Genomic DNA, 41,399 nt, shown 5'->3' with positions numbered 1-41,399 from the left:
CCCGGCCCCCGACACCCGGGTGCGGCTGACGACCGAGGTCGTGCTCGGCGTCGGGCCGCAGCGGGAACGCGCCGCCGCGGAGCTGCGCGAGGCCGCCCTGCTCGGCGCGTTCACCGCACGGGCGACCTCGACCCCCTGGTACGGCGCCGCCCTCACCACGCCGCAGGAGGCGCACGACGCGCTCGTGCGCGTCGAGCGGCTGCGCACGCACACGCTCCCGCAGCTGCGTGCCCAGGTCGAGCAGGTCGCGCAGCGCACCGGGCTCACGCCCGCGACGACGCTGCGCCAGTGGGGCGACCAGCTCACGATGCTCGGGGGGATGCGCGGGACGCTCGACGTGTTCCAGCCGCTCATCTTCGAGCGCACCGCCCAGGACATGGTCGAGGCGACCGCGACCAAGCAGTGGCGGGAGCAGCGCGGCGTCGAGATGGGCTGGTTCGTCCGGCGGCGGCTGCGCCGCCAGGCACGCGACATGGTCCGCCCGGGAGTCCGCGTGCCCGACCTGCACGCCGCGCTCGTCGAGGTGCAGGCGCAGCGCGCGGTCTGGCAGGAGCAGTGCCCGCGCGGCGGCTGGCCCGTGCTGCCCGAGGGGCTGTCCGCGATCGAGGACACGCACGAGGCCGTGCGCATCGACGTGGAGGAGCTCGCGCCCGCGCTCGACGGCACCCCCGGTGGCAACGACCTCCTCGACGCCCCGCTCGACGCGCTCGCGACGCGGCTGGACGCGCTCGCCGAGGACGCCGAGTCGCTCGACTCCCTGCCCGCGCGGACCGCGATCCTGCGCCGGCTCACCGACCTCGGCCTCGGCGAGCTCCTCGCCGACCTCGCGGCGCGCCGCGTCGAGCCCGACTTCGTGGGACCCGAGCTCGAGCTCGCGTGGTGGAGCTCGGTGTTCGAGCAGGTGCTCGCCCAGGACCAGGCGCTGGCCGGGCAGGACGGCGCCGGCCTCGACGCGCTCGCGCGCCGGTTCCGCGACCTCGACCGCACGCACGTCGCGTCCCTCGCGGCACCCGTCCGCGCGGCGGTCCGCGACCACCTGGGGACCGCGATGCGCGAGCACCGCGACGAGGCAGAGGACCTGTTCACCGAGCTCCTCGAGGGTCGGCTCGTGAGCCTGCGGGAGACGGCCGAGAAGCACCCCGCCGTGCTGCGGCGCCTGCGCCCTGTGCTCGTCGCCACGCCGACCCTCGTGCCGCACCTCGTCCCCGCCACGCGCACCGTCGACCTCGTGGTCCTCGACGCGATCGAGCACGCGCCCGTCGAGCTCGTGCTCTCCGCGCTCGCCCGCGGACGGCAGGTCGTCGCGGTGGGCGACCCGCGCGCCGCGTCGACCGACACCGTGCGGGACCTCGCCGAGCTCCTGCCGTCGGTCGAGCTCCTCGCCGACGGCTCGCGGCGTGACCCCTTCGTCACGACCTTCCTCGCCGAGCACGGCTACGACGGCGTCCTGCGCCCCGCGCCTCTGCCGCGCGCCGAGGTCCTCGTCCAGCTCGACGTCGTCGACGGCGCCGGCATGCCCGACCCGACGTCCGGTGCGGTCGAGAGCACCCAGGCCGAGGTCGACCGGGTCGTCGAGGTCGCGATCGAGCACGCGCTCACGCGACCCGACGAGTCCCTCGCGATCGTCACCGTCACGCCCCTGCACGCCGACCGCATCCGCGACGCCCTCCTCGTCGAGGTGCGACAGAACCCCGCGCTCGCCGGCTTCTTCTCCGGATCCCGGTCCGAGCCCGTCGTCGTCGCCGACGTGTCCGGCGTCGCCGGGCTCGTGCGCGACACCATCGTCCTCTCCGTCGGGTTCGGCCGGACGCCGCACGGCCGCGTGCTGCACCGGTTCGGCGTCCTCAACACGCCCGGGGCCGAGGCGATGCTGCTCGACTCCGTCGGCGCCACCCGCCGCCGCCTCCACGTCGTGTCGTGCTTCACCGCGGGCGACCTCGACCCCGAGCGCCTGCGCGGGGCCGGGGCCAGGCTGCTCGCCGAGGTCCTCGACCTGGCCGAGCAGCGCAGCGGCGCCGCCGACCAGGTGACCCTCGGCAACGGCGTCGACCTCGGCGGCAGCCCCGACCGCCTCGTGCTCGACCTCGCCGAGCGCCTCTGGCGGGCCGGCCTCGTCGTCGAGACCGACTACGGCATCGGCGACGGCGACCGCATCCCGCTCGTCGTCGGCCACCCCGACCTCCCCGGCGAGCTCCTCGTCGCCGTCCTCACCGACGACGCCGCGTACGTCGCCGAGCGCAGCGTGCGCGTCCGGGACCGGCAGGTCGCCGAGCGCCTCGAGCGCATCGGGTGGACCGTCGCGCAGGTGTGGTCCGCCGCCGCGTTCCTCGACCCCGCCAAGGAGGCCGAGCGCATCCGGCGGGTCGTGCAGGCGGTGCGCGACGAGCGGCTCCCGGAGACCGGGGGCGTCGCGCAGACCGGCGGGGGAGACAGGATCGTCGTCGTGCCGGTGATCGACGACGACGAGCAGCACGGCGACGACGAGCTCTGACGGCACCGGCGGCCTGACCGGATCGGCGGCATCTGGTCGCCCTGGGTGCGGGGTCGGAGGAGCGACTGCCCGCGTGGTCGGGCTGGGTGCGGGGTGGGAGGCGGCGCCGGGTCGCTCCTGCGGTGCGACGATGGACGGGTGAGCACCACGTCCGACCCGAGTCCTGACCGCCTGCGCGACGTGCCCGACGGCGCGGGGCGGCGTCGGGGGCCGCGGCGGGCCGTGCGGCGGGGGACGGAGAGCGAGGTCGTGTCCGGGGTGAGCGCCGACGAGCGGTCCGAGGGCTGGGGCGACGAGGCGGCGCCGGGACGTGGGGAGCGCGGCGAGAACGACGACCGGCTGCTCGGGGACGTCCCGCCGCACTACGGGCGGCACTGACCGCGTGACGCTGACGTCGGGGCACCGACGGCACGGACACGGGCAAGTCCCGCGGCCGGTCCGTCGTGGCGGTCGTCGGCGCCACGCTGCTCGCTGACGTGCCGAACCCAGGGTCGTTCCCCATCCACCGCGGTGGGTCGAGGAGCGACCCCGGGTTCGTCCGAGGGGTGCTGCGCCGCGTGACCTCGGGAGGCGGTCGGGCGGCTCGTGCTCAGAGGCCGCGTGGCGGCGTCGGGCCGCCGGGAGCCCCACCCGGGCCGTTGCCCGCCTGGGCGGCGAGGAGGTCGCGGATCTCCTGGAGGACGCGCACGTCTTCCGCCGGCGCCTCGGGCTCGGGCTCGACGTCCTTCTTGCGCATCGACGCGAGGTGGTTCATCGGCAGCACGATGAAGAAGTACAGGGCGACTGCCACGCACAGGAACTTGAAGAGGGCGTCGAGGATGAGGCCCAGGCTGAAGACGGCGTCGTTGATCTCGAACGTCCCCACGCCGGTGAGGTCGGGCTTGCCGAAGATCGCGGCGATCAACGGGTTGATGAGACCGTCCACCACCGCGGTGATGATGGCGGAGAAGGCCGTTCCGATGACGACGCCGACCGCCAGGTCGATCGCGTTGCCTCGGAGCACGAACTCCTTGAATCCTTGGAACACGCCCTTCATGTGCTGCTTCCCTCTCAGGTCGGTGGTCCGCGTGGCGGCGGTGCCACGTCCGGTGCACGCGCGATCCTTCCAACGCGCGTGCCGACGGGCAACGGCCTGGCCCGGCGGGTCGGGCACCGGCGCCGGGTTCGCCCGTCAGAGCGCGCTCCGGTCGCCCGTCAGGGCACGAGGACGGCCGTGACGCCCGCCTGCCCGCTCACGGCGGCGAGCCGGACGGCCTCCTCGGGGCGCACGGCGACGAGCGTCACGACGTCCGCGCTCGACCCGCCCGTCCCGAGCAGCCCACCCCCGCCCTCGGGTTCGGGTGCCGGCACGACGACGGCCGCGCGAGCGAGGTAGGGATCGGCGGCCGTCGGGTCCTGGCCGTCGGTCGGCACGTCCGCGAGCGCCGTCGTGAACACCTGGTCACCCGCGGCGAGGAGGTCGACGCGGTCTCCTGGGCCGAGCAGGGCCGCGACGCCGGGGTCGAGCCGGACGGGCGCGACGACCGTACCCGCGGGAGCCGCGGCGGCGAGCTCGCCGCCGGTGACGAGCGCGTCCTGGAGCAGCGTGCCCGCGGCCAGGGCGACGGTCGCGCGGCGCCCGACGACGTCCTCGGGCCCTGCCGCGGACCCCGCCGGGACGAGCTCCGCGGACACGTGGTCCACGCGGAGGTCCGCCGCCGTCAGCAGGGCGCCGGCCGGCACCTCACGGGTGGTGACGACGGCAGGTGCGGTCGGGGGAGGGGGAGGGCGGAGCGCCCCGACTGTCACGGAGGCGGCGGCGCCGCAGCACAGCGCGGCCACGACGAAGCGGGACCGCCACCAGATCCCGCGCAGCAGCCGCCGCCGCGCGGGGGAGCGGTCGGGTCGCGGGTGGGGATCCGGCAGGCGGGGCGAGCGCAGCATGGGCGCGACCGTAGCCGCGCGCCGGGCGGCGGCAGTCGCGGACCGGTGCGGACCTGTGGACGGGGATGCGGCGTCGGCGCCGGACGTGCCGTCCGGAACGGGGCTGTGGTCGACCGCCGACGGCCGGGCCGCCGCGGACCACGCCCCGGGCGTCAGGTCAGGAGGCGGTCGAGCTTCCCGACGAGGACGAGGTGCTGCTCGAGCCGCCGGACGCGCTGCCGGCGCTGGTCGCCGCGGAGGAGGCGGCCGGTTTCGAGGCGGCGGTCGTCGTCGAGGACTTCCCGCCCGAGCGCGAGTCCGTGCGGTAGAAACCCGAGCCCTTGAACGTCACACCGACCGAGGAGAACACCTTGCGCAGGCGGCCCGAGCACTCGGGGCACACCGTCAGGGCGTCGTCGCTGAACGACTGGTGGATGTCGAAGGCGTGACCGCAGGCGGTGCACGTGTACGCGTAGGTGGGCACGGGTTCTCCTCGTTCACGAGACGGCCGTCGAGCGGCCACCGGCGGGGTCGGGATCGGGTCGGTCTCGGCCGGGTCGTCGGTGTCAACACCGCCTGGCACTCGAAACTTCCGAGTGCCAATCATACGCGGACCGGTGCTCGTCCCGGGCCGGGTAGTCTCGCATCCGTGTCTGTGCACGAACCCGCCGAGGCCCCCGCCGGTGACTCCGTCCCCGGTGCCGACCCCGCGACGCCGGCCGAGGCGCCGGCTCCGCCCCGGCGCCGGCGTTCGGCACGACGGCGCGTCCTGATCGGCGTCGCCGTGCTCCTGGTCCTCGCGATCGTCGCCGGTGCCGCCTTCGTCGTCGTCACCGTGCGCCGGCCGCTGCCACAGACATCCGGCGAGATCGAGCTCCCGGGGCTCGAGGGTCAGGTCACGGTCCTGCGCGACGCCCAGGGCGTGCCGCAGATCTACGCGGACACGCCCGCCGACCTCTTCCGCGCGCAGGGCTACGTCCAGGCGCAGGACCGCTTCTTCGAGATGGACTACCGCCGGCACGTCACCGCGGGCCGGCTCGCCGAGCTCGTGGGCGACAATCCCGACGCGATCGCCGCCGACACTGTGACGCGGACGTTCGGCTGGCGGCAGGTCGCCGAGGAGGAGTGGGACGTCGTCTCGCCCGAGACGAAGTCGTACCTCCAGGCGTACGCCGAGGGCGTCAACGCGTACCTCGAGAACCGCAGCCCGTCCGAGATCGCGATCGAGTACACCGTGCTCGGCCTCCAGGTCGACGTCGCCGAGCCCGAGCCCTGGGACCCCGTCGACTCGCTCGCCTGGCTCAAGGCGATGGCGTGGGACCTCCGCGGCAACTACGACGACGAGCTGGAGCGCGCGCTGTCGTACGGCACCCTCCAGGATGCGGGCCGCGTCGCCGCGCTGTTCCCCGCCTACCCGTCCGACGTCAACGCGCCGATCCTCGACCCCGGCGAGCTCGACAACCCCCAGCAGGTCGCGCTCGAGCTCGGCCCCGAGGCTCGTGCCGCGTACGGCACGGATCATCTCCAGGGCGCGCTCGAGGCCGCCGACCGCGCGCTCGACGCCGTCCCCGTGCTCATCGGGCGCGGCGAGGGCACCGGCTCCAACTCGTGGGTCGTCTCCGGCGACCACACCGCCAGCGGCAAGCCGATCCTCGCCAACGACCCGCACCTGAGCCTCGGCGCCCCCGGGATCTGGGCGCAGGTCGGGCTGCACTGCAACGAGGTCGGGCCGCAGTGCGCGTTCGACGTCGCGGGCTTCTCGTTCGCCGGGTTCCCCGGCGTCATCATCGGCCACAACGCGCAGCTCGCGTGGGGCCTGACGAACATGGGCGCCGACGTCACCGACTTCTTCGTCGAGCGCGTGCGGGACGACACCTACCTGCGCGGCGACGAGTGGGTGCCGCTCGAGACCCGGACCGAGACGCTGAGCGTCGCCGGGGGCGAGGACGTCGAGCTCGAGATCCGCTCGACCGTGCACGGGCCGATCGTCTCCGAGGCGATCCCCGCGACCGAGTCCGCCGTCGACACCCCCGCCCTCGACACGCGCCTGGGCGAGTACGCCGTCTCCCTCCAGTGGACCGCGCTCGAGCCGGGCCGCACCGCCGACGCGGTCTTCGCGTTCAACCTCGCCCAGGACGCCGACGACATGCAGGCCGCCGCGGCGCTCTTCGAGGTGCCCGCCCAGAACATCGTCTTCGCGACGGGGGACGGCCAGATCGGCTACCAGGCGCCGGGCAGGATCCCCGTCCGTCAGGCGGTGCCCGACGCCGAGGTGCCCTCCGACGGCACGTGGCCCCGCGACGGCTCCGACGAGCGCTACGACTGGCAGGGGTACGTCCCGAGCGAGCAGATGCCCCGCGTCGTCGACCCGGCCGAGGGGTTCGTCGTCGCCGCCAACCAGGCGGTCCTGCCTTCCGGCGTCGCGCCGTTCCTCACCACCGACTGGGACTACGGCTACCGCTCGCAGCGCATCCGCCAGCTCCTCGAGGCCGAGATCGCCGCCGGACGACCCGTCGACGTCGACACGATGAACGAGATCCAGACCGACGACCGCAGCCCCTACGCCGAGGTGCTCGTGCCGCTCCTGCTCGACCAGGAGATCGACGACAGCTTCGAGGCCGAGGGCCAGGCGCTCCTCGCGGACTGGGACTACCGGACCGACACCGACTCCGCCGCGGCCGCCTACTTCGCCGCGGTCTGGCGCAACCTGCTCCAGCTCACCTTCTGGGACGACCTGCCCGAGTCGGCGCGGCCGAACGGCGGGAGCCGCTGGCTCGCCGTCGTGCAGAACCTCCTCGAGAACCCGACCGACCCGTTCTGGGACGACCGCCAGACCGTCAGCGTGGTCGAGACGCGCGACGAGGTCCTCACCCAGGCCCTCGTCTCCGCGCGTCTCGACCTGACCGTCGAGCAGAGCAAGCAGCCCTCCGACTGGGCCTGGGGCACGCTGCACGTGCTCGCGCTCGAGCACCCGGTCCTCGGCGGCGAGTCCATCCCCGGTCCCGTCCGCAACTGGGTCAACCCCGACCCCGTCCGCATGCCCGGCGGCTCGTCGATCGTCAACGCGACGGCCTGGGACGCGGCCTCCGGCTCCTTCGACGTGACGGCGGGCCCGTCGATGCGGATGGTCGTCGACCTCGACGACCTCGACGGCTCCACCTGGGTCACCGTCACGGGCACCTCCGGTCACCCGGCGTCCGCGCACTACTCCGACCAGCTCAAGACCTGGGCCCGCGGCGAGACCTACGACTGGCCGTTCTCCACCCAGGCCGTCGCCGAGGCCAGCAAGGACGAGCTCACGCTCGTCCCGTAGCCCCGGCCGGTTCGGCACCACGCGCGGGGAAGATCCGCAGCCGGGGATGCTACGGGAGCCAGCGCCACCCGAGGGGGGTCGCGACGGCGTCGACGGTCTTGTCGTGGGGTTGGACCGGCAGCGGGCGGTCGGACGCGTCGTAGACCTCCTCGGGGAAGACGACGGCGACGACCTTGGTGCCGGGGCGCAGGTGCTCGAGGGCGCGGTCGTACCAGCCGCCGCCCTGGCCGAGCCGGACGCCGTGCGAGTCGACGGCGAGGGCGGGGGCGACGACGACGTCGGCCTGGGCGATGGCCTCGGCGCCCAGCGGTGGGGTGCCGGGTTCGGGCGGTCGGCCGGGGGCGCGGACCTGGAGGTCGGCCGGGCCGTCGTACTCGGCCCAGTCGCGCTGGAGGCCGGCGCCGAGCACGGGGAGCAGGACGCGCACGCCGCGTGCGGCGAGACGTTCGAGCATCTCCGTGGTGCCAGGTTCGGTGGGGCGGGCGGCGTAGGTCGCGACGCACGTGGCGGTAGCGACCTCGGGGATGGTCTCGACGACGTCGGCGATCGCGGCGGCCGCTTCCTTGCGGAGCCGCTCGGACCGCGCCTGGCGGTTGGTGCGGATGGCCTTGCGGAGGATCTCCTTCGCGTCCTCGGCTTCGATGCTTCCGTGCAGGGGGTACGGCTGGACCGGGCCACTCATGTCCCTATTGTCACCCGGCCGGCAGTTCCGTGCGGACGCCGCGCGGGTGACCTTCGGCCCTGGTGGGCCGGATCGGGTTCCTTCGACGGGTATCGGGTGCCTATGATCAGAGGGAGCCAGTAGTTCGGACTCCTGACAAATGGGTCGTGGTCCGACGGAGGTCGACCAGTGAGGACGCCATGACCGCGACGACGCCCGTGAAGCCCAGCGCGACGACCCCGCGACCGCGGGGGAGCGCCCACTCCCGGACCGCGAGGGCCGCCGTCGTTCTGGCGGCGGGGCACGACGCCGCGTCGCGCGAGCTCCTGTCCCGGCCCCTGGGCAGCGCGACCGTCGTCGAGCTCGCCGTGGCGAACGTGCGGCGCGTGGTCGATCCGAGCCGCATCGTCGTCGTGGTGGCGCCGGACGACCCGACGGTGCGCGACCTGCTCGGCGAGGACGTCGTCTACGTGGAGCAGGAGGCGCCGCTCGGCACGGGCGACGCGGTCCTCGCGGCGCGCGGGGCCGTCGCCTCCGTGCTGGGGCTCGGGGTCGAGGAGCCGGTGCTGGTCGCGTACGCGGACACGCCCTTGCTGCGCTCGGAGTCGCTCCTGGGCCTGCTCACGCGCCACACGCTCACGGGTGCGGACCTGTCGCTCCTCTCCGCCGTCGTGGACGACCCGGACGGCTACGGCCGCGTGGTGCGCGCCGAGGGCGAGATCGCGGCGATCCTCGAGTCGTCCGAGGCGGGCGGCGTCGCCGGGCCGCGCACGGAGATCAACGTCGGTGCCTACGTCGCGGCACCGGGCCTGCTGTTCGGCGAGCTCGAGCGCATGGCGTCCGACGGCGAGCACCGCCTCACGGAGCTGGCGCGCCGCGTCATCGGCGCGGGGAAGCGCATCTCGTCGTACCGGATCGTCGACGTCGACGAGGTGCGCGGCATCAACACGCCGGACGAGCTCGCGCAGGCGGCGGACATCGTCCTCAAGCGCCTGTTCGTCCCGACGAAGAACACGGACACCAAGATCGTCTTCGGGACGGGCGGCTGGCGCGCGGTCATCGGCGAGGGGTACACGCTCGCGAACGTGCGCCGGCTGTGCCAGGCGATCGCGAACGAGACGATCCGCCGGGGACTGGACGCGAAGGGCGTCGTGATCGGCGGCGACCGCCGCTTCCTCTCGCGCGAGTCGGCCATCGCGGCCGCCGAGGTGTTCGCGGGCAACAACATCGCGGTCACGCTCCTGCCCGACGACGTCCCGACCCCGCTCGTGACGTTCGCCGCGCCCTACCTCGGCGCGGCGTACGGCGTCATCGTCACGTCGAGCCACAACCCGCCCGAGTGGAACGGCATGAAGGTGTTCCGCCAGGACGGCTCGCTCCCGCTCGACGACGAGACGGACCGCTACCAGGACGAGGCCAACGCCCTGTCGGTCGACGACGTCATCACGCTCGACATCGACGTGGCGCGCCGCGCCGGCGTCGTGGTCGACCGGTCGCTCACCGACCCGTACGTCGACGCGATCGAGAAGATCATCGACGTGGACGCCGTGCGCGGCTCGGACCTCCAGGTGATCGTCGACCCGATGTACGGCACGAGCCAGCTCACGCTCGGCACGATCCTGTCCGACATGCGCGTGCGCTCGGAGTTCATCCACGCGACGCACAACCCTCTGTTCGGCGGGGTCGCGCCCGCGCCGGACCTCCAGCGCCTGAGCACGCTCGTGACGATGATCCAGCAGGGCGGGGGCCGCTACGACCTCGGCATGGCGACCGACGGCGACTCCGACCGCATCGGCATCGTCGACGAGACCGGCGAGTACATCTCGACGAACGACCTGCTCCTCCTCCTGTACTGGTACCTGCACGAGGTCCGCGGCGAGAAGGGCGGCGTGGTGCGCAACCTCGCGACGACGCACCTGCTCGACCGGCTCGCGGCGCACTTCGGCGAGGAGTCCCGCGAGGTCAAGGTCGGGTTCAAGCACGTGACGGCCGGCATGGAGGAGATCGGCGCGGTGCTCGGCGGCGAGTCGTCCGGCGGGCTGACGATCCGCGGCTGGATCCTCGGCAAGGACGGCATCTTCGCGTGCGCCCTGGTGGCCGAGATGCTGGCCCGCACGGGCAAGCGGATCTCCGAGCTGCGCGCGATGATCTACGAGATCACGGGGCGCCTCTACACGCTCGAGGCGGGAGTGCCGGCGACGCCGGAGATGCGCGTCGAGGTGCCGCGGCGCCTCGAGGCGGAGCCGCTCACGCACGTCGGGCCGTACCCGGTCGTCTCGGTCTCCCACCTCGACGGCACCAAGATCCTCCTCGAGAACGACAACTGGGCGCTCCTGCGGTTCTCCGGCACCGAGCCCGTCCTGCGCATGTTCGTCGAGGCGGACTCGCCCGCGAAGGCCGCCGAGCTCCTCGAGTGGCTCCAAGGGTTCGTCACCGCCGGCGTCTGACGGCACCGGACCTTCCCCCGCCCCCCAGCCCCACCCCCACGACAGGAACCAGAGCAACGATGCGCTACGGCCACTTCGACACCGCGCACGACGAGTACGTCGTCGAGCGCCCCGACGTCCCCGTCTCGTGGACGAACTACCTCGGCAGCAAGAACCTGTGCACCGTGCTGTCGCACACCGGCGGGGGGTACTCGTACTACAAGAGCTCGCAGTACGGCCGGATCACGCGCTTCCGGCAGAACGGTGTCCCGGTCGACCGGCCGGGTCACTACGTGTACCTGCGCGACGACGCGGACGGTGACTTCTGGTCGGTGTCCTGGCAGCCGGTCGGCAAGCCGTTCGTCGGCCCCGGCGAGGAGCTCGACCCCGCGGGTGGGGCGGGCCGCTGGACGACCCGGCACGGTCTCGGCTACTCGACGTTCCGTGCCGAGTACAAGGGTGTCGACGCCGAGCAGACGGTCTTCATCCCCGTGGACGACGACGTCGAGGTCTGGGACGTGCGGCTGACGAACACGACGGACGAGGTGCGCGAGCTCACCGTCGGGTCGTACGTGGAGTTCAGCTTCCACACGATCACGATCGACAACCAGAACCTTCAGATGTCGCTCTACGCGTCCGGCTCCTCCTACGAGGACGGCATCATCGAGTACGACTTCTACTACGAGCCGTGGACGTACCACTTCTTCGCGTCGAGCGAGACGCCGTCGTCGTACGACTCGCTGCGCGACAACTTCATCGGCCCGTACCGCTCCGAGGCGAACCCGATCGCGATCGAGCGCGGGCACGGCTCGAACGAGTCCGCGACGACGCAGAACCACTGCGGTGCGCTCCAGCACAAGATCACGCTCGCGCCGGGCGAGACCAGGCGCCTCGTCTACATGCTCGGCTACGGCTCGCGCGACGCGGCCGGTCGCGCGATCCAGGCGAAGTACTCGGACGTCGCGACGGTCGACGCCGAGCGCGCACGGCTCCGCGCGTTCTGGCGCGCCAAGCAGGACAGGCTGCGGATCCGCACGCCCCACGAGGGCATGAACACGATGATCAACGCGTGGACCCTCCTCCAGGCGGAGACGTGCGTGCAGTGGTCGCGCTTCGCGTCGTTCGTCGAGGTGGGCGGCCGCGCGGGCCTCGGGTACCGCGACACCGCGCAGGACGTCATGAGCGTCATCCACTCGAACCCGACGAAGACGCGCCAGCGCATCGTCGAGCTCCTGCGCGCGCAGACGGAGGCCGGGTACGGCCTGCACCTGTTCGACCCCAAGGCGTTCGACCCCGACGCCGAGAAGCTGCCCGACGTCCCGTCGCCGACGATCGTGCCCACGGTCGACCCGAAGGACCTCATCCACGGGCTCGAGGACACGTGCTCGGACGACCACCTGTGGCTCGTGCCGTCGGTCGTCGAGTACGTCAAGGAGACGGGGGACCGCTCGTTCCTCGACCTGGAGATCCCGTTCGCCGAGGGCACGCCCGCCACGGTCTACGACCACCTGGTCAGGGCGCTCGAGTTCTCCGCGGAGCAGGTGGGCCAGAACGGCGTCGCGCTCGGTCTGCGCGCCGACTGGAACGACTGCCTCAACCTCGGCGGTGGCGAGACGTCGCTCGTGACCTTCCTGCACGCGTGGGCGATCGGCGCGTTCCTCGAGATCGCGGAGCCGCTCGCCGCGGCGGGCGACGAGCGGGCCGAGGCGGACGTCGCGCGGTTCACGGCCGAGCGCGAGCGCATCGCGAAGGTCGCGGACGCCCAGCTCTGGGACGGCCGCTGGTGGATCCGCGGCTACACGCGCGACGGCGTGAAGATCGGCTCGGCCGAGAACGAGGAGGGCAAGATCTTCCTCGAGCACCAGGCCTGGCCCGTCATCGCGGGCATCACGAGCCAGGAGCGCGGCGAGGCGTCGATGGACGCGGTGCGCGAGCTGCTCGGCTCCGAGTACGGCAACCACCTCAACTGGCCGGCGTTCACGAAGGTCGACGACACGGTCGGGTTCGTCACGCGCGTGTACCCGGGCATCAAGGAGAACGCCGCGATCTTCTCCCACCCGAACGCGTGGCCGATCATCGCCGAGGCGATGCTGGGCCGCGGCGACGAGGCGGTGCAGTTCTACGACGCGATCCTGCCGTACCACCAGAACGACAACATCGAGGTCCGCGGGGCGGAGCCCTACGCGTACGTCCAGTTCCTCTACGGCCGCGACCACGAGTGGTTCGGCAAGGCGCAGAACCCGTGGCTCACGGGCACGGCCGGCTGGATGTACACCGCCGTGACCAAGTACGTGCTCGGCGTCCGCCTCGCGCTCGACGGCCTGGTCGTCGACCCGTCGATCCCGAAGGACTGGGACGGGTTCGAGGTGCGTCGCGAGTGGCGCGGCGCCGTCTACGACATCGAGGTGCGCAACCCGGACCATGTCTCGAAGGGCGTGCGCTCGGTGACGGTCGACGGCGTCGAGCACGACCCGACGACCCCGATCCCCGCGCTCCCGGAGGGCACCGAGGCGACGGTCGTCGTCACCCTGGGCTGACCCGCCCGGGCCGACGACCGCGGGCCCGGTGCGCCCGGCCGGGCACCGCGCGTCGACCACGGCACGACCCGACGGTCCGTGCGCCACCACAGTGGCGCGCGGGCCGTCGGTGGTGTCACCCTGTGCACCGAGGACCGGGCGCCCGCCCGTGCCCGCCGACAGCTCCCCGAGGACGGTCACCGCCGGATGACGCACAAGATCACGCGCGGCTGGACCGTCACCAAGCCGTGGCCCGTGACCCTGCGGGACGACACGCTGGGCGGGTCGATCGTGCTGCGCCCGCTGCGCCGTCGGGACGCGAACGCGTGGATGCGCCTGCGTGCGCACAACGCGGACTGGCTGGAGCGCTGGGAGGGCACGTCGCCGCGACCGGGCAGCGGGGGAGGTCCGCCGACCTTCGCGGAGTACGTCCGCGTCCTGTCCGCCCAGGCGCGGGCCGGGTCGTCGCTGCCGTTCGCCGTCGAGCTGGACGACGAGCTCGTCGGCCAGCTCACGGTCTCCTCGATCACGTACGGGTCGCTGTGCGGCGCGAGCATCGGCTACTGGGTGAGCGAGCACGTCGCGGGCCGGGGTGTCATCCCGACGTCCGTCGCGATGGCGACGGACTACTGCTTCGCGGTCCTCGGCCTGCACCGGATCGAGATCAACATCCGCCCGGAGAACGGCCCGAGCCTGCGCGTCGTGGAGAAGCTGGGCCTGCGCGACGAGGGCGTGCGCGAGCGGTTCCTGCACATCCAGGGGGCGTGGCGCGACCACCGGACGTTCGCGATCACGAGCGAGGAGGTCCCCGACGGGCTCCTCGCGCGCTGGCAGACGACGCGCCGCGAGACCATCTGAGCCGACCGACACGCCGGAGCGCGTGCGGAGCGTGGCCGCGCGCCTCGCCTACGGTCGTGATGTGGAATCGGCCTCGGGGATCGTCGCGCTCGCGGTGTTCCTGCTGTGGGTCGGGTTCTACGTCCCGCACCGGGTGCGTCACCGGCAGCAGCTGCTGGAGGCGCGCACGGACGACCGCTTCTCCGGCTCCTTGCGCGTCCTGGCCGTCGCCGGCCCGGGTGGCGCAGGGACGGACCGGTGGGACGCGCGGCTCGACGGCGTCACGGCCGTCGCCGCGATCGCCTCCGGCCCCGCCGGCGGCGGTCGCCCCCTGCTCGGGGGAGCGGGTTCGCAGGGCCGGTCCGAGGACCGGACGCACGAGGAGGAGGGAACGCACGCCATGGGGAGCACCGACAGCGCGTCACCCTCGCGCGGCGCACCGCCGCGCCGTCAGCCGGCGTCCGAGCAGTCCCGCCTCGCTCTCCTCGAACGGCGCGCCGCCGCGGCGCGCCGTCGTCTCGCGCTCACGGTCGTGCTGCTGCTCGCGAGCGTCGCGGTGTGGGTCGTCGTCGCGCTCGGGTACCTCCCGTGGTGGGCCGGCGTGGTCCCGACGGCGGTCCTCGGCCTCGTGCTCGTGCTGGGCCGTCGTGCGGTGCTCGCCGCGCAGCGGTCCGACGCCGCGTGGCTGGCCGAGCGGCGTGCCGCCGCCCGCGCCGCGCGCGGGACCGTCCTGGGAGCGCCGCCCGCACCTCGGGGCGCCCGACCGCGCGTCACCGGCCGTGCCGTGCACGGGTCGCAGGTGAGCACGCAGATGATCCCGCGCGTCACGCCCCAGGACCTCGCACGGGCGAACGCCACCGCGGAGGCGCTCTCCGGGGCGTCCGGCGCTCCCGCCTCCTCAGCGCGCGAGCGCACGACCGCGTCGCGGACGACGACGGCCGAGGACCCCGGCTCCGAGGAGCCCGCCTCTGCCCGTGGTGCTGCGGGCGCGACCGCCGTGGTCGTCACGGAGGTGTCGGTCGAGGCGACGGAGGTCGTCGAGGTCGAGGTCGTCGACGAGGAGCACGTGCCCTCGGGGCGCGCCTGGGACCCGGTGCCCGTGCCGCCGCCGACGTACACGATGAAGCCCACGGCCCCGCGCCGCGAGCCCGCCCCGCTCACGGACGACGTCGTCGCGCCCGCCCGGGCGGCCGCCGCGCCCGCTCCGGTCGAGGTCGTCGTGGACGTACCGTCCGGCGCTCCCGAGCCTGCCGCGGGCGACGAGCGCAAGCCGTCGACCGAGACGCTGGGCCTCGATCTCAACGAGATCCTCGCTCGTCGTCGGGCGGCGGGGCAGTAGCCCTGACGGGCCGGAGGACGGGGAGCCGGTTTGCGGGACCCCGCCCCCGGGGTGCTAGTCTGTACCTCGCTCAAGGGGCTATGGCGCAGTTGGTAGCGCGTCTCGTTCGCAATGAGAAGGTCGGGGGTTCGAATCCCCCTAGCTCCACCGGGTGAAGGCCGTTGGTCAGGATGCGAGTCCTGGTCAACGGCCTTCGTCGTTCCCCGAGATCCTCGACCGAGAGGGTCAGGACGACCGTGATCCCACGACGCGGACGGCGGCGCCGCAACCACGCGGTCGTGCGCGAGACACCCGTCTCCGCTGCCGCGACGTGCGCGACCGGGCGACCGCCGGAGTCGCCGACCGGCCTCCACGAGACCCGTCAGCTGCGCAGGCGGAACCCCTGGCCCTCGCAGCGCTCGACCGCGCGAGCGACGACCTCCGCCACCTCGGGGCGAGGCACGGATCGCCAGGGGGATGCGAAGACCAGGCGCACGGTCGCCGACGTCGTCCCGTCGCTCGTCCGGGAGAAGATGTCGACGAGCTCGACACGGGTGACGAGGGGGTCCACCTGCGAGAGCATCGAGGTGAGACGGTGCACGTCTGTTCCTCCGGACAGAACGAAAGTCAGGTCGCGGACGGCGACGGGGAACCGAGGCGTCGAGGGGACCTTGACATGACGACGCGGGAGACCGGCGACGCGACCCAGATCGAGGTCCACGACCGTCACGGCGTGGTCGTCCTTGCCGCTCTCGCTGACCGTGCCCCGGCGGACCCTGCCGCAGTCGACCTCGCCGACGACGATCCGCCACCCGTTCGCGAACCCGCTCGGCGTCCCGGCCTCGGGCGCGAGGACGACGGGGTGGGCGCGCCCGAGGGCGGCGACGACGGACCTGACGAGCTCCGAGGGGTCGAGCCGGCGTGGAGACGTCCCCGGCGTCAGCTCGACCGTGCTCAGGAACCTGCGCTCCTCGACGGCCCCGGGTCCGCCCGTCACGACCGTGCCCACCTCGAAGACACGAACGCCCTGGTCTGCGTGGCCCGCCGCGACGACGCCCAGCGCCACCCGGATCAGCCCCTCGGCGAGCTCCTGGCGCAGCGGTGACGCCGTCCCGTCTGCGATCCGCACGACGTCGTCCTCGTCCGACGCCGGACCGGCGGGACCGCTGGGTCGGAGGAGCGGGGTGACGACCTCACGGAACCCCGAGTCCCGGACGGCGTCGGCGGCCCGGGACTCGCGACGCATCGGTGACGCACCCCCCTCGCGGAACGCAGCCGGGAGCGTCGGCGTGATGGCGCCGAGCCCGGCGAGCCGGACGATCTCCGCGGCGAGCGCGGGCTCGTCGTGAAGATCGGCGCGATCGTCGGGGACCATGACCGCGACCGTCCCGTCGCGGTCGGCGCGGACCTGGGCTCCGATGCGTGCCAGCAGGCCGCGGACGTCGGGCTCGGCGAGGAAGAGCCCTGTGCGGCGGGCCAGGAGCCCGAGGTCGAGGTCGAGGTGCCGCAGGACCCGAGCGGGGCCCGACCCCCTCGACACGCTCACGGGCCTGACGCCGAGAAGCCGCGCGGCCCGGTGGAGCGCGTCGAGACAACGCTCCTCGTCGTGCACCGACGACGCGACGATCAGCACGCCGCTGGCCGTGGCCGGGTCCACCGGGGTCGTGAGACCGTCGAGGACGAGACCGGGGTGGCGCGCTGTACCGTCGCTCTCGCCCGAGCGGGGTTCGGGCACGGCGGGACGCATCGTGAGGTCGGGCACCGTGAGGTCGTGAGGATGTGTCGAGAGGTAGACGCCCTGCTCGAAGGCGACGACCTCGAGGAGGCGTTGCTGGACCGAAGCCCCGCCGAGACCTGCGAGCGCGCGCCATCGCGCGACGTGGTCGTCCATGCCGAGGTTCTCCGGCGGCCGTTCGCAGACCATGGCCACGGCCGCCATCCCGGGCGCCCTCACCCGCAGTCTGCCCGACTCGCCGAGCCGCGCGGCAGGGACGGGCCGGACGACCTCGACGTCGAGCCGCGCAGCGAGCTCGGCCGCGAGCCCCCGGACGCTGTGCATCCCCGGGAGATGCTGGGGTGCCCGGACCGTGAGGACCTCGTCGCCTGCGAGAGGATCGAGCAGAGGTGCGACCTGCTGGCCGGGACGTGCGTGCTCCGGCAGCCGGACGACGTCGTGGCTCGGCAACCCGAGATCGGGCCCGAGGCAGACGCGACCCGTCGGGGTGCCCGGCCCACGACCCTGCGGGACACGCGCCGTCCCTGCTGGACCGTTCGACGTCCGGCTCGACGCGTGCCGAAAGAGCAACGCGCCTGGGAGCGCGACCGCGACCTTGGCCCCGACGACCGGGAGGATACCGAGGTGCGGGTCGAGGCTGACGATCTCTCGCGTGGGGACCAGCACCTCGACGGTGCCTGCGCTGGGGACCCCCGTCACCTCGCCGACCACGACGCGGGGGTGGAGCGCGCCGACGGCGTCGACCGAGGTCACGACGGCACCGGCCTCGCCGAGAAGCTCGTCGACCGTGGCGCGCGAGAGAGGCTCGCGGTGGAGCGCGTTCAGCCAGGACAGGGGTACGCGCACGACGTGCCTAGGCCAGCGCCGCGAGCGCGTGCGGGTCGGGGCTGAGGAAGGGGCGGATGTCGGCGAGACCGTGGCGAATCGCGAGCAGGCGCTCCAGGGACACCGCGACCGACGTGGCGGTCGACCCGTCGGGGACTCCGGCGGCGCGAGCGACCGCTGCGGTGAAGACACCGCCGGACACCAGCTCGACGAAGCCACGCCCACCGCACAGCGTGCACCCGTCGCAGCCCGACGGCGCACACGGCACGTCCACGCAGAACCCGGGGGAGACATAGGGCAGCGCTCGGGAGCGGAGCCGCGCACCGTGGTCGTCGCCCAACATCTCGTCGAGGAGCGCGAGCGACGTGCCGATCGCGTCGGGCAGTCCGACCTCGGGCCCGACCGCTGCGGCCTCCATCTGGTGGAACTGCGTCACGAACCGCGGACCAGGCGTGGTCCGCCGATAGCAGGGCCCTCCGACCAGGATGCGCCGACGTGCCGCACCGGGCTCGCGGCGCAGGACCCGGAGGACCGAGGAGGTCGTGTGGGTCCGCAGCAGCCGACCGTCCGCGGCGTAGTACGTGTGCGCGGGGCTCCGCGTGGGATGGTCGGCGGGAACACCGAGAAGATCGAACGTGTGGAGGGCGTCCTCGATCTCCGGCGTCTGATGTGCACGGAACCCCAGAGTCGTGAAGAACGCGTCGACCTCGTCGGCGGCGACGGTCACCGGGTGTCGAGAGGGGCCGGCGACGATGTCGGCGTCGGGAGCACGGCGCAAGCCGTCTGCGGGCCGGGTTGGCGGGTCGCTCGGCACGCAGGCGACCGTATCATTCGGCCCACGACAACGACGGGACGAACGTGCCGGCGACTCGGACGGAGTGGGACGCGGATGACGGCGGCGAACATCGAGTGGCCCGAGCTCGTCGGCGTGGAGGGGCCCGTGGCCATGGCGCACTCCTTCGACCTCGGTGACGTCGCCGACCTGTGGCCGGGAGAGCTCGACGTCGTGGCGAACGCGGTTCCGGCGCGGCGTGCCGAGTTCGCGGCGGGGCGCGCATGTGCCCGTTCGGCACTGAGGCGGATCGGTGCGGAACCCGTCTCCATCGTCCCCGTCGGCACAGGCCCGTACTGGGCGCGCCGTGCACCGCGCTGGCCGGACGAGGTCGTCGGCAGCCTGACCCACACGACCGGGTACGCCGCGGCCGTCGCCGGACGGAAGCCTGACGTCGTGTCGTTGGGGCTCGACGCGGAGCGCAACGAGCCGCTTCCGGACGGGATCCTCGAGCACGTCTCGCTGTCGGTCGAGCGGACCCGGGTGGCCGGCCTCTCGCCGGGCGCGGGTGTCGCGTGGGACAGGCTCCTCTTCAGCGCCAAGGAGGCGGTCTTCAAGGCATGGTTCTTCGTGGAGCGGAGCTGGCTCGGCTTCGAGGAGTGTCAGATCGACCTTCGGGAGGAGGGAACGTTCAGCGCATGGTTGCCCGAACGGTTCCTGACGACGCCGGCCGGGCGGCTCTCGCACCTTGACGGAAGGTGGTTCCGGGTCGAGCGCGACACGACGGACGTCCTGGTGACGCTCGTGGTCGTGCGTGGTCGAGGAGCGCCGACGCGGGCTCGCCAGGGCTAGGAGCCGGGGTCCGGCGGCCCGGCCCGGAGGTCGTCTGCCGGTCCGGCCGCAGCGTCGGTCATGTCGGCCCCGCCCCCGTGGACGATCCGGAGCGGGCCCTCGTCAGGTGTCGGCGTCTCGAAGCCGTCGATGTACGCGATCGCTCGCTCGCGCGGCACGCTGATGTCGTCCGGGCCGGAGTTCTCGCGCTGGGCCAACCTGCTCAGGAGGGTCGACCGCCGCGTGTCCAGGTAGTAGACGACCGGCACGACGCCGCAGGGAGCGAGGAGCCGTCTGAACTCGTCGCGCGAGGCCCGGGACCAGAACGAGGAGTCGACGACGACGTGCTGTCCCTGCTCCACTCTCGCGACGAGCTTTTCCCGGAGCGCTCGATTGACGGCGGAGCGTGCGTCGTCGTCGATCGGGTGGGTCCGGTGCCCGAGGGCCCATGCCTCGCCGTCGAACGAGAGCACGACGTAGCCCTGGGCCTCGAGACCGCGCGCGTAGGTCGACTTCCCCGATCCGGCCGGACCGCACATGAGGATGACCTGGTCCATGCGCCTACCCTATGCGGCGCTCCGAGCCCGACGACGGAGCGCTCCGGGCGCTGTCGGTGCAGGTGCTCGGATCGGGGGACGACGGGGCTGACCAGCCGATAGGGTCGGCGAGGCTGGTCCGTGCGCAGTCGCAGGGCACAGCGTCTTCAGGCAGGTGGGACCACGAGGGGGCTCGACGTCGATGGACTTTCGCATGTTCGTGGAACCGCAGCAGGGCGCGACGTACCGCGACCAGCTGGAGTGTGCGCGCGCCGCCGACGAGCTGGGGTACGACGGGTTCTTCCGCTCGGACCACTACATGGCGGTGGGCGGTGTCGACGGCCAGCCGGGCCCGACCGACTCGTGGGTCACGCTCGCCGGGCTCGCGGTCGAGACACGCCGCGTGCGGCTGGGGACGCTCGTCTCGGCGGCGACGTTGCGTGCACCCGGCGTGCTCGCGCTCCAGGTCGCGCAGGTCGACGACATGTCCGACGGCCGCGTGGAGCTCGGGCTCGGCGCCGGGTGGTACGCCGAGGAGCACGCGGCCCACGGGATCCCCTTCCCCGGGCGTCGCTTCGACCGCCTGGACGAGCAGCTGCAGATCATCACGGGGATGTGGCGAACACCCGCAGGGCAGACGTTCGACTTCGAGGGCGAGCACTTCACGCTCGCGGGCTGCCCGGCGCTGCCGAAGCCTCGTCAACGGCGCCTGCCGTTGATCGTGGGAGGGCGCGGTCCCGTCCGGACCCCGATGCTGGCAGCGCGCTATGCGGACGAGTTCAACATCGGCTTCGTGCGGCCCGCCGTCGCCGCGGCTCAGTACGAACGCGTACGGCGCGCGTGCGAGGAGATCGGCCGCGACGCGTCGTCGCTGGTGTACTCCGCGGCCCTCGTGGTGTGCTGCGGCGAGTCGGACCGTGAGGTGCTCGCCCGCGCCCGCACCATGGAGCGGGGGATCGCCGAGCTCCGGGCCACCGGGCTCACCGGCTCCCCGGACGAGGTGGTCGAGAGGATCGACGAATACCAGCGTGCGGGCGTGCAGCGGCTCTATCTTCAGTTCCTCGACCTGAAAGACCTCGATCACATGGAGCTGCTCGCGCTACGGGTCATTCCACAGGTCGCCACCGACACCGCCGTCGATGGCGATCGACCTCATTCTCCGCGCGCGTGAGAGTAGGCCATCCAGCCTGAGAGCGCTCGTCGAAGCGCGTGGCGACGGAATGTCGTCGCGGTGCTTCCGCTCCGGGTGAACGTTGCTGTATGTTGCGTGGGCGGCAGGGGGCGCCGAGCCACATGCCTGTGAAATTTCAACCGACGATGGTTGCATGACACATGGAGGCTCTTCATGTCAGGGTGGGATAGTCAGACCTACGGTCGACGCTGGTCAAGCATCTATGACGGGCTTCCGTGGCCCGAGCCGACCGAGACCGTCGACTTTCTCATGGACTGGACGGGGGCGGGGAGGGTTCTCGAGCTCGCGATCGGCACTGGTCGCGTGGCGATCCCGCTGGCTGCGCGGGGTGTCGAGGTCGAAGGACTCGACACCTCCCAGGAGATGATCGACGTCCTGCGGAGCAAGCCAGGTGGCGAGAACCTGACCGTTCACCAGGGGGACATCGGCCGGTTCGCCTTGGACCGCACGTATTCGATGGCCTTTCTGATCCTCAACACGATCTATGCGCTCCAGAGCCAGGAGGAGCAGATCTCGTGCTTTGAGAGCACCGCCGCGGTCGTCGAGCCGGGGGGGCACTTCGTCGTCGAGGCATTCATGCCCGACCCGACGAGATTCCGGCGCAACTCGTGGACCCAGGTGCACGACATCGGCCTCGAGCACGTCGTGATCGAGGCCGACAAGCACGATCCGTCGACGCAGCAGATCCTTGAGCAGCACATCCACATTCGTGACGGAAAGATCGAGCTCTTCCCGGCATTTCTGCGCTATATCTGGCCCTCCGAGATGGACCTCATGGCGCGACTCGCGGGTTTCACGCTCGTCGAGCGGTTCGGGAGCTGGACCAGAGAGAAGTTCTCGGCCCGGTCCGGGCAGTACGTGTCGGTCTATCGTCGTGCCTGACGGTAGCGCCCGTCAGACCTCGATCTCGCTCGGCGCGCGGAGGACCGTCCTGTCCTACGCCCACGAGCGTCCCGTCCACCTCGGGTCGTCGCTCTCGGTGCTGGACATCCTCGACGCGCTGCTCCGGCGCGTCGAGGCGCGCACGGCAGCCGCCGGCGCCCTGCGCAGCCCGGTGGTCCTCAGCAAGGGGCACGCGGTGTGGGCGTTGTACGCGCTCCTGGCCGAGCGCGGCCACGGACGGTACCGCGACCCTGTCGGGCTCCCGGGGCACCCCACCGACGGCTTCCCCGGTGTCGATGTCGCGACGGGTGCGCTCGGACACGGGTTGTCCATCGGGGCGGGCCTCGCGGAGGGGTATCGCCTGGACCGCGTCGAACGCTCGGTCTATGTCGTCCTCGGCGACGGAGAGCTCAACGAGGGCTCGGTGTGGGAAGCCGTGATGTTCGCCGCCCACCGGCATCTCGACCGACTCGTCGTCGTCGTCGACGTCAACGGGCTCCAGCAAGAGGGACCTACCGACGACGTGCTCTGCCTGACGCCTCTGGCACCCAAGTGGCAGTCGTTCGGCTGGTCGGTCATCGAGGTCGACGGGCACGATCCCGTCGCCCTCGGTGCAGCGCTGGACCAGGCGGAGCGCGAGCCCGTGCCGTCCGTGGTCCTCGCCCGGACGGTCAAGGGCCGCGGCGTCACCTTCATGGAGAACAGCCTCCGGTGGCACGTCGGCCGACTCGACGACGACCAGCTCGCCGAGGCGCTCCGCGAGCTGGAGGACTGAACGATGCAGGAGGCCGCCGTCGTCCGCGAACGTGCCGCGATGCGCCCGGCCGTCGCCGGAGCCCTGCGCCGGCTGGGCCACGAGATGGACGACCTCGTGGTGGTCGCGGCTGACGCTCGCGCCCTGGCGGTCCCGTTCGCCACCGACTTTCCTGACCGGTTCATCGACGTGGGCATCGCCGAGGCGAACCTCATGGGGGTGGCCGGCGGCCTGGCACGTACGGGGCGCCCCGTCGTCGTCTGCGGGATGGCGCCGTTCCTCGTGCGCCGTGCGGCAGAACAGCTGCGGCTGGACGTCTGCGTCCCGGGTCTCCCGGTCACCGTGCTGGGGGTGGGCGGAGGCGTCGCGTACGGAGACCTGGGCGCGAGCCACCACGCCCCGGAAGACCTCGCGACCATGGCGAGCATGCCTGGGACACAGGTGTACTGCCCGGCCGACGTCCACGACGCCCGCTGGTCCCTGGCTCGAGCGGTCACGAGCGGAGGGCCGGCGTACGTGCGCCTCGGCGCACGGGAGGACGCCGTCGTCCACGACGAGGACGACGACTTCTCGCCGGCGGGGACGCTTCGGGGCGATGCGGACTACGACATCCTGGTGGTCGCCGCCGGTGCCACGGTTGCTCCCGCGCTCGACGCGACGCGGACGGCGCGGTGCGAGGGGCTCCAGGCGGCGGTGCTCGACCTGGTCCAGGTGCACCCGTTCCCCCGGGAGGCGGTGCAGCGCGCCGCTCGCCGTGCGCGCCGCGTCGTGAGCGTCGAGGAGCACGTCGGTGCGTCCGGGATCGGTGCGCAGACTGCGCTCGCGCTCATCGGGCGGTGGGAGGGGGCGTTCCGTTCGCTCGCGATCGGCGACGGCGTCGCCGCTCCGGGCGCGGACAGAGACCAGCTGTTCGCCGCGTACGGGATCGACGCGCCGGCGATCCATGGGGCGATGACGACGAACACCATCACGACAGGGGGAGTCTAGAGATGCGCGTACTGCTCGGAGCTCAGAGCTGTGGATTCGGCCCCGTATCGAAGCTCACGGCGATATCGCGGGCTCTCGACGGGCACCACCGGGTCTGTGTGGGGGTCACGGTGGCGTCCGACTTCGCCCAACGGAACCCCGACGCCTACGACGAGATCCTCGAGCTCGAGCCGGGGGACCCCGCGCTGGAGCAAGAGCTCACCCGCGCCGACTGGGTCGTCTCCGTGATGAACGCCGACCTCGTGTTCGATGCGCTGGCGGCGGACCGTCCCGTGCTCTTCGTGGACAGCCTCCTCGCGTTCTGGCAGCTGCAGCGCACCCCGGTCGAGATCGCAGACCTGTGCGCCCGCCTGCGCGCGCGGCGGTTCGAGGACTGGCAGGCTGAGCTCGGCGGGCTGGCCCCGCACGAGCAGATCTACGCGGCACACCTGTGCGCGACCGCGTCCGTGGCCCAGAACTTCCCGGGAGTCCCTGAGCGGGTGGAGGAGCTGCGAGGTCTCGGAGCGTCGCGCCCCTACCTCTCCGGGCCGATCGTGGACGAGCTCGGGCTCAGCGAGGAGCGTCCCGCCGGCGACGAGCCGCTGGACCTGCTCATCAACCTCGGGGGCTTCAAGAACTTCCTCCTGGACTACGACGTGCACAACCAGTACCTGGAGCTGTTCTCGCGCTGGGTCCCCGACCTGGTGGCGCGACGGCCCGAGCTTCGGCGGGTCGCGGTGTGCGGGGGTGGGTACGGCGGGCCCAGAGCGCGACGGCTCGAGGTCGGGGAGGCCGTCGTGACGTTCGAGTGCATGGCACAGCGAGACTTCATCGCCGCAGTCGCCTCCGCGCGTCACTACATGCTGACCCCGGGCCTGACGGCGATCCACGAGTCCGTCGTGCTCGGGGCCTTCCCCATGGCGCTCCCCGAGGAGCACTACGGTCACGTCGAGAACCTCCGGGCCCTCGACGGGACGCGCTTCGGCCGTGGTGGCGCCCGGTTCCTGGACCTCATCGAGCACTACGAGATCCCCGAGGACGACTTCGAGGGGACGGCCGCGATCGTCGGGCACGTCGCACGGCTCCTCGAGGACGACGGCGCGTACCGACGGTTCGCCGAGGCGATGGAGAAGCGCATCGACGCCTATGTCTCGCTCGACGAGCACGAGCGTGCGGAGGGCGTGGCGGAGATCCGCACGCTGCTCAGCGGGCCGAGCTTTGCCTCGACGCTCAGCGAGATCATCCCGAGCGCGCACCTCGACGTGCCCGCGCTGTTCGGGGACGCGCGGTGATCGCTACCCCCGCGGACGTCCTCGGCGCCGTCACGGAGGAGGTCCGGGCGCTCCACGACCCGGCGGACCGGGACCGGCTCACCTTCGAGCACTGGGTGCCGCGCAGCGAGCGCAAGCAGCGTCAACGTCTGTTCGTCGCGTCCGTCCTCGACGGCACGCCCCGCTACGTCGCGAAGGTCGCGCTCGACCCCGAGGACGCGATGGTGGGACGTGAGTGGCGGATCCTGCGCGCGCTGCACGAGGGAGCGACCACCGTGCCCTCGCCGGTGGCGGCGCTCGAGCGGGGGTTCGCCATGGCGAGCGTCGGCTCGCGCGACCTTCCCGACGCGCTCCGGGACGCGGACCCGGCGACCTGGCGGAGGCTGCTGGTGCGGGGCGCGGAGATCGGCGCGCGTGTCCACCTCTCCGACGAACGTGCGGTCGGTGACACCACCGCGCCGCCGACGGCGCCGCTGGAGTCGGGGCACGACCTCCCGGTGGAGACCGTCGAGGCGCTCGCGCGAGCGCGCGTCGGAGCCGTCCACGGCGACATGGGTCCGTGGAACTTCCGCGTGGCAGACGACGGGGCACTGTCGCTCATCGACTGGGAGGACTACGCCCCGCGCGGAATCTGTGCGCTCGACGTGCTCAACCTCCTGCTCACGGCGTCGCTCATCGCGTACCCGGAGTACCGGGAGCGAGGGTTCGACTGGCTCTTCGGGCGGCTGTACGACGGGGACGACCCGTACCACGACGCCGTGCGCGCGGCGCTCTCGCGGTACGAGGAGGTCACGGGTGAGGCCCCGGCGACGGTCCTGGCGCTGACTCCGGTCTTCTGCGGCGCGATGATTCGCCGGATCCGCGCCCAGGGGCGGCCGGTCGACCACCTGTTCTTCGGGCCGCTCGCGGCCTACTTCGCGGACCGTCCGCTGCGCCGGCTCGGAGGTGCCCATGTCTGAGCCCGAGGTGATCGACGCCGTCGTGATCGGAGGCGGTCCGTCGGGGATGTTCGCGGCGTGGCTCCTGGCCACCCAGGGGGCGAGCGTGGCACTCCTCGAGAGCGGGCGAGACATGCGCGCGAGCCTGTGCTCCAAGGTCGCGGCCCGCATGGGAGGCCGGTCCGTCCGCGACGCGGAGAAGTTCCGGCTCCAGTGCCACCGGTGCGACTGCCTGACCGGTCTGGGGGGAGCCGCGTTCCACTTCGACACCAACCTCGGCTACCTCTCCGGACTGTCGCGTTCGAAGATCGAGGTGGACTCCTCGGGACGGCGGCAGACGTACAGCGGGCTGGAGCGAGCGCTCGGCGGCTTCGACCGTGCCTCGGCCGCCGTCGCCGAGGTGTACCGCCTGATGCGACGGTTCGGGGCGCAGTCCGTGGAGAGGGCGACGACCGAGGCGGTCGTCGGTGCCCGTGGCGCGGCGGGCGAGGCGCCTCGGGGCTTCGACCTGGCTGACGACGCGACGTCGATCGGGATCACCGTCGACGAGTCCATGGTCATGATCGACGCGCTGTTCGCCGAGGCTCTCGCCGCCGGCCTGGACCTGCGCCTCGGGACGACGGCGCAGACGGTACGGCGCAGTCCCGACGGTAGCTGGCACGTGCGCACGCCGAGCGGTCTCCTGCGCGCCCGGAACGTGATCGTCGGTGCGGGCAAGCTCGCCGTCGGCTGGCTGCAGGCCGTGCTCGACGAGAACGGGATCGAGCACCGGCCGAGCCGGCGGGTGGACCTCGGCGTGCGGATCGAGGCGCCTGCCGAGGTCCTGGCTCCGCTCACGGCCTCCTGCCAGAACCCGAAGTTCACGTTCGTGAACGAGCAGGGGGAGCCGGTCCGCACGTTCTGCGTGTGCGAGCGGGGACGCATCATGCAGTACTCCTTCGCGGACACCGTGCTGCTCGACGGGCAGCACTGCATCACCACCCCGACATCGCGGACCAACTTCGGCGTGATCACCACGGTGACGGTCCCCGATGACGTCGACGGCACGCAGTACGCCGTCGACTATGCGCGTGCCGTGACGACGGCGGGCCAGGGGCTTCCCGTCGCCCAGAGCCTGCTCGGCCTGCTGGGACGCCCCGGTGCCGAGGACTTCAGCGGGACGAGTCTCGTCCGCGCCACCTGGGGCGACCTCGCGGCCGTCCTCGGCCCACAGCGTGTCGCGGACATCGCGCGGATGGTGGACCTGCTCGAGGACATCGCGCCGGGTCTCCTCGGGCCGTCGAGCGTGGTCGCCGCGCCGGTCGTCGAGCGGCTGTACCCCGCTCTCGAGCTGAGCGGCGACATGCAGAGCAGCGTTCCGGGGCTCTACTTCGTCGGTGACAGCTCGTCCAAGATCATCGGCGTCACCTACGGCGCCGCGACGGGCCTGGCCGCCGCGCGGTCCGTCCTGGACAGGACGGGGGGTGCCCGATGACGACACGCCGAGAGCCCGGCCGGGTGGACCCCGAGGTGACGTTCCTCGAGGGCTGGGACGAGCTGTGTGCCCGGAGCCCGCACCTGAGCCCTGCCAGGATCCTGCTCGCGGCGGCCGTCGTGGTGCTGGACCGGCTCGAGGTCTCCGGGCCCGTACTGGTCGGCGACGACGCCTCCGCGGGCACACGTGCGGTGGAGTACCTGCGGACCGCGGGCGCGGACGCGGACTGGACGGCCCTGCTCGACCAGGTGGGTCCCGGCGGCGCCGGCCTCGGGGTGTCCGCCTTCGGCACCGAGACGGACGAGCGCCCGGTCCTGTCGGTCGACGGAGCCCTGGGGACCGCGGCAGACGTGCACGTGGACCTGACCGCGTCCGGGATCGCCGTGCGGCACGGCGACGGGCCTGACGCGCGGGCGTTGGCAGGTCGGCTCCTGGAGCGACTGCGCGTGCTCGTCGTCCGGCTGACCGCGGCTCCCGACGGTCCGCTGCTCGGACGGACCGAGATCCTCACGGAGTCCGACCGCGTGGTGAACGGAGGCACCCCGGCCCGCCTCCCTGACTATCCCGCCGTCCCGCTGCACGAGCTGTTCCGGCTCCAGGCATGGCGGACGCCGGACGCCCCGGCGCTGGTCGGCGACGACGCCCGGCTGACCTACCGTGAGCTCGACCACGTCTCGACGGTGCTCGCGCACCAGGTGGTCGCGGGCGGCGTGCGTCCCGGCGACGCGGTCGGGGTGTGCACGGAGCGGTCGTTCGAGCTCTTCGTCGCGATCCTCGCGATCCTCAAGGCCGGCGCGGCCTTCGTCCACCTCGACCCGGACCTCCCCGTCCCGCGCCTGCTCCAGTTCGTCGAGGTGAGCAGCCCGCGCCTCGTCCTGTCCGGACCAGGTGCCGCAGACCTCGGTGCCGCGGTCAGGACGGCGCCGCTGCCGTCGCTCGCCGCCCTGCGAGCGGCGGCGGAGACCGCGCCGCCCGACGTCGTCGTGGGCGTCGGCGACCCCGCGTACGTCCTCTTCACGTCAGGGTCGACGGGCATGCCGAAGGCTGTCGTGCGGTCGCACCTGCTCCACACGAGCCGAGTCTTCCTCGAACAGTCCCTGTACGGGCTGGGAGCACGCGACCGCCACCTGCTGAAGCTCCCCGTGAGCTCGCGCGAGCTCTTCTGGCCGCTCGCGACGGGCGGAGCGTGCGTCGTCGTGCCGCCGGGCGGGGACCGCGACGACCGCGTGCTGCTGCAGAGCCTTCGCGACCACGAGGTGACCGTGCTGAGCATCGTGCCCTCGATGCTGCGCCTTCTCGCCGCCTCCCCGGCGTTCGCGGAGCTTCCCGCGCTGCGTCACGTCTTCGTCGGGGGAGAGGCCCTGCACACCGACCTCGAGGAGCGCGTCCGGTCCCTCGGCTACGAGGTGCACACCACGTTCACCCTCACCGAGGCCGACTACGTGACCCACCGCGGAGGGCCCGCGGGGGAGCTCGACAGCGACGGCACGAACATCGGTCGACCGCTCGACATGCGGGTCTACGTCTGCGACGAGCACGGGCGCCGCGTGCCGACGGGGGTGGTCGGCGAGGTCTGGGCCGGGGGACCCGGGATCGCTGACGGCTACCTGGGAGACCCCGAACGCACGGCGCAGCGGTTCGTCCCGAACCCGTTCGGCGACGCTCAGGCACCGACGCTGTTCCGCACGGGCGACCTGGCGCGTGTGCACGACGACGGGTCGTTCGAGTACGTGGGACGCCGCGACCTGCAGGTCAAGGTCCGGGGACAGCGGGTGGAGCCGACGGAGGTCGAGCACTGGATCCGGGCGCACCCTGCCGTCGAGGACGCCGCCGTGGTCGGCTACGCGGACCGAGAGCAGGGCGCCGTCCTCGTCGCGTTCGTCGTCGCGCAGGACGACCGGGCCACGGAGCGCGCCCTGCGTGCACACCTCGCCCAGCACGTCCAGAGCTGGATGATCCCGCGCCACGTCACGTTCGTCGCGCGGCTCCCCCAGCTCCCGAGCGGCAAGGTGGACCGCGTCGCGCTGCGCCTGCCGGAACGTGCCCGCCCCGCGACGCTGCCCTCACCGACGCCCGCGCAGGACACGGTGCAGTCGGTGCTGCTCGATCTGTGGCGTCGTGTGCTGCAGCTCGACGAGATCGGCATCGACGACGACTTCTTCGAGCTCGGGGGCGACTCGTTGCGGGTCATGCTGCTGCGGGCCGCGATCCAGGACGAGCTCGGGCTGTCGGTCGAGGCGGTCGCGCTGCTGGGCGCCCCGACCGTGCGCTCGCAGGCGGCCGTCCTCGACGCGCCCCGGGACACCGGGGCGGACGCGGCACCGGCGGCGCCGGTGGCTCCGCGACGCGCCACCGTCGCGCCGCAGCGTCCCGACCGGTCCACGACGGCCGTCGAGGCGGAGCGGGAGCGGCGCGCCGCGTTGCTCCGCTCCCGGGGCGAGCGAGGAGGTGTCCGATGACCCGGATCGCCCTGGTCGGGGCCGCAGCGCGACTACCGATGTCCCCGGATCTCGGCACGTTCTGGGACAACCTCGTCTCCGGACGCGACTGCATCACGCGCCCGACGGTCGAGGAGCTGCGCGGGATCGAGCGGGACCGGCTGCTCGACGACGCGCGGTGGATCGGAGCCTCCGGACGGATCGACCGTGCCCACGAGTTCGACCCTGCGTACTTCGGCATGGCACCGCGGACCGCGACCGTCACGGACCCGCAGCACCGCCTCCTGCTGACGACCGTGCAGCATGCGCTCGACGACGCGGCGATCGTGCCGGAGCGCGGCGCACGTGTCGGCGTGTACGTGGGCGTCGGTCGCAACCGTCACGAGGAGCTCGTGCGGACGGTGTCGCGGCTGCGGGAGGACCCGATCGACGAGATGACGATCGAGGTCGGCAACGGAAAGGACCACGCCAGCACCAAGGTCGCGTTCCGGTACGGGTTCACCGGGCCGGCGGTCACCGTCCAGTCGGCGTGCTCCACGGGTCTCGTCGCGGTCCACCAGGCGTGCCAGGCGCTGGCCAACCACGAGTGCGACATCGCGATCGCCGGGGCGGCGGCGGTGCGTGTCCCGGGTGTCCACGGATACCTGTACCTCCCGGGCAGCATCGGATCGAGCGACGGGTTCTGCCGACCCTTCTCGGCGCGTGCCAGCGGTGCCGTCGCCGGGGACGGGGTCGCCGTCGTCGTCCTCATGCGCGAGAGCGACGCGCTCGCCGACGAGGCGAGGGTGCGCGCCGTGGTCCTCGGGTCCGCGGTGAACAACGACGGGGCGAAGAGCGGCTACGCGTCCGTGAGCGCCGCGGCGCAGGAGGACGTGATCCGGGACGCCCTGCTCTTCGCCGAGGTCGAGCCGGACGACGTCGGCTCGGTGGAGGCGCACGGGTCGGGGACACCGCTCGGTGACGCGACCGAGTGGTCGGCGCTGCGCGCCGTCTACGGTGGCCGGGGCCGGACGCTCGTCGGGTCCGTGAAGTCGAACCTCGGCCACCTGCGCGAGGTGTCCGGCCTCGCGGGGCTGCTCCGCGTCGTGGGCAGCCTCGAGCACGGTCGGGTGCCCCCGACGGTCAACGTCGGTGCGGCAGCGGACTTCACGCGCGACGACAGCGGTCTCGTGCTGGCCCGTTCGGCGCAGGACTGGCCCCTCCCGGGCGTACGCCGCGCTGCCGTCAGCGCGTTCGGCCTGGGGGGCACGAACGCCCACGTCGTGCTGGAGGAGGCCCCGGAGGTCGTCCGTCCCGCGCCCGCCGACGACGACCGTCCGTCGCTCGTGGTCCTGTCCGCGCACACACCGGCAGCGCTGGACGCCACGGCCGCCGGGTGGGCGGCCGCCCTGCGCGACGGCGTCCCGCTCGCGTCGGCCGCAGCGGTCTCCCAGCGTGGCCGGGCACGCCGGGCGCATCGCCGCTTCGTCGTCGGCACCGATCGCGAGGAGGTCGCCGAGGACCTCGCGGACGGCTCGTCGGTCGACGTGCCCGACCGCGACGGCCTCTGCTTCGTGTTCCCGGGTGTGGGAGACCAGTACCCGTCCATGGCGGCCGGCCTGCGCGAGTGGCTCCCGGGCTTCGACGACGACCTGCGCGGGCTCCTGGAAGCGTGCGGTGAGCACGCCGGTCGCGACCTCTCGGGCGCTCTGTCGCAGGAGGTCCGCGGGACCGAGCCCACGGAGGGAGGGTTCAGCCTGCGGCGGCTCGTCGAGAAGCGCGACGGTGCGAACCTCGAAGAGGTCGACACGATCGTGGACCACGCCGTGGTGTTCTCGCTGCAGGTCGCACTCGCACGAAGCCTCCAGCGGCTCGGCCTGCAGTTCTCCGCGCTCGTCGGTCACAGTCTCGGGGAGCTGTCGGCGGCGACGGTGGCCGGGATGTTCGCGGACGACGAGGCCGCGCGGTTCGTCATGACTCGGGCGCGGCTCGTGGACGCGCAGCCGGCGGGAGCGATGCTCGCCCTCAACATGTCCGAGCAGGAGGCCACGGCGCTCACCGGACCGGACGTGTGGCTGGCCGCCGTGAACTCGCCGCGCAGCTGCGTGGTCGCCGGCGAGCGCGACGTGATCGTGGCCCTCGCGGAGACGGTGGCGGACCGGGGGATGGCCGGCCGGCTGCTGCCGGTGTCACAGGCCCTGCACACGCCGCTGATGGGACCGGCGGCCGACGAGCTCGCCGCGCTCCTGGGGACCATGACGATCCGTCCTCCCCGCGTCCCGGTCGCCTCGAACGTCACCGGCGGGTGGGTCGGCGACGAGATCACCGACCTCGACTACTGGCGCCGGCACCTGACCGGCACGGTCCGGTTCGGTCAGGCGCTCGTCACGGCGTCGTCGCGCAGCGGGGTGCTCCTGGAGATCGGGCCCGGGCAGCTGCGTACGCTCGCCACGCAGTGCCAGCGCGAGCTCGGTGGCGTCGCGGTCGTGTCGACGGTCCGCCGTGAGTACCAGAACGAGCGCGACGACGCCGTGCTCCTTCGAGCGATCGGCGCGACGTGGGCTGCGGGGGCGGGAGAGCCGGACTGGGGGCTTCTCGGCGCGCCGACCGCCGGGTGGCGCACGTCCTTGCCGGGAACCGCGTTCGACGAGCGGCGCCATGACGTCGCGGAGGGGATCGACGTCGATCTCGACGCCGCGGGGCCGGTCGTCCACGCCGCGACGGCACCGCGACCGGCCGGAGGAGAAGCCGCGGCGTCCGCTCCGGCACCGGGCCCCGAGGCGGAGCGGGAGACGACGTCCGACGTCCTGCGGGCGCTGGAGGCCGTCTGGGCGCAGGTGCTGGGCGTGACGGAGCTCCGCGGGTCGAGCGACTTCTTCGAGCTCGGCGGCGACTCGATGATGAGCGTCCAGCTGATCCGCGGGCTCGAGGAGCGTCTCGGCTTCCACGTTCCCGCGTTCGTCGTCTTCGAGGAGTCGCAGCTTCGCCGGATGGCGCGGCGCATCGAGAGCTGGAACGAGGAGAGGGAGCAGCGAGATGGGTGAGCCGATCCGGACCGTCGGTGTCGTCGGTGCAGGAGTGATGGGCGTGAGCCTCGCCCACGCGCTGACCGCCGCCGGCCTCGACGTCGTCCTCCACGACACGTCTCCCGACGCGCTCGCCCGCGCGGAGGGTGAGGTGGCGCGGGCTTCGCGGCTCGCGCGCCTGTCCCTGGGCAGGGCGACGCGAGCGACCGGCTCGCTGCGGTTGTCGTCGTCGCTGGCCGACGTCGCGGGTTGCGCGCTCGTCGTGGAGAACGTGACCGAGGACGCGGAGCTGAAGAGCACGGTGCACCGGGAGCTCGACGCGATCCTGCCCGGCGAGGCGATCGTGGCGGTCAACACGTCCGCCGTCCCGATCACGGAGGTCGCCCTCGCCGGGGAGCATCCCGGCAGGGTCGTCGGTGCTCACTTCATGAACCCGGTCGCCACGTCCTCGATGGTCGAGGTCATCCGGACGGAGCACACCTCGGACCGCGCGATCGACGTCCTGTGGGAGGTGCTCGACGCCCTGGGCATGGAGATGGTGGTCGTGGAGGACGCGGCGGGTTTCGTCATCAACCGCTGCCTCATGATGTTCGTCAACGAGGCGGCCGCGCTGCTCGACGACGGAGTCGCGTCAGCGGCCCAGGTCGACCGCCTCTTCCGCGGGTGCCTGGGCCACCGCACGGGCCCGCTGCGCACGGCTGACGTCATCGGCATCGACACGATCGTGGACACGCTGCGGGTCCTGAGCGACCACTACGGGCCCGAGCGCTTCACCCCCTGCACTCGGCTCACGGCGATGGTCCGGGAAGGGCACCTCGGCCGGAAGTCCGGGCAGGGGTTCTACAACTACGAGGAGGACTGAACGATGTCCGCTGAGACGTCTGTGGGGACCGCGTCCGAACGTGAGGACGAGGACGGCCTGCGCCGTGCCGTGCACGGGTACCTCGCACGCTACGTCGACGAGCCTGCGTCGCTCGAGCAGGAGAACCTGCTGACCGGGGGCGTGCTGGACTCGTTGGCTGCCGCCGGGCTCATCTCCTTCCTGGAGCGGCGGTTCGGCGTCGTGGTCGCCGACGACGACCTGGAGATCGAGAACTTCGACTCGCTCGACGCCATCACCGCCTTCGTGAGGTCGAAGCTGTGACGACCACGGCGACTGCGGACGAGCTCGCGACCGCTACCGGGATCGCCCAGCAGATCCTGGGCGCGGGGACGCTCCGTGGAGTACCTGCGACGCTGGTCGCGGCCGAGCACGGCGGGCTCGGCCGCGACCACGCGGTGCACGGCGAGGTGTGCCGGCTGGTTGCCGAGGTCTCGCCGTCGCTCCAGTCGCAGGTCACGGTGCACTCGATGGTGTGTCGTGCGCTGGAGCGGTGGGGCAGCGCACAGGTGAAGGCCGTCCATCTTCCGGGTCTCGCCTCCGGCCGCGCGATGGGCGCGTTCGCGCTGACCGAGGAGGACGCCGGCAGCGACATCCGCGGGGTCGCGGTGCGGGCGGAGCCGACGACCGACGGGTGGCGCCTGGACGGGACGAAGCGGTGGGTCACCTTCGGGCTCGACGCCGACTGCTTCCTTCTCTTCGCGGCGACGACGGGCGGTCCGGTAGCGCTCCTCGTGCTGAGCACCGACGACGGCGTCACGCTCACCCCGTCCCCGCGCACGAGCGGGCTCGCGCAGTCGCGTCTCGCCGACCTGCGGCTCGAGAGCTGCGTGGTGCCCCAGGACCGTCGTGTGAGCAGCCCGGGCACCGCGCTGTCCCACGTCGCGACCGATGCCCTGCTCCTCGGACGCCTCAGCGTCGCGTTCGCGGCCTGGGGTCTGGCGCGGAGCGCCCTGCGTCTCGCCGTCGAGAGGTCCGTCGTGCGGAAGCAGTTCGACGGCCCGCTGCACGACCGCCAGCTGGTGCGCGGTCTCCTGGCCGACGCGTCCGTCGCGGTGGACGCCACCGCCGAGCTGTGCCGCAAGGCGGCACGGGCGATGGACGCACGCGACGAGTGGGCGGTGCACCACGTGCTCACGGCCAAGCTCTTCGCGAGCCGAACGGCGACGAGCGTCGCGGCGACCGCGGCCCAGCTCCACGGTGCGGCCGGTCTCGTCGACGGCTCGCCGGTCGACACGCTCGTGCGCGACGCGCGCGTCTTCGAGGTCATCGAGGGCAACACGCAGCTCCTGCAGGATCTCGTGGCCGGTCAGGTGCTCGCCCGGTTCCGCAGCGGTGACGACCATGACGCCTGAGGCAGCGTCGCAGACGGCGACGACGCCCGCACCGACGGTCAAGGCCGTCGTGTGGGACCTCGACGGCACGCTGTGGGACGGGGTCCTGTCCGAGGGCGGCGGGCAGCGACTGCGGCCTCACGCCGTCGAGACCCTCCGTGAGCTGGACCGGCGGGGGATCCTGTGCGCGATCGCGAGCAAGAACGAGCCCGGACGAGCGTTGGCCCGGCTCGACGAGCTCGGCGTCGAGAAGTACTTCGTGGCGCCGCAGATCTCCTGGGACGCCAAGTCGAGCCTCGTGTCGAGGGTTGCCGACGAGCTCAACATCGGCCTGGACACGCTCCTGTTTCTCGACGACTCCGAGTTCGAGCGTGCGGAGGTCGCCGAGGCGCACCCCATGGTCCGGTGCGTCGACCCGGCTGACCTCGGGGGGTTCCTCGACCGCGCCGAGCTGGACGTCGTGGTCACCCGGGAAGCGGGGGAGCGCCGTCGGATGTACCGGGAGGCGGCCGTCCGCAGACAGCACGAGGAGACCTTCGTCGGGCCGCGGTCCGGGTTCCTCGCATCACTGGACATGCACCTCACCGTGCGCGCGTCCGTGGCGGACGACCTGGACCGCGCGGTCGAGCTGACGCAACGAACGCACCAGCTCAACACGACCGGGCTCCTCTTCGACCGGGACGAGCTCACCGCGCTGATGTCGGACGACGACCACCTGGTGCTCTCCGTCGAGCTCGTCGACCGCTTCGGCGACTACGGGACGGTCGGGCTCGTGCTCGTCTCGGTCGAGGACGACTCCTGGCGGATCCGCCTGTTCCTCATGTCGTGCCGGGTCATGGGCCGCAACGTCGGCGGCGCGGTCCTCGCGACCCTGGCCGCCGGCGCGCGACGCGAAGGGCGGACGCTGACCGCGGACTTCCGGCCCAACGAGGTCAACCGACCGATGTACACCGTCTACCGGCTCTCCGGGTTCGCGGACGAGCCGGGCGAGGGCGACGTGCGGCACCTGCGGCTGAAGCCGGGCGCGTCGCTCGTCGCCCCCGACTACCTGCACGTCTCCGCGTCGTTCTCCGCACCCCCGCACAGGAAGAAGCCCTGACCATGGACGCTTTCACCGACCGCTGGGTCGACAAGTTCTCGAAGGTCTACGACGAGGAGCCGCTCGCGGACATCTGCTGGGTCACGACCTCGGTGAGCCCGGCGCTCCAAGGGCTGGTCATCGATCAGACGATCCCCCGGGGGTCACGCGTCGTGGACCTCGGGTGCGGCCCGGGTGTCCACTCGATCTTCCTCGCACGCCACGGGATGGACGTCGTCGGCGTCGACCGGTCGTCCGGGGCGCTGGAGCGCGCGCGGCAGCTCGCAGACTTCTACCAGGCCGAGGTCGAGTTCGTGGAGGGCGACATCCTGGACGTCCCCCTGCCGGACGCGACGGCCGACGTCGTCCACGACTCGTTCGTCTACCACAACGTCCGGCCGGAGGCCCGTGCGCAGTACGTCGCGGAGGTGGCACGCATCCTCAAGCCCGGAGGGCTGCTGGTCATGACCGAGTTCTCCGACCGGATGACCCCGGGGACCGGCCCGATCCGGCTGACCGGCGACGACATGACCCTTCCGTGGCTGGAGGACTTCACGGTCGAGGAGCTGCGTCGCTTCCGCAACCTGCCCACCGAGAAGCGCCCGGACCAGTGGCACTGGCTCGGGCTCTACACGCGTCGGACCGCTGGATGACGGCCACCGCGCCGATCACGCGCGGCCGGTTCGAGGGCAGGACCGTCCTCGTCTCGGGCGCCGGCCGGGGGATCGGGAGGGCGTGCGCCCTCGCGTTCGCCCGCGAGGGCGCCCACGTGGCGATCTCGAGCCGCACGGCGGACGAGCTCCGGTCGGTCAGCGCAGAGATCGCCGCTCTCACCGGTCGACCGGCTCCGTGGCGCACGATCGACGTCTCCGTCGAGGACGAGGTCGTGGCAGGTGTGGAGGAGCTGACCCGCGAGCTCGGGCACGTGGACGTCCTCGTCAACTGCGCCGGCGCCTTCACGAGCGGGCCCTCGGAGTCGGCAGAGGGTGACGTGATCCGCGCCATGCTCGCGTGCAACGCGCTGGGGACGATGCTCACGTGCCGCGAGGTGGGCCGGTCGATGCTCGAGCGGGGGTCCGGGCGCATCGTGAACTTCGCGTCCCTCCTGTCGTTCACGGCCTTCCCGGGTCGCACCGCGTACGCGGCGAGCAAGGGAGCCGTTCTGCAGGCGACCCGGTCGCTCGGTGTCGAGTGGGCGTCCCGGGGCGTCACGGTGAACGCGGTGGCGCCGGGGATGATCCGCGTCGAGACGGTCCATCCCCAGGTCGCGGCAGGCACGTTGAGCGAGGACGAGATCGTGAACCGCATCCCGATGCGGCGCCGCGGTGTCCCGCAGGACGTCACCGGACCTGTGCTCTTCCTCGCCTCCGACGACGCCGCCTACGTCACGGGCCAGACGCTCGTCGTCGACGGCGGCTGGCTGAGCTATGGCTACATCTAGCGGCGACGACGTCGCCGAGAAGGGACCGCGGATGACGAACCACGCGATCATCGGCTGCGGGCGAGTCGCGCCCAACCACGTGCACGGCTTCGGCGAGGTCGACGGCTGGTCCGTCTCCACCGTGTGCGACACCGTGCCCGGGCGCGCCCGGGAGTTCGCCGCGCAGCACGGCGTCCCGGTAGCGACCGACGACGTCGATCAGGTCCTCGACGACGGCGCCGTGACGAGCGTGTCGATCACGACGGGGCACGGCCGCCACGCCGAGCTCGTCGAGGCCGCACTGCTCGCGGGCAAGCACGTCCTCGTCGAGAAGCCGTTCGGCCTGAGCCCGGACACCGCGAGGGCGCTCGTCGACCTCGCCCGGTCTCGCGGGCTCGTCCTGTCGTCCGTGTCCCAGCACCGGTACGACCCGGTCGTGCTCGCCGTGCGCGAGTGGATCGCTCTCGGCCTTCTCGGCGAGATCACGTTCGTCACGGCGACGCTGCAGGCACGGCGCACGAGGGACTACTACGAGAGCTCGGACTGGAGAGGCACTCATGGAGGCGAGGGCGGTTCCGCCCTCATCAACCAGGGCTTCCACTGCCTCGACACGGTGCGGTGGTTGTGCGGTGACCTCGCACCGCAGGCGGCAGTCACGCGGACCGTCGCCCTGGGGGACGTCATCGAGACGGAGGACACGCTGTGCGGCCTGCTCACGACCCGCGGCGGAGCACCTGTGCTGCTGAGCGTCACGGTTGCGAGCAGCGTGGAGTGGCGGACCAGGATCGAGGTCGTCGGTACCGACGGCTCGGTCACCTTCGACCTCGACCACCCGGGGCGGCTGCACTTCTGGAGCGGCTCCCGCGAGCTGCACGTGCGTGCGGAGGCCGAGCGGGACCGTCGGGCGGTCGAGGAGCCGGTGGGCGTCTCCTACTACGGGGTCTCGCACAACCGGCAGATCGCCGACTTCTGCGCGAGCGTGGGATCGGGACACCCGATGCTCGTCGACGTGTCGGACTCCGTCGGGACGCTGGAGTCGATCACGGGCCTGTACCAGCATGCGGGAGCGGGAGCAGCGCGATGAGGCGAGTGCTCCCGGTCGCCACGCCGCTGGCCTACGCCTACCAGTTCTATGCGTTCCCGCTCGCGATCCTCGCGGAGCGTGAGCGGTCGCGCGACTGGGTCCTGAGCAACTACGTCCAGACCGCGTACGACACCGATCCGGGATCGCCGGTCCCCTTCTGCTTCTACGTCGACGACTTCACCCGGTCGCCGTGGCTGGAGACCCAGAGACTGACACGTGAGTGGTGCCTTCGTCGTGGGGACCGGATCGACGCCTTGGTGCGGGACGCGGTCCGTGACGGCTGGTACGTGTACCTGACGGTCAACGAGCGGTACATCCCCCGCAGACGCGCCTACGTCGAGGACGTGGACTATCCCCACGACGTGCTGGTCCACGGCTGCGACGACGACACGGACACCTTCGCGATCCTCGGGTACGACGAGGACCAGATGTTCCGGGCGACGACGGCACCGCAGGAGTCGCTGCGGACCGCGTTCGAGGCGATGGGGGACAGACCGTTCCACGACACGGGGATCGTGCTCTACCGCTACGACGAGACCGGACACTACCCGTTGGACGTGGCGCACCTCGCGGACGCGATCGAGGAGTACGCGACGGGCGCCAACACCTCGCGCCACCACGCCGACTGCACCGTGCCGCTCGACCGCGTCTGGGGTGCACGAGGCTACGAGCCGCTGACCGAGCACCTCGACGCGTTCGGTGCCGGGCGCGGTGAGGCCAACATCCTCGACGTGCAGGTCCTCTGGGAGCACAAGCGGCTGATGGTCGCGCGCGCTGAGCGCGCGGAGGAGCTGGGCGCCGAGGTCGACCACGTGCTCGGCGGCCTGCGCCGGGTCGAACGGCAGGCATGGGTGCTCCGCACCATGGTGCTCGACGCCATGGAGGGCGAGCGCGACCGGTTCCGCAGCGAGGGCGTCCCCCTGCTCACGGAGATCGCCGAGTCCGAGCGCAGTCTCCTCCCGGGTCTCATCTCGGGGCTGCGCGGCCTGGGAACGCGCCGTGAGGCGCTCGCCGTACCCGCCGTCGCGCACCAGGAGGACCTGTGATCGTCGTCGACAACCTCGTCCGCCAGTTCGACGTCACCGTACGTGACCCCGGACTCCGCGGGGCGCTTCGTTCGCTCGTCCGCCGGACGCACCGGACGGTGACGGCGGTCGACGACGTCTCGTTCGACCTGGCCGGAGGTCAGGTCGTCGGTTTCCTCGGGCCCAACGGGGCAGGGAAGACCACGACGCTGAAGTGCCTTGCGGGTCTGCTGACGCCGACGGCCGGACGCGTCGAGGTCCTCGGCCACGTGCCGTCGCGACGCGATCCGGAGTTCTTGCGCCAGATCGGCTTCGTCATGGGTCAGCGGTGGCAGCTCCACATCGACCTTCCGGTCTGGGAGTCCTTCGACCTCGTCCGTGTCGTCTACGGCCTGGGCCGACGGGAGTTCGAGCGCAGTCGCGACGAGATGGTCGAGCTGCTCGGGCTCGAGGCGCTCGTCATGACACAGGCCCGCAAGCTCAGCCTGGGTCAGCGGATGCGGTGCGAGTTCGCCGCGGCGCTCATGCACCGACCGTCGGTCGTCCTGCTCGACGAACCGACCCTGGGGCTCGACTTCGAGGCCCAGGTGCAGATCCGTGAGTTCATCACGGAGTACGTCGCCCGCACGCAGGCGTGCGTGCTGCTCACCTCCCACTACCTCGCGGACATCGAGGCGCTGTGCGAGAACGTCATGACGATCTCCGGCGGGCGGGTGACGTTCCGTGGTCCGCTGCGCGAGGTCCAGGCCATGGAGAGCGGTGAGAAGCGGCTGCGGGTCCAGCTCCTGGCGCCGATGTCGGAGCGGGAGCTCGCGAGTCTGGGGCTCGACGGGGTGACGACGGTCGAGCACACGCCGACGGAGCTCGTCCTGTCGGTGCCGCGCGGTCGAGCCGGTCGAGCGGTCGACGTGCTGGAGGAGCTCGACGTGGTGTCCGACCTCACGATGGTCGACCCTCCGATCGAGGCCGCGCTCACCCAGCTCTACCGGCGAGGTGCTGACGCGACATGACCGAGTCGACGGACACGGAGCGCGCGGCGGTCGAGACGCCGGTCGACGCGAGCCGCCCAGACCCGGACCGCTCGTTGCTGTCCGGCCCGCGGCACCTCGTGCGCGTCGCCGCGGCGCTTCTCCGTGCCGAGCTGCAGGCACGAGCCGCGTACCGGGCGCAGATCGCGATCGGAGCGTTCGGGTGGGTCGTGCCCCTCGCGTTCATGGCTCTGTGGCGAGGTGCCGCCGAGGACGGGCCGATCACCGGGATCTCTCAGGCGCAGTTCACCACCTACTTCGCCGTCCTCCTCGTGGTCTCGAACTTCTGGATCATCGGTGACGTCGTGTTCGGCACCGCGGGGCGGATCCACAGTGGCCAGCTGTCGGCGATGCTCCTGCGGCCGCTGCCCCCGACCCTGGTCCCGGTCGCGGAAGGCGTCGCAGTCAACGTGTACCGGGCTCCGGTGGCGCTGGTCGGCATGCCGATCGTCATCGCTGCTGCCGGG

Annotated in this window: 34 protein-coding genes and 1 tRNA gene (1 of these 35 only partly in view); 28 read left to right on the top strand and 7 right to left on the bottom strand. The window is 72.5% G+C overall.

Annotated elements, in window-relative coordinates; genetic code table 11:
- Positions 1-2,491 (top strand): PDDEXK-like endonuclease domain-containing protein (locus CCE02nite_RS13845; protein WP_503826123.1); only part of this gene is annotated, 2,491 nt, incomplete at its 5' end.
- 138 nt (positions 2,492-2,629) lie between these two features.
- Positions 2,630-2,869 carry a hypothetical protein gene (locus CCE02nite_RS13840; protein ID WP_141390205.1) on the top strand — a complete coding sequence of 80 codons (240 nt, stop codon included), beginning with the start codon at positions 2,630-2,632 and terminating at the stop codon, positions 2,867-2,869.
- A gap of 211 nt (positions 2,870-3,080) precedes the next feature.
- On the opposite strand, the gene mscL is transcribed toward CCE02nite_RS13840, so the two are convergent.
- The 3 genes from mscL to CCE02nite_RS21300 form a co-directional block, all read right to left on the bottom strand.
- On the bottom strand, positions 3,081-3,527 hold the full coding sequence (mscL, locus tag CCE02nite_RS13835; RefSeq protein WP_141390204.1) for a large conductance mechanosensitive channel protein MscL: 447 nt from the start codon (positions 3,525-3,527) through the stop codon (positions 3,081-3,083).
- Positions 3,528-3,685: 158 nt separating this feature from the next.
- Positions 3,686-4,414 (bottom strand): SAF domain-containing protein, encoded by a 729-nt coding sequence (locus tag CCE02nite_RS13830; protein ID WP_141390203.1) that lies wholly within the window; start codon positions 4,412-4,414, stop codon positions 3,686-3,688.
- Positions 4,415-4,571: 157 nt separating this feature from the next.
- The gene (locus CCE02nite_RS21300; RefSeq protein WP_141390202.1) at positions 4,572-4,877 is read right to left on the bottom strand and encodes an FmdB family zinc ribbon protein; all 306 of its coding nucleotides are present in this window, start codon (positions 4,875-4,877) and stop codon (positions 4,572-4,574) included.
- A 285-nt stretch (positions 4,878-5,162) separates the two neighbouring features.
- Here CCE02nite_RS21300 and CCE02nite_RS13820 point away from each other — a divergent pair, with 285 nt between their 5' ends.
- Positions 5,163-7,706 (top strand): penicillin acylase family protein, encoded by a 2,544-nt coding sequence (locus tag CCE02nite_RS13820; RefSeq protein ID WP_255318866.1) that lies wholly within the window; start codon positions 5,163-5,165, stop codon positions 7,704-7,706.
- Positions 7,707-7,755: 49 nt separating this feature from the next.
- Here the strand turns inward: CCE02nite_RS13820 and CCE02nite_RS13815 are convergent, their stop codons facing one another.
- Positions 7,756-8,388, bottom strand: coding sequence for a 5-formyltetrahydrofolate cyclo-ligase (locus CCE02nite_RS13815; RefSeq protein ID WP_141390200.1), 633 nt, complete (start codon positions 8,386-8,388; stop codon positions 7,756-7,758).
- 179 nt (positions 8,389-8,567) lie between these two features.
- On the opposite strand from CCE02nite_RS13815, the gene CCE02nite_RS13810 reads away from it, so the two are divergent.
- From CCE02nite_RS13810 to CCE02nite_RS13790, 5 genes are all read left to right on the top strand, one after another.
- A complete protein-coding gene (locus CCE02nite_RS13810; protein ID WP_141390199.1) occupies positions 8,568-10,814 on the top strand; it encodes an NTP transferase domain-containing protein in 2,247 nt (748 codons plus the stop codon).
- Positions 10,815-10,873: 59 nt separating this feature from the next.
- The gene (locus CCE02nite_RS13805; RefSeq protein WP_141390198.1) at positions 10,874-13,330 is read left to right on the top strand and encodes a glycoside hydrolase family 94 protein; all 2,457 of its coding nucleotides are present in this window, start codon (positions 10,874-10,876) and stop codon (positions 13,328-13,330) included.
- Between the two features lie 186 nt (positions 13,331-13,516).
- Positions 13,517-14,167, top strand: a complete 651-nt coding sequence (locus CCE02nite_RS13800) for a GNAT family N-acetyltransferase (RefSeq protein ID WP_141390197.1) — start codon at positions 13,517-13,519, stop codon at positions 14,165-14,167.
- A gap of 61 nt (positions 14,168-14,228) precedes the next feature.
- Positions 14,229-15,485: a hypothetical protein gene (locus tag CCE02nite_RS13795; protein ID WP_141390196.1), complete on the top strand. Its 1,257-nt coding sequence runs from the start codon at positions 14,229-14,231 to the stop codon at positions 15,483-15,485.
- Between the two features lie 74 nt (positions 15,486-15,559).
- Positions 15,560-15,632: transfer RNA gene (locus CCE02nite_RS13790), tRNA-Ala, on the top strand.
- Between the two features lie 214 nt (positions 15,633-15,846).
- Here CCE02nite_RS13790 and CCE02nite_RS13785 read toward each other — a convergent pair.
- Positions 15,847-18,045: a phenylalanine--tRNA ligase subunit beta-related protein gene (locus CCE02nite_RS13785; protein ID WP_141390195.1), complete on the bottom strand. Its 2,199-nt coding sequence runs from the start codon at positions 18,043-18,045 to the stop codon at positions 15,847-15,849.
- A 7-nt stretch (positions 18,046-18,052) separates the two neighbouring features.
- Positions 18,053-18,838, bottom strand: a complete 786-nt coding sequence (locus CCE02nite_RS20515; RefSeq protein ID WP_255318865.1) for a tRNA ligase subunit PheS family protein — start codon at positions 18,836-18,838, stop codon at positions 18,053-18,055.
- Between the two features lie 75 nt (positions 18,839-18,913).
- Between CCE02nite_RS20515 and CCE02nite_RS20510 the strand changes: the two genes are divergently transcribed.
- Complete coding sequence (locus tag CCE02nite_RS20510) at positions 18,914-19,648, top strand: 4'-phosphopantetheinyl transferase family protein (protein WP_170227318.1); 735 nt, start codon at positions 18,914-18,916, stop codon at positions 19,646-19,648.
- Here the strand turns inward: CCE02nite_RS20510 and CCE02nite_RS13775 are convergent.
- A complete protein-coding gene (locus CCE02nite_RS13775) occupies positions 19,645-20,184 on the bottom strand; it encodes an ATP-binding protein (protein WP_218027117.1) in 540 nt (179 codons plus the stop codon). The genes CCE02nite_RS20510 and CCE02nite_RS13775 overlap by 4 nt on opposite strands.
- A gap of 193 nt (positions 20,185-20,377) precedes the next feature.
- Between CCE02nite_RS13775 and CCE02nite_RS13770 the strand changes: the two genes are divergently transcribed.
- The 19 genes from CCE02nite_RS13770 to CCE02nite_RS13680 form a co-directional block, all read left to right on the top strand.
- Positions 20,378-21,334, top strand: coding sequence for an LLM class F420-dependent oxidoreductase (locus CCE02nite_RS13770; RefSeq protein WP_308463698.1), 957 nt, complete (start codon positions 20,378-20,380; stop codon positions 21,332-21,334).
- A 174-nt stretch (positions 21,335-21,508) separates the two neighbouring features.
- On the top strand, positions 21,509-22,237 hold the full coding sequence (locus tag CCE02nite_RS13765; RefSeq protein WP_141390192.1) for a class I SAM-dependent methyltransferase: 729 nt from the start codon (positions 21,509-21,511) through the stop codon (positions 22,235-22,237).
- Positions 22,230-23,012, top strand: a complete 783-nt coding sequence (locus CCE02nite_RS13760; protein WP_170227317.1) for a transketolase — start codon at positions 22,230-22,232, stop codon at positions 23,010-23,012. Before CCE02nite_RS13765 ends, CCE02nite_RS13760 begins: the two co-directional genes overlap by 8 nt.
- A gap of 3 nt (positions 23,013-23,015) precedes the next feature.
- Positions 23,016-23,978: a transketolase family protein gene (locus CCE02nite_RS13755; RefSeq protein ID WP_141390190.1), complete on the top strand. Its 963-nt coding sequence runs from the start codon at positions 23,016-23,018 to the stop codon at positions 23,976-23,978.
- Between the two features lie 110 nt (positions 23,979-24,088).
- A complete protein-coding gene (locus CCE02nite_RS13750; RefSeq protein WP_141390189.1) occupies positions 24,089-25,249 on the top strand; it encodes a hypothetical protein in 1,161 nt (386 codons plus the stop codon).
- Positions 25,246-26,187 (top strand): protein kinase family protein, encoded by a 942-nt coding sequence (locus tag CCE02nite_RS13745; RefSeq protein WP_141390188.1) that lies wholly within the window; start codon positions 25,246-25,248, stop codon positions 26,185-26,187. The genes CCE02nite_RS13750 and CCE02nite_RS13745 overlap by 4 nt, the downstream gene beginning before the upstream one ends.
- Positions 26,180-27,640, top strand: a complete 1,461-nt coding sequence (locus CCE02nite_RS13740; RefSeq protein ID WP_141390187.1) for an FAD-dependent oxidoreductase — start codon at positions 26,180-26,182, stop codon at positions 27,638-27,640. The genes CCE02nite_RS13745 and CCE02nite_RS13740 overlap by 8 nt, the downstream gene beginning before the upstream one ends.
- On the top strand, positions 27,637-30,099 hold the full coding sequence (locus CCE02nite_RS13735) for a non-ribosomal peptide synthetase (protein WP_141390186.1): 2,463 nt from the start codon (positions 27,637-27,639) through the stop codon (positions 30,097-30,099). Before CCE02nite_RS13740 ends, CCE02nite_RS13735 begins: the two co-directional genes overlap by 4 nt.
- Positions 30,096-33,101 (top strand): type I polyketide synthase, encoded by a 3,006-nt coding sequence (locus CCE02nite_RS13730; RefSeq protein WP_141390185.1) that lies wholly within the window; start codon positions 30,096-30,098, stop codon positions 33,099-33,101. Before CCE02nite_RS13735 ends, CCE02nite_RS13730 begins: the two co-directional genes overlap by 4 nt.
- On the top strand, positions 33,094-33,945 hold the full coding sequence (locus CCE02nite_RS13725) for a 3-hydroxyacyl-CoA dehydrogenase family protein (protein WP_218027116.1): 852 nt from the start codon (positions 33,094-33,096) through the stop codon (positions 33,943-33,945). The genes CCE02nite_RS13730 and CCE02nite_RS13725 overlap by 8 nt, the downstream gene beginning before the upstream one ends.
- Positions 33,946-33,948: 3 nt before the next feature.
- Positions 33,949-34,227, top strand: coding sequence for an acyl carrier protein (locus CCE02nite_RS13720; protein ID WP_141390184.1), 279 nt, complete (start codon positions 33,949-33,951; stop codon positions 34,225-34,227).
- A complete protein-coding gene (locus tag CCE02nite_RS13715) occupies positions 34,224-35,318 on the top strand; it encodes an acyl-CoA dehydrogenase family protein (protein WP_141390183.1) in 1,095 nt (364 codons plus the stop codon). The genes CCE02nite_RS13720 and CCE02nite_RS13715 overlap by 4 nt, the downstream gene beginning before the upstream one ends.
- On the top strand, positions 35,308-36,396 hold the full coding sequence (locus tag CCE02nite_RS13710) for an HAD-IIIC family phosphatase (RefSeq protein WP_141390182.1): 1,089 nt from the start codon (positions 35,308-35,310) through the stop codon (positions 36,394-36,396). Before CCE02nite_RS13715 ends, CCE02nite_RS13710 begins: the two co-directional genes overlap by 11 nt.
- Positions 36,397-36,398: 2 nt before the next feature.
- Positions 36,399-37,028 (top strand): class I SAM-dependent methyltransferase, encoded by a 630-nt coding sequence (locus tag CCE02nite_RS13705; protein ID WP_141390181.1) that lies wholly within the window; start codon positions 36,399-36,401, stop codon positions 37,026-37,028.
- The gene (locus tag CCE02nite_RS13700; protein WP_141390180.1) at positions 37,025-37,816 is read left to right on the top strand and encodes an SDR family NAD(P)-dependent oxidoreductase; all 792 of its coding nucleotides are present in this window, start codon (positions 37,025-37,027) and stop codon (positions 37,814-37,816) included. Before CCE02nite_RS13705 ends, CCE02nite_RS13700 begins: the two co-directional genes overlap by 4 nt.
- Positions 37,817-37,847: 31 nt before the next feature.
- Positions 37,848-38,879, top strand: a complete 1,032-nt coding sequence (locus CCE02nite_RS13695) for a Gfo/Idh/MocA family protein (RefSeq protein WP_170227316.1) — start codon at positions 37,848-37,850, stop codon at positions 38,877-38,879.
- Positions 38,876-39,925, top strand: coding sequence for a hypothetical protein (locus CCE02nite_RS13690; protein ID WP_141390178.1), 1,050 nt, complete (start codon positions 38,876-38,878; stop codon positions 39,923-39,925). The genes CCE02nite_RS13695 and CCE02nite_RS13690 overlap by 4 nt, the downstream gene beginning before the upstream one ends.
- Entirely contained in the window at positions 39,922-40,914 is a 993-nt protein-coding gene (locus tag CCE02nite_RS13685; protein ID WP_141390177.1) for an ABC transporter ATP-binding protein, read from the top strand. Before CCE02nite_RS13690 ends, CCE02nite_RS13685 begins: the two co-directional genes overlap by 4 nt.
- Positions 40,911-41,399, top strand: partial view of an ABC transporter permease gene (locus CCE02nite_RS13680; RefSeq protein ID WP_141390176.1) — the 5' portion only. Its footprint extends 393 nt past the window's final position; only the first 489 of its 882 coding nucleotides appear in the window; its start codon is at positions 40,911-40,913; its stop codon lies beyond the right edge, outside the window. The genes CCE02nite_RS13685 and CCE02nite_RS13680 overlap by 4 nt, the downstream gene beginning before the upstream one ends.

Origin of the sequence: Cellulosimicrobium cellulans, assembly GCF_006539945.1 — a bacterium.
GTDB lineage: Bacteria > Actinomycetota > Actinomycetes > Actinomycetales > Cellulomonadaceae > Cellulosimicrobium > Cellulosimicrobium cellulans.
Note: the sequence above shows the minus strand (reverse complement) of the source record. Positions and strands in the feature narration are given on the sequence as shown.

Coding starts and splice junctions, on each gene's coding strand:
- mscL (WP_141390204.1), bottom strand. CDS start 3,527: ATGAAGGGCGTGTTCCAAGGATTCAAGGAGTTCGTGCTCCGAGGCAAC.
- CCE02nite_RS13830 (WP_141390203.1), bottom strand. CDS start 4,414: ATGCTGCGCTCGCCCCGCCTGCCGGATCCCCACCCGCGACCCGACCGC.
- CCE02nite_RS13815 (WP_141390200.1), bottom strand. CDS start 8,388: ATGAGTGGCCCGGTCCAGCCGTACCCCCTGCACGGAAGCATCGAAGCC.
- CCE02nite_RS13810 (WP_141390199.1), top strand. CDS start 8,568: ATGACCGCGACGACGCCCGTGAAGCCCAGCGCGACGACCCCGCGACCG.
- CCE02nite_RS13805 (WP_141390198.1), top strand. CDS start 10,874: ATGCGCTACGGCCACTTCGACACCGCGCACGACGAGTACGTCGTCGAG.
- CCE02nite_RS13800 (WP_141390197.1), top strand. CDS start 13,517: ATGACGCACAAGATCACGCGCGGCTGGACCGTCACCAAGCCGTGGCCC.
- CCE02nite_RS20510 (WP_170227318.1), top strand. CDS start 18,914: ATGACGGCGGCGAACATCGAGTGGCCCGAGCTCGTCGGCGTGGAGGGG.
- CCE02nite_RS13775 (WP_218027117.1), bottom strand. CDS start 20,184: ATGGACCAGGTCATCCTCATGTGCGGTCCGGCCGGATCGGGGAAGTCG.
- CCE02nite_RS13770 (WP_308463698.1), top strand. CDS start 20,378: ATGTTCGTGGAACCGCAGCAGGGCGCGACGTACCGCGACCAGCTGGAG.
- CCE02nite_RS13765 (WP_141390192.1), top strand. CDS start 21,509: ATGTCAGGGTGGGATAGTCAGACCTACGGTCGACGCTGGTCAAGCATC.
- CCE02nite_RS13755 (WP_141390190.1), top strand. CDS start 23,016: ATGCAGGAGGCCGCCGTCGTCCGCGAACGTGCCGCGATGCGCCCGGCC.
- CCE02nite_RS13740 (WP_141390187.1), top strand. CDS start 26,180: ATGTCTGAGCCCGAGGTGATCGACGCCGTCGTGATCGGAGGCGGTCCG.
- CCE02nite_RS13735 (WP_141390186.1), top strand. CDS start 27,637: ATGACGACACGCCGAGAGCCCGGCCGGGTGGACCCCGAGGTGACGTTC.
- CCE02nite_RS13730 (WP_141390185.1), top strand. CDS start 30,096: ATGACCCGGATCGCCCTGGTCGGGGCCGCAGCGCGACTACCGATGTCC.
- CCE02nite_RS13725 (WP_218027116.1), top strand. CDS start 33,094: ATGGGTGAGCCGATCCGGACCGTCGGTGTCGTCGGTGCAGGAGTGATG.
- CCE02nite_RS13720 (WP_141390184.1), top strand. CDS start 33,949: ATGTCCGCTGAGACGTCTGTGGGGACCGCGTCCGAACGTGAGGACGAG.
- CCE02nite_RS13710 (WP_141390182.1), top strand. CDS start 35,308: ATGACGCCTGAGGCAGCGTCGCAGACGGCGACGACGCCCGCACCGACG.
- CCE02nite_RS13705 (WP_141390181.1), top strand. CDS start 36,399: ATGGACGCTTTCACCGACCGCTGGGTCGACAAGTTCTCGAAGGTCTAC.
- CCE02nite_RS13700 (WP_141390180.1), top strand. CDS start 37,025: ATGACGGCCACCGCGCCGATCACGCGCGGCCGGTTCGAGGGCAGGACC.
- CCE02nite_RS13695 (WP_170227316.1), top strand. CDS start 37,848: ATGACGAACCACGCGATCATCGGCTGCGGGCGAGTCGCGCCCAACCAC.
- CCE02nite_RS13690 (WP_141390178.1), top strand. CDS start 38,876: ATGAGGCGAGTGCTCCCGGTCGCCACGCCGCTGGCCTACGCCTACCAG.